The sequence below is a fragment of the Halosimplex rarum genome, assembly GCF_047715405.1.
Taxonomy (GTDB): Archaea; Halobacteriota; Halobacteria; order Halobacteriales; family Haloarculaceae; genus Halosimplex; species Halosimplex rarum.
Map to the genome: position 1 here is coordinate 1449528 of NZ_CP180412.1, position 56957 is coordinate 1506484.

The following is a 56957-nucleotide window of genomic DNA, read 5'->3' on the forward strand; positions in this document are numbered from 1 at the left end:
TGTCCACCTGCTTCCACTCCCGGGAGCCCCAGTCGCGGAGCTGTTCGACGCGCTCGCGGTCGGCCTCGTCGAGGGACATGTACCAGAGGTGGAACAGGTACGGGTCGTCGCGGTGGGTCTTGAACTCGTACCAGCCGTCGCGCCACGTTATCTCGCCGTCGTCCTCGCGGAGGCCGGAGCCGTTGTAGTGGTAGTCGCCCTCGCCGCCGTACTTGTGGGGGATGTAGAGCGTATCGCCCTGCTCGATGCCGTTCTCGATCAGGGTGTCGAGCTGCTGTCGGTGGAAGTCGAGGTGGTCGCGGTCGCCGGTCAGGAGCGTCGCGTTCTCCGCGGCAGTGGTCGTCCCGACGCCGACGTAGTGCCAGCCGCCCCACGACCAGCCGTACATCCCGCCGTACCACTCGCCGTTCGTGTACTCACCGATCTCGTCGGAGAGCCCGACGTTGTCGGGGATGATCCCGTCGTTTCGCTCGACGCGGTCGCGCCAGGCGTCGAGGTACTCCGTGACCCACTCCCGGTAGTCCTCGTCGCCGGTGTGGAGGTACGCGTTGGTCATCAGGCTGGAGATAGCGAGATTGAGCGGTACGTCGCCCCTCGAACACCGCTCCTCGTAGATCTCGAACAGCCGCTCCTCGTTGTCGGGGTCGAGCAGTTCGGTGGCGTTGTCGAACTCCAGGTCGCGCCAGGGGAGGCCGTGGCTGGCCCAGCGGTAGTCCGCGCCGTAGCCGCCGAAGGTCGACTGCGTCCCGAACGCCGACAGGTCGCTGTACTCCGGGCCTGCGCTGCCGTTCATCGGCGCGCGGACGAGTCGCTCCTCGGAGTCGTAGTTGTTCAACTCGGAGTCCCCGAGGTACATGTCGGCGAACTTCGCCGCGCGCTCGCGGACGGCGTCGTCGTCCGGCGCGGCGAGGCCCATGTTGTACGTGTAGAGGTTCCCCTCGCCGAGGTGGAACCAGTCGCGGCACTGCTCGAACTCGTCGACGACCATCGGGTGGCCGTGTGGCGTGTCGGCCCGCTCGAAACGGGTCAGCGCGCCTTCGTAAGCGTCCTGGGCGTGTTCGAGGAGGGACTCGTCGCCGCCCATCGCGTAGACGAGCGGCCAGTTGTAGAACCCCTCGATGACGTCGTCGTAGCCGTCGACGCCGACGTGGTCCTCCGGCGGCCAGAGCGGTTCCCCGTCGTCGCCGAGGTAGTCCGCGACGAACTCCTCGACCGCGCTCTCGAACAGGTCGAACAGCGCTCGCTGGCGCGCTGCCCACTCGGGCGGCTGGGCGACCGAGCGGCGCGCCGCTACTTCGAACATACTCCACCCACCGTCCCACGCGATGATGAACATTTGGGTCGTGGAGGGCTGGACCGGTTGCGCGAGCGTCGGGCCCAAACGTTCACCACCACTGGATGAGAGAGTCTCACCCATGCGTGTCACCGACTACGAGCTGTACGAGGTCCCGCCGCGCTGGCAATTCCTGAAACTGGAGACGAGCGACGGGGCCGTCGGCTGGGGCGAGCCGTACTCGAAGTGGCACTACCAGGGCGAGGCGCCCTCGGCGACGCCCGCCGCCGTCGACCAGATGATGGAAAAGTACGTCCTCGGTGAGGACCCCCGACCCATCGAGGACCACTGGCAGGCGATGTACCGGAGCAGCTTCTACCGCGGCGGCCCGATCCACATGAGCGCCATCGCCGGCATCGACCAGGCGCTGTGGGACCTGAAAGGCAAACAGTTCGGCGCGCCGGTGTACGAACTGCTCGGCGGGCCGGCCCGCGACCGCGTCCGCGCTTACCAGCACGTTTCGGTCCCGGACGCCGACGAATCCGACGACCCCGCGGCCGCCGCGGCGCGCGAGGCCGAGGAACACGTCGCCGACGGCTTCCGGGCGCTGAAGCTCGTCCCGACGCCGGGGCTCGAACTGGTCGACTCGCCCGCGAGCGTCGACGCGGCGAGCGAGGTCGTCGGCGCCGTCCGCGAGGCTGTCGGCCCTGACGTCGACGTCGCGGTGGACTTCCACGGCCGCGCCTCGAAGACGATGGCCAGACAACTCGTCGCCGCGCTCGAACCGCACGATCCGATGTTCGTCGAGGAGCCCGTCACACCCGAGCACGACCACGCGCTGCCCCGAATCGCCGAGTCGACGCGGCTCCCCATCGCGACCGGCGAGCGCCTCTACACCCGGTCGGACTTCCGCCCGCTCTTCGAAGCCGACGCGGTCGACGTCGTCCAGCCGGACGTCTCGAACGCCGGCGGCATCACCGAGACGAAGAAGATCGCCGACATGGCCGAGACCTACGACGTGTCCATCGCCCCGCACTGCCCGATGGGACCGCTCTGTACGGCGGCCTCGCTGCAGATCGACGCCGCCGTCCCCAACGCGCTCGTCCAGGAACAGGTCCTCCACAAGGTCGAGGGAGCCTTCCGGTACGTCGACAACCCCGAGATGTTCGACGTCACCGACGGCTTCATCGACGTCCCCGAGGGCCCCGGCCTCGGCGTCGAGATCGACGAGGAGACGGTCGCTGAGTGGGACGGCCAGGACCTGGAATTCATGCGGCCGCTGGGCCGACGCGCCGACGGCAGCGTCGGCGAACGGTGACGATCGGGGACGGAAGCCGACGATCGGGGGGCGATCGTCGATGCAGCCGGCGAACGCGCACCCCAGTCGCTCCGCCTGGCCGCGATTCCGGCGATCTGCCCGAGCGTTTATTGCACTGTGCTCTCAATTCCCGCGGAATGCACGTAACCGACGTGGAGACGATCAGGTTCACCTACGAATCACACGGGCGGACGGACGAGAAGGGCCACGGCCACCCCGGCGAGCCGCACGAGGCGACCAAGACGCTCACGAAGATCGCCGTCGAGGGCGGCCCGGACGGCTACTGCTTCGGCGGCACGGAGGCCGCCAACGAGATCGCCGCCGACTACCTCGTCGGCGAGAACCCGCTCCACCGGGAGCCGCTGTGGAACCAACTGTTCCGCACGCAGCGCCTCAACAAGGGGACCCTCGACACCGGATCGCTCGCGGCCATCGACTGCGCGCTGTACGACGTGGCCGGGAAGGCAGCAGAGATGCCCGTCTACGAACTGCTCGGCGGCGGTCGCGAGGAGGTCCCGGTGTACGCGAGCACGATGGTCGGCGACGACGACCCCGACGGCCTCGGGACGGTCGAGGCGTACGTCGACTTCGCCGAGGAACTGGTCGACCGGGGGTTCCCGGCGATCAAGTTCCACTCGTGGATGCCGCCCTACGACGCTGACCCTGGCCGAGTCATCGAACTGTGCCGGGCGGTCCGGGAGGCCGTCGGCCCGGAGATCGACCTGATGCTCGATTCGCATCACTACTACACACGGACGGAGGCAAAACGCATCGGCGACGCGCTCGGGGACCTGGAGTTTCGCTGGTTCGAGGAGCCGATGGACGAGTACTCGATGTCCGCCTACGAGTGGCTCTCCGCGGAGGTCGACGTGCCGATCCTCGGCCCGGAGACCGCGGAGGGGAAACACAAGACCCGCGCCGAGTGGGCGAAACGCGGTGTCGCCGACATCGGGCGCGTCGGCGTGTTCGACGTCGGCGGTATCACGCCGGCGCGGAAGGTGGCGGCGCTGTACGAGTCGTTCTACATGGAGTGCGAACCGCACGGCGACAGCGTCCCGGAACTGCACCACCTCTGCTCGATGGCGACCCCCGGAACCTACTTCGAACACGGGCTGCTCCACCCGAAGTACGACTTCGAGACCCACTCGCGGCCGTGGCTTCGGAACTACCCCGCCCCCGAGGACGGCGTCATCGAGGTGCCCGACGAACCGGGGCTGGGCTACGACATCGATTGGGACCTGATCGAGGCCAATCGGGTCTGATACGCGGGAAAAATGGATGACAGGAACCGATCGCCGCTCGGCGAGATGCCGAGCGGGAGGCGGTTCACTGCGGCCGGCGGGACGGTGCGGTGTCAGGGCGGGCTCGCGTTCGGGTCCTCCACGGACAGCGCCCACTGGTCGAGCCAGCCGCGCAGGCCGCTGCTGGGCACGTTCAGCGAGTGGGTGTTCTCGGGGAGTTGCGGGTAGCCGCCGACCTCCTCGTGGTCGGCGATCCAGTAGTCGTAGGGCGAATCAGTGTAGGCGTCGCCATCGCGGTTCTGGATCTCCGAGACGATCCGGGAGTCGTTGCTGGTGCGGTCGGCCGGTCGCGCGCCGGCGTAGCTCAGGTTGTGGCTCTCTACGTCGCCCGAGGCCATCGCGGAGAAGCCGCTGGGCCACAGCGGCCGCGAGGACAGTTCAGAGGTCCCGCCCGTCAGCGGGGTGGAACTCGGGTCGGTCACGTTGTCTTCGAGGTAGGCGTTGCCGCCCTCGATGACGGTGTCGTCTAGATCCTGGGGGATGTAGACGTTCCCGACGATGGACGACTCCGTGTCGTCGTCCATGTTCGTCGCCTCGTTGAAGAAGTACATCACGTTGTTCGCGACGACCGAGCGAGTCCCGGACTTCAGTCGCGGGACCCGGGCACGGGTCTTCGCCCAGACGTTGCCCAGCAGCGCGACGTTGTCCGCGCCATCGCCGATGAGCGACGCGTAGTTGTGGTCCGAACCGTCGCCGTACGGGTCGTGTAGCCCCTCGTAGACGAGGCAGTTCGAGAGAGTCGTGTCGGTCGTGTTGTACCCGACGGACATGCACTCGTCGACGCCCCACGACGCCGTGCAGTGGTCGAAGATGTTGTTCGAGGTGCCGTCGGCGCTGTTGATCGAGTCGTTGCCCTGGATGTCGCCGCTGTCGCCCGGACCGACCCGCGAACGGATGTGCTGGATGACGCAGTCGTTCGCGCTCACCTGGAACAGTCCCTGGGTGAGCGTGATACCCGGCGAGGGGGCGGTCTGGCCGGCGACCCAGCACTGGTCGGCGGTCACTTCGAGTTCGCTCCCGCCCAGGTCGATGGTTCCCGACGTCTCGAAGACCACGAGACGATGGTCGCTGCCCTGCACGGCGTCTTCGAGCGCGCTCCGCGTCGCCTCAGTCACACGGTGGACGGTGACGCTGTCGTCGAACCAGTCCGGGCTGGCGAACCCGTCGCTCAGGCCGAAGTTCGCGCCGCTCCCGCCGGATCCACCGTCGCCGCCGTCACCGCCGTCGCCGCCGTCGCCGCCGTCGCCGCCCGACAGCTCCTCGAAGTTCCAGCGCTGGTTGTCGCCCTCAAGCCAGTCCCAGTCGACGACGTCCGCGCCGTCGGCTGTGGACCACTCGTAGACGTCGAGGACGTTCCCGCTGGCGACGTTCTCGACGCGATAGGTGCCGTCGTCGTTCTGGACGATGTTCCAGCGCTGCATGTCCCCGCCGTGCCAGGACCACTGCTGGATGGTCGTGCCATTCGCCGTGTCCCCGTTCGGCAGGTCGAGGTACTTCCCGCTGTTGACGTTCTCGATCCGATAGGTCCCGTCGTCCAGCTCCTCGACGACCCAGCGCTGCATATCCCCGCCGTGCCACGACCACTGCTGGACGTTGTCACCGTCGGCCGTGCCCCCGTCGGCAACCTCCAGCGCCTTCCCGCTGTGGACCGGTGTGAGCCGATAGGTCGCGCCCGACGTGATTCCCGGCGCGGCGCTCGCGCTACCCGACGCTGTCGCTGTTGCTACTGCCCCGATGCTACTCGCTCCAACGAGACGCAGGAAACTGCGCCTGTCGTGTCGTGTCATGAAGTGACACCAACCACGCATACAAACGGATATAAAATAAACATTTTCTAGAAAATATATAATTAACTAACGTGTTATAGAAACAAGCGGCTCGATCGGTCTCTAGCGGAATTGGCGTCGGCAGAAACCGGGGGAAGGCCGACGGACCCGTCACCGGGAGACCGTCGGGACGGCGTCACCGCCGTCTTTCGGCAGCGAAAACGGTTGCTCTCGTCTCAGGGCGGGCTGGCTCCCGGTTCCTCGACCGCCAGCGCCCACTGGTCGATCCATTCGCGGAGCCCCGAGTTGGGCACGTTCAGCGAGTGGGTGTTCTCGGGGAGCTGCGGATAGCCGCCGACCTCCTCGTGGTCGGCGATCCAGTAATCGTAGGGCGAATCAGTGTAGGCGTCGCCCTCACGATCTTGAATCTCGGTGACGATGCGCGAGTCGTTGCTGGTGCGGTCGGCTGGTCGCGCGCCGGCGTAGCTCAGGTTGTGGCTCTCTACGTCGCCCGAGGCCATCGCGGAGAAGCCGCTGGGCCACAGCGGCCGTGAGGACAGCTCCGATGTCCCGCCGGTCAGCGGCGTCGAGCTCGGGTCCGTCACGTTGTCTTCGAGGTACGCGTTCCCACCTTCGATCACAGTGTCGCCGAGGTCCTGCGGGATGTAGACGTTACCCACGATGGACGCCTCGGTGTCGCCGTCCATGTTCGTCGCCTCGTTGAAGAAGTACATCACGTTGTTCGCGACGACAGAGGTCGTTTCGGACTTCAACCGGGGAACTCGTCCCCGGGTCTTCGCCCAGACGTTGCCCAGCAGCGCGACGTTGTCCGCGCCGTCGCCGATGAGCGACGCGTAGTTGTGGTCCGAACCATCGCCGTACGGGTCGTGTAGCCCCTCGTAGACGAGGCAGTTCGAGAGAGTCGTGTCAGTCGTATCGTAACCGACGGACATGCACTCGTCGACGCCCCACGACGCCGTGCAGTGGTCGAAGATGTTGTTCGAGGTGCCGTCGGCGCTGTTGATCGAGTCGTTGCCCTGGATGTCGCCGCTGTCGCCCGGACCGACCCGCGAACGGATGTGTTGAACGACGCAGTCGTTCGCGCTCACCTGGAACAGCCCCTGGGTGAGGGTGATCCCGGGAGACGGCGCGGTCTGGCCGGCGATCCAGCACTGGTCGTTTGTGACTTCGAGTTCGCTCCCGCCCAGGTCGATGGTTCCCGACGTCTCGAAGACGACGAGGCGAGGACCGCTCGCCTGTACCGCCGCTTCGAGGGCGCTGCGGGTGGCTTCGGTGACGCGGTGGACGGCAACGCTGTCGTCGAACCAGTCCGGGCTGGCGAACCCGTCGCTCAGGTCGAAGTTCGCGCCGCTCCCCTCGGAGCCGCCGTCCCCGCCGTCGCTCGACGTCGTGAACGAGTTGGTCGAACCGACGGCGGTGTCACCGTCGCTGGCGTCCGCCGCCGCCCGGAACTCGTGGACAGTGTCCGCCGACAGCCCCGAGACGGTCCGGTCGTACGAGCCCGTCGACGACACCGTCTGTGCACCGGTCGCGGTCCACGCGCTCGCACCCGACTCCCGCCACTCGAAGTACGCGTCCGCCGAGGAGGCGCCGCCGAGGTCGTCAAGGGCGCCGGAGAGCGTCGCCGACGACTCGTCGACGCTTGACGCGGACCCCGTTGAGACGACCGGGTCTGTGTCGCTACCGCCATCGCCGCCGTCACCGCTGTCCGTCGAGACGCTCCCAGCGACCTCCACGCTCCCGATATCCTCGTTGCTGCCCGGCGAGAGCCCGGAGAGGTTCGAGAACTGGGCGGTGGTCAGCGTCCCCTCGTTGTGGCTACAGACCGCCAGCCCGACGTACGCGCTCCCCGCGAAGTCGATCTCGCCGGGCGAGATGTCGGCGATGAGCGTCCAGTTCTCCCCGTCGGTCGAGCCGTAGGCCTCGATGGTGTCGTCCGAGCGGACGAGTCGCTGCCAGGTCGCTGTCATCGTCCCCCCGGAGACCTCCGCCTCGCCGCTTCCATCGTCGGACGTGGTGCTCTCGGCCTGGTTGCCGTCGTCCGAGCGCCACTGGAACGAGGTGTCGTTGCCCGGTGTCTTGCGGATCATCGCGTGCTCGGCGTCGTCGTTCAGCGTCTGCCGGACCATCAGGCCCGCGCGCGCCCAGTCATCGGTGTCTTCGAGGCTATCGACCCGGACGCTCACGTCGAAGTCGCCGTCGACCTCGGTGTAGTAGTAGTGGAACTCGTCGCGGGCGTTCCAGATGTCGTACCCGGCCCCCTCGATCGTGATCGTCGTCGCCGCCGCGACGCCGTCTGTCGCGTAGTTCGATGCCAGTACCCCAGTCGTCCCGAGCCCGACGGCCCGGAGAAACGTGCGCCTGTCGTGGTGTGCCATGTGTGCCACCAGAGTACTCTACAAATGCATGTATGATAAACATTTTCTAGATATAATAACACAATGTGTAATACAACTATTGTTACCAACCGGTTACTACCGAGCGATCTCGTCGCTACTCGGGTCGAACGTCCGGCGGAAAACGCGATACCTTCGAACCGAACCGACGACTACTCGGACGATTCGGCGGGTTCGACTTCGCCCCAGACGGCGTCGCTGCCTTCGGTCGGTTCGGCCCACTCGACGGCGTTGGCGATCACCTGCTGGACCTCGTCCTGGTAGAGGATGGGGTACTCCTCGTGGCCAGGGCGGAAGGCGAAGATCCTGCCGCGCCCGCGGCGATAGCAGACGCCCGAGCGGAACACCTCACCGCCCTCGAACCACGAGATGAACACCGTGCGGTCGGGTTCGGGGATGTCGTACGGCTCGCCGTACATCTCGGTCGACGGGATCTCGAATGACTCCGGTAGCCCGTCTGCGATAGGGTGGCCGGGGTCGGCGGCCCAGACCCGTTCGGTCTCGCCGCCGTGGCGGTACTTGATGTTACAGGTGGTGCCCATCAGCCGCTTGAACGGCTTCGAGTTCTTCCCCGAGTGCAGCGGGACGAATCCCATCCCCTCGTGGACGGCGTCGACGACTCGGTCGGCGACCTCGTCGTTCACCTCGCCGTTGGCGCAGTGGGACCACCAGACGAGCACGTCCGTCCCGTCGAGCACCTCCTCGGTGAGGCCGTGCTCGGGCTCCTGTAGCGTCGCTGTCCGCGCTTCGAACCCGCGTTGGTCGAGCGCGTCGGCGACCGCGCCGTGGATGCCGTCGGGATAGCGCTCGGCGACCTCCGGCTCTTCCTGTTCGTGGACGTTCTCGTTCCACACGGTGACCTGAATCGTCATTACGGGTCTCTGCTCCGTCGAGCGGAATAAGTTCTTCCGTCCCGCCCGTCTGCGAGGGGCTCCGATTCCGACCTCACTCGGCTAGCGGTTCGTCGGTTCGCGGGAGCTGGGTCCCGGCCGTCCCGCTCAGCGTCGGTGACCACGGCTCGTCCCTGTCGACCAGGACGCTGCCGTCGGCGGTGACGGTCACGTCGTGGTCCGCGTAGCAAAAGGAGAATCGGGTGGGGGCGGGCTGTTCCCCCGACGGGTCGAACAGCGCGTTGAGCGCGTCCGGATCGACCGCGTCGGACAGCGGCGGCAGGTCGACCGGGTCGGTCCGTTCCGTCGCAGCGACTGCTTCGAGAACCGAGAGCACGATAGTTGGTGTTTCTTCGGACACGGTGAAGAGGATTCCCCTGAGGGATATAGTCGTATTCGCCGCTTACGTGCGAACGGTTTCGTGTACTCGCCAATCGCAAATCGAATCGGGGTCGGCTACCCCCCTTTCGGAGGTCCATCGAGCAACCGCCCACCTCCGCCACGCCGATCCGCTCCGACTACCGAGGTTCCCGAGCCACGAACAATTACGATCGTATGCATGTAATAGACGGCTCCCTTTTCCGAAGAACTCCCAGGGATAGCGGGAATCAGAGTCCCCATCGCGCCCCAGAGAAGACCGTTTCGGGCGCCCTTCGTACGATATAGACAGGATTCGCTACGCCCGAACGGACATCGAGTGTCGTCGACCGGACCGCCGCAGCCACGTTGGGAGCGAGAACTCCGAAGAGACTCTCTGAGCCCCCTCATACCTGTCCCACGAGACCAGTGGGAGCAGTCACCGACGGGCGTGGTTCGACGATCAAACTGGAGTATGTCGAATTCCTTTCATTCTTCTCGCCACGCACGTTCCCACCACGGGAACGAAATCGGATCAGCCGATCCGCATATTCCCGCACAACATCGCTCCAATCGGCGATATTCGGGCATTTAGGCCACATCGAGTCGATTGTGAGCGCTCAGTTGATCGTTGGTGCAGCTCCTGTCGTTCCCCTTGTGGGAACTCTGCTACCGTCCGTGGGTCTCACATGATTTAAGCGGCCCCGGACGAGTGGTAGGCCATGGACATCGCAGCCATCGACAGCTACGCGCTCTCCTCCCCGATCGACCCGCCCCAGGACCGCGCGTTCCACGGTGGGACGCGACGGCTCCTGAAACGTGACGTGGTGCTGGTCGTCGTCGAGACGACCGACGGCAGGCGCGGGTTCGCGACGGCCGGCGCGAGCAGTTCCGCGATGACGGAGTACTTCGAGGGCGACTCGCAGGGCACGTTCGCCGATATCATGGAGGGGCCGGTCGCCGACGCGCTCGAAGGCGAGCGCATCGACGCGATCACCGACGCACACGACCTGATCCGCGCGGCCGACGTCCCAGCCGGCGACGTGACCGAGGCGATCTCGGCCGTCGACGTGGCGCTGTACGACCTCCGCGGGAAGGAACACGGCGTCCCGATCTACGAGCTACTGGCCGAGGAGTACGACACCGACCCGACGCTCGAACTCCCGCTGTACGCCAGCGCCGGGATGTATATGGAGCCCGAAGGCTTCGCCGAACAGGCCGCGGTCATCGAGGACCTGGGCTTCTTCGGGTACAAGTACCGGCCGGGTATCGGCCCGGACGGCGACCGGCGGACGGTCGAACTGCTCGCGGACGCCCTCGACGAGACCGAGTTCATGCTCGACGTCCACACGTGGTGGAAACTCGGCGAGGCCTACGGTCGCGAGACGGTCCGAGACCTGGTCGAACACGCCGGCGAGCGGGGCGCCTACTGGGTCGAGGAACCGGTCGAACCGGACGACTACGAGGGCTACGTCGACCTCGCCGAGACCGGGACGCCGCTGGCCGGCGGCGAGAGCGAGGAGTCACCGCAGGGCCTCGTCGACCTCGGCGAGACGGGCGCCGTCTCGTTCCTCCAGGGCGACGTGCGCCACCACGAGGGGTTCACGGGCTGTCGCGACGCCGTCGAGTTCTGCGCGGGACGCGACGACGTGGAGTTCGTCCCGCACAACTTCGGGACCTGGCTCGGGCTCGCCGCGAACGCGCACCTCGTCGCCGCCGCGCCCGAGACTCGCCTCCTCGAGTACCCGGTCTTCGAGAACGACCCCGCGCTCGACGCCGGCACGGTCGCGGGCATGTACCCCTTCGAACTCGCCTTCGACATCATCGAGGGCGAACCCGACGTCGAGGACGGCGTCCTCTCGGTCCCGGAGGGGCCGGGGCTGGGCATCGATGTTGACCTGGACGTGATCGAGGAGTATCCCTTCACCGACGGCCCCTGGACCGAGTTCCACTACGACGACGAGTGACCGGAGACTGACGACCGGACGAGGAGGGATTTCTCTGCGGAACGGGATTCGTGAGCGGTGGTTTCTCTGCGGAATGAACTTCGAGAGCGGAGAACCGAGGGGAAGAAAATCGCACGAATCCGTCAGCGACGACGACGCACGCGAGCGGGCGGCGACGTCACTCGATGAGGCGATTGATGTCGTCGTCGAGCTGGTCGTACAGTTCGGCCGCGCGGTCGCGCTGGTCGGGCGTGAGCGGTCGGATCGGCTCGCGGACCGTGCCGCCGCCGCCGTGGAGGCCGGCGAGTTCCAGACCTTCCTTGACGGCGGCGACGCTCGACGCGCCGACCAGGGTGTTGTCCTGACCCGTCTCGTCGCGGAACTCCTGATACGGGAGACAGACGTTGCGCAGTTTGCGAGCGCGTTCCCAGTTCTCGTTCTGCAGCGCGTCGAAGAGCGCGAGACCGACCTCGGGGCGGAAGTTACTGACGCCTGCGGAGAAGCCCTCGACGCCCTCGGCCCAGAAGGAGACGGCGTACGGTTCGGCGAGGCCGTCGACCCAGACCACGTCGTCGGTCCCCGCGGCGATGCCGGCACCGAGCTTCACCGCGTCTTCCAGCGCGTACTTGATGCCGATGACGCCGTCGACGCGAGTGAGACCGGCGAGGTAGTCCACCGACGGGTCGAACCCGCGGACGTAAGGGACGAGCGGTCGGTCGCTGGCGGCGTCGAGCTCCCGGTAGTAGTCGAGCAGTCCCTGCTCGTGGAGGTAGGTGTGGTCCGGGGGCATGATCATCATCGCGTCGACGCCGTCGCGGTCGTACGCTTCGATCAGTTCGGTCGCGTCGGCGGTGCTGCCGCCGACGCCGCCGAGCACGCACGCGTCGTCCGGGAGCGCCTCGACGCTCGCTTTCGCGATGGCGATCCGTTCGTCCTGTGAGAGCGAGTGATATTCGCTGATGTTCGCAGTCGCCAGAAACGTCCGTATTCCTTCGTCGTAAAGCGCCTGCGCGTTATCGGCGAGTTTGTCGTAGTCGATTTCCAGGGAGTCGTCGAAGGGTGTCAGGAGACCGACAGCCACCCCTCTGAGACGCTCCCGTATCTGGCCGTCTGACAAACGCATGGTGTGAAGATCCGCGTCATCTCCTATAAACCCATCGTCTACCCCGGTCAGCCCGACAGGTCGGGCGAGCGCGAGGGCGTCCAGGACTCGAGGCGCTCGTAGTGCGACTCGAGTCGTTCGCGGTCCGTCTCGCCGAGATCGACGAGCGGCAGTCGCACGTCGCCACCGGTGTACCCGGCGAGGTCGAGACCGCGTTTGACCACCGGGACGTTGTTCCCGTTCGGGACGGTGCTGCCCTCGCCGGGTTCGTCGCGGAGGTCTTCGAGCGGCCGGAGCGCGCGCTGGATACGGCGCGCGCGGTCCCACTGGCCCTTCTCGATCGCCTCGAACAGCGCCAGTGTCACCCTGGGTACGAAGTTCCCGACCCCGGTCGTGTACCCCGAGGCCCCCTCGATCGCGAACGGGATCGCGTAGCGTTCGGCGATCCCGTTGATCCACGTGACATCGCCGTCGGCGTCCTCGACGGTCTGCGCGAACTCCCGCACGTCGTCGACGGCGAACTTCACGGCGACCACCTCGTCCAGTTCGGTCACCGCGACCAGCACGTCCCGGGTGATCTCCGGCCCGCGCTTGTAGACGACGACCCCGAGATCAGTCCCGTCACAGATTGCCTCGTAGTAGGCTTTCAGCCCGCGTTCGTGGACGTACGTGTGGTCCGGGTGCATCACCATCACGGCGTCCGCCCCGGCCTCCCGGTAGCGCGCCGCGAGGTCGAGGATCTCCCGCTCGTTGCCGGCGGCACCGGCCGCGACGGTCGCTTCCTCGCCGGTCGCCTCGACGTGCGTTTCGACCACGGCGACGCGTTCCTCGTCGGTCAGCGCGTAGTACTCGCCCGTGTTCCCGCATGGGACGAACAGTCGGGCGCCGGCGTCGTAGATCCCTGAGAGGTTCTCGGCCAGCGCCTCGTGGTCGACCTCGCCCTCGCGGTCGAACGGCACCGGCGTGGTAAACGCGACGGTCTCGAAGCTACTTCGCAGTCTCCCTCCATCCATGTCTGCCGGTTGGTCTAGCACGGGCTTAAACGTTGACTGCCGCTCCGTCCCGCGATTCTGTCGAGTCCGACTGCCGGGCGGTCCCGAACCGTGCTCCGGTCGATCGATCCGAGGCCGCGCCGCTCAGCACAAGCTATATGCGCCGGCGGGTATCGCACTGAGACATGGAGATCACCCAACTCGACGTCTACGGTCTCTCGCACAGGCTCCCCGACGGCGAGGGCCTCGGCGACGCCCGCGGATTCGGCCACGACCGAGCGACGACGCTCCTGCGCCTGGAGACCGACGACGGCACCGTCGGGTGGGGCGAGGCGTTCGCGCCCGGCCCCATCGTCGAGGCGACCGTCGACGAACTGTTCCGCGACGAGGTCGTCGGGATGGACCCCTTCGATTCGGAGTCCCTCGCGACCCGGTCGTACACCGACCCGTATCACTTCGGCGGCAGCGTGTTCGTCCAGAGCGTCGTCAGCGCCGTCGACGTGGCCTGCTGGGACATCCGCGGCAAGGCCGTCGGCCGGCCGGTCCACCGCCTGCTCGGCGGGACCGAGTGCGAGGAGTTGCTGCCCTACGCCTCGACGATGTACTACACGGAGCGCGACCGTCCCATCACGGAGCCGATCCGCGAGGCCGTCAGCGAGGGCTTCGAGGCGGCGAAGATCAAGATCGGTGCCGACCCGGAGACCGACGTGGAGCGCGTTCGGACCGCGCGGGAGATCCTCGGCGACGACGCCCGACTGATGGTCGACATGAACGGCAACTACCGCCCCGACCAGGCGATCCGGTCGATCCGGGCCATCGCCGAGTACGACCTCACGTGGGTCGAGGAGCCGGTACCGCCGGAGAACCTCTCGGGCTACCGGGAGCTGAGACAGCGGACCGACGTGCCGCTGGCGGCGGGCGAGGCTCACTACGGTCGATTCGAGTTCAAGCGGCTGATCGACGACCGCCTCGTCGACGTGGTCCAGCCGAACCTCGCCCGCTGCGGCGGCCTCTCTGAGGCCCGTCGCATCGCCGACCTCGCGTCGACGGAGAACGTCGCGGTCCGGCCCCACATCTGGAACAGCGCGGTCGGCCTCGCCGCGGCCGTCCAGTTCGCCGCCAGCGTCGGCGACTACCCCCACACCCGCAACGTCCCCGATCCCATGATGGTCGAGTTCGACCGCAGCACCAACCCCCTGCGCGACGATATCCTCGAGACGGCGTTCGACCCGAGCGGCGGTCGCCTGGCCGTCCCGCAGGAGCCCGGCCTGGGTATCACCGTGGACGAGGACGCGATCGAGCGATACCGTCTCGACTGAGCGACGGCGGAGCCAACGCGATCTGGACAGCGGGATCGCGGGCCGTCACCACTCCCCGCCGGATCCGACATTTTCATAGGGGGACGAACCCGGTATGAGGTATGGACGTTCTGGTTACCGGCGCGTACGGACGCTGCGGGACGGCGCTGATCGACCACCTGCACGGCGACGACGCCTACGACTTCACGTACTACAACCGGTCGGACCGGCCGGACGACCACCCCTACGGCGGCTACGACACCATCGTCGGCAACGTCACCGACGGCGAGAAGCTCCGTGCGGCCTCCGAGGGCCGCGACGCGATGATCCACATGGCCGCCTATCCCTACACGGACGGCGACTGGACTGACGTGCTCGAACCGAACATCGTGGGGGCGTACAACGCCCTCGAAGCCGCCCGCGAGGAGGAACTGGAGACCTTCGTCTTCCTCTCGACCAACCACGTCGTGGGGAAGTACGAAATCGAACACGCGCCAGAGCTGTACAGCCGGGACTACAGTCTCCTCGTCGACCACACGGACCCGGTCCGCCCGGACTCCTACTACGGCGCCTCCAAGAGCTTCGGCGAGGACCTCGCCCGTTACTACGTCGAGGAGTACGAGTACCCCAAGCGCGTCTACTCGCTGCGCGTCGGGACCGTCAACATGCCCGAGTACGACCACCCCTACGGCAACGCCGAGTCCGGCGTCGACGACGGGGATTTCGAGCGCGGGAGCCCGGAGTACGACCGGGCCGTCGCGCGCATGAAGTGCACCTGGCAGTCCCGCCGCGACTTCGCTCATCAGGTAGAGTGCTGTCTCGAGGACGACAACGTCGAATACGGCACCTTCTACGGCGTCAGCGACAATCAGCGCCGATGGTTCGACCTCGAACACGCCCGGTCGCTGATCGACTACAATCCCCAGGACGACGGCGACGAGTGGGACGAACCCCCGGCCTGATTCCGGACACACGACGAACGACGCCGTCGCTTTTCACGTGAGTCGAAAGAGATAGCCTCGCGAACGGGACCGCCCGCCGAGTCATGGCAGGGTGGATCTGCGCGCCCGGTAGCGGTCCCGTCGCCGAGTGCAGACAGCAGTACCGCGGGTGGATTTGCGCGGAGTGGTTTCGGGGATCGGTTCGATGTCTGTACACTGTCCCGCGTGGGGTCGGGACAGTTCCCGTTTCGGAACTCGAATATATATGCTTTCTCCTAATCATTGGTTTTCTTATATTTCCGTGACCGGGCGTACCGACCCAAACCAATTTATAGGAGTGTACCGCAGATACCGGTAATGGCGACCAGCACGAACGCGAGCGGCGCGAACAGGCTCACGACGCGGGCGGCGTCGGAACTCAAGGACTCGGTACTGGTGAGAGTCGCGGCGATGGGAGTCTTTCTTGCGTTCCTCGGTATCGCGATCGAGGCCGCGATCCAGGTCGGATTCCTCGTCCGCGGGATATCCGGCGTCTGGGCGACAATCTTCCTGCTCTGGGGCGTCGCCCTCGTGGTCGTCGGCACGGTCGGGCGGACGCTGATCTGGTGGCGCCGTCGGTGAGAACAGTCGGCCGCGCCGCTATCGCTCCGTCAACTGCGAGACGTTGTGTTCTCCGGGATCCCGCGTCAGCGAGAGCCCGTCGATCTTGCGGATCGTGAACTCCCCGAGGACGTTCACCTCACAGCCTTCTTCGAGGTGACCGCCGACCGTCCGCTCGCCGTTGAACGCGGTGACGTGGAGGTGCGGTTCGCCGTCGGCGATCGCGCCCCCGATATTCGTGATCTCCCAGGACCCCTCCAGTTCGAGGTCGACGTTCCTGTCGGACTGGTCCTCCGGGAGGTCCGTCCGGTTGACGTAGTGGATATTGAGGTTGCTGAACGTGCCGATGCCCGACACCACGGCGCCGGTGTCGACGTCGTGTTCCTCGCAGGCAGCCTCGATCGACTCCAGTGCCATATCGCCGCGGTCGAGACGGACGATCACGTGTCCATCGTCTGATTCGAAGGTCTCCATACACCTCTCCGGTCGGCCGCGCGAAGAATAAATCTGCCCCTACCGATGCCCCCGCGTGCGGATCACGCTCGCCGGGCGAACGCGAGACAGGTCGGCTTCGGGACCGAGCGACGTACTCGCTCGTCCAGTCCGCCGTCCTCCGCGACGGCGAAACTGACGACGGTGAAGTCGTCGCGGTTCTCGCAGAGGAGGAAGCGACCGGCCGGGTCGAGCGCGAAGTCTCGCGGATTCGCACCACCCGTGGGAGTGTGTCCAAGCGGCGAGAGCGTCCCGTCGTCGTCGACCGCGAACGAGGCGACGCTCTGGTGGCCCCGGTTCGAGACGTACACCCGGCCGGCGGGGTGGACGTGTACGTCGGAGGGGGAGTTGTCCGCGGCCGAGGCGTCGTCGGGGACCGTGCTCGCGGTTTCGACAACGGTCAGCGCGCCCGTATCTGTGTCACGCGCGAGCGTCGTCACCGTCGAATCCAGCTCGCCGACGAGGTAACCGAACTCGCCGTCGGGGCCGAACGCGAGGTGTCGCGGCCCCGTTCCGGGCGGGAGGTCCACACCAAGCGAATCCTCCGGGCGGAGTCGATCGGCCGCGGCGTCGATCCGATACGCCTCGACCCGGTCGGTCCCCAGATCCGGGACGTAGACGAACTCGCCGTCGGGACCGGGGACCGCCGAGTGGGGATGGGGTTCGCCCTGTCGGTCGGGGTCCGCGCCGCTGCCCCGGTGGGCGACTACGTCGCAGGCCGCGCCCAGGTCGCCGTCGTCGTCGATGGGGTACATCGCCGCTGTTCCGCCCCCGTAGTTCGCGACGAACGCGTACCGCCCCTCGGGGTCGACGCTCACGTAGCAGGGGCCGACGCCCTCGCTCGACCGGTCGACGCGGCGGCGGAGCGACCCGTCTCCCCGGTCGACCGCGAACGCGCTCACCGCGCCGTCGCCCGTCCGGTTCGCGACGTAGACCCTGTCGTGGTCTGGGTGGACGGCGAGGTACATCGGGTGCTCGACTGGCGTCGACGCCGTTTCGGACAGCGTCCCCTCCTCCGCGTCGTAGGCGTAGGCGTGGACGCCGGCGTCGTCGTCGCCGGCCGTCGAGCAGACCAGCGCGAGGTACTCCGTGTCGGTCATCGAACCGACGTACGCCCGGTGTCACCTTCATTCGACCGGTCGTCTCTCCGCCGCGCCGGCGAGCGGAGCGACGCCGCCGGAGCGGCGCGGTCACCGAAAGGACCTTACTGTGAGACCGTAACACTGGGATATGGATCGCCGCGCGTTTCTCGCGACAGCAGCGGCAGTCACTGCCGGGTGCGGCCAGACGGACAGCGCGACCGACTCCCCGTCCGGAGACGACGGGCCGGCGACCGAGACGCAGTCGAACGGCGGCGCGTCGACGGACACGCCGACGCGAACGGAGACAGCGACGGCGGCCCCCGCGTCCGTCGCGGTGACCGACGTGTCCGCCCCCTCGACCATCGAGATCGGGACCGCGGGCGCGCTCTCGGTGACGCTGGAGAACACCGGCGGGCAGTCGGGGTCGTTCGCCTCGACGGTCGAAGCGAAGGTCGGCACCGGCGAGTGGACGACGACTGATGCGAGCGTCGAGACGAGCGTGGGAGCCGACGAGACGGTGACAGAGACGGTCGATCTGCCGCCGAACCACTACGTCGAACCGGGGTCGTACCGCCTCGCGAACACCGAGCCCGTCGCCCGGACGCGATTCGTCGCCCGAGAGCTCTCACTCGGCGACAGACACCTCCTCCCCAACGGCATCGCGTTGTCGTTCCACGACGTCGAGTTCGGGGAGACCTACACCTACGAAGGCAGCGACGGCGAGGCGACCGCCGACCCCGTCGACGGCGACAAGTGGGCCGTCGGCACGGTCCGTGCCGAGAATCAGAGCGACGAGTCGGCGAGAGCGCCGCTCGTCTCCGACATCGGGTTCTTCCGGGGAGAAGAGGAGTACTCCTTCCAGCACATCTCAGACAACCGCGACCGGTACCGCGGCGGCGAGCTCGAACCCGGCGCGGTCAGCGAGGGCGACCTGCCCGCGAGCGTCCCCGTTTCCGCCGAGCGGGCGGACCTCCGGGTCGAGTACAGCGAACGGCTCGACGCCGGCCAGGTCACCGTTTACTGGACGCTCGGCGAGTGAGGGCGCTGTCGGTGCGAGCGACATGTTCCACAGTCGATTGACCGATCACGAGCAGTTTTCTTCGAGCGACGACTACCATCGGCTCACGCGTCTACCGAAGCGTGGGAACGATGCGTGAAGACACGGCGTGAGGACGACACGTGAGAAAACGCGAGAATCGCGGCGACGGCCTCGTCGTCAGTCGTCCGACGGGGCGGGCTGACCGCTGGCGGAGAAGTCGTCCTCGGCGTCCTCGTCGACGATGGACTCGCTCTGCCAGTACTCGTGGTCGTCGACCATCCGGAAGCAGGCCCCACGGTGGGACTGGCTCCCCGTCTCGGCCGCGTACGATCCGGGCGTCTGCTCGGCGCACACCTCGCGTGCCTCGGGACAGCGGGTGTGGTACCGGCAGCCGCTCGGCGGGTTCGTCGGGTCCGGGATGTCGATCTCCCGGATCGGTGACTCCTCGGCGCGCTCCTCTTCGGGGTCGAGCTCCGGCGTCGCCCAGCGCAGCGCCTGCGTGTAGGGGTGCTGGGGGTTGTTGATGACCTGCTCCGGCGGCCCGATCTCGACCAGTTCGCCGAGGTAGAGAACGCCGATGCGCCCCCCGGTCCGCTCGGCGATGTACCGGGCGTTCGCGAGGTCGTGGGAGATGAACAGGTACGAGGTGTCGAACATGTTCTGCAGCTCGATGAGGAGGTCCATCATCTCCACGCGCAGGCTCACGTCGAGCGCGCTGACCGGCTCGTCCGCGAGGATGACCTCGGGGTTCATCAGCATCGCGCGGATGAGCGCGACGCGCTGCTGTTCCCCGCCGGAGAGCTGGTGTGGGTACCGCTCGTAGTAGTCCTCGGGGGGCGTCATCCCGACGTGTTCGAGCATGCTCATGACGCGCTGGCGACGGTCGTTACCGTCGAGGTCCTTGTGCCAGCGCTTGAGCGGCGCCTCCAGGATCTTGCTGTTGCGCCGATGGGGATTGAGCGCGCTGCCGGGGTCCTGGTGGACGATCTGGAGCGACCGTCGGATCTCGCTCCACGAGACCGAGCCGTCGCCGCCGCCGTCGCGGACGTCCCAGATGTCGTTGCCGCGGTACTCGACGCTCCCGCCGGTCGGCCGCTGCAGGCCGACCGCGGTCTTGCCGAGGGTCGTCTTCCCACAGCCGGACTCGCCGACCAGGACGACGACGTCGTTCTCGTAGATGTCGAGGTCGATACCGTCGACGGCCTTGACCGCAGGCGGGTCGTCGAAGAAGTCGAGGAAGCCGGCCTCCTTCTCGAAGTGGACCTCCACGTCGTTCATCGAGAGCACGGGCTGCTCGCCATCGCGGTCCGGGACGGGCTTGGTCGAGCGCATCTCGGAGCCGTCGTCGGTGAGTTCCGGCGTGTCCGCGTCTTCGGTCATCGGGATCTCCTCGGCGGAGTGCTCCCAGTGGTGACAGTGGACGAACCGCCCCTCGCCCGCGTCGTACGGGCCGGGGTCGACGTCGACGCACTGCTCGTCGGCCAGCGGACAGCGCGGGTGGAACGAACAGCCCTCGGGGACGTTCACCGGGTCCGGCGCCGAGCCCTCGACCGGCCGCATGTTCTCGATCGGCGATTCGAGGTTCGGCGTCGACTTCAGCAGCATCCGCGTGTAGGGGTGCGCGGCGTCTTCGAGGATCTCGTCGGTCGGTCCGAGTTCGACGAACTCGAAGGCGTAGAGCACGCCGACGCGGTCCGCGATGTCGGCGACCAGCGGCAGGTCGTGCGTGATGAAGACGATCGTCAGGTCGTAGCGCTCCTTGAGGTTCTCCAGCAGGGAGATGATGGAGCGCTGCATCAGCAGGTCGAGCGCGGCCGTCGGCTCGTCCATCACCAGCACTTCGGGTTCGAGCACCAGCGACAGCGCGATGAGCGCGCGCTGTTTCATCCCGCCGGAGAGTTCGTGCGGGTAGGAGTCGAGCACGCGGTCGGCGTCGAGGTACAGGTCGCTGAGTATCTGGCGCGCCCGTTCCATGCCGTCGCGGACGTCGTAATCGTGGGCCTCCAGCGTCTCGACGAAGTGCGTCTCGATGTCACGGACGGGGTTGAACGAGCTCATCGCCCCCTGGAACACCATCGAGACCTCCTCCCAGCGGTACTGCTTCCGCTCTTGCTTGCTCAGTTCGAGGACGTCGAGCGACTCGCCGTCGCCGGGGTTGTACGTGATGTTCCCGTCGAGGTAGCCCGGATCGACGACGGCGTCGAGCAGGGCCGAGGCGAACATCGACTTGCCCGAGCCCGACTCGCCGACGACGCCGAGCACCTCGTTGCGCTCGATGTCCATGTCGACGTTGTCGAGGACGCGGGACTCGCCCCGCTCCATGTCGAACGAGACCGTCGTGTCCCGCATCTGCAGGATCGGGTCGCTGTGCGTCACCGTCCGTTCGTAGTCCGTCTCAGATACTGTCATTTCAGACACCTCCGACCATGCTCTCGCCGCTCATGTCGTCGTCTTCGCCCTCCGGGCCAGCGTCGCCCGAGCGCTTCTCGTGGCGGGCGCGGACCCGCGGGTTGAACACGCGGTCCAGGGACTGTCCGAGGAGGATGAGCCCCACGGAGAAGACGATGATCGCGACCATCGGCACCAGGAACCAGTGGAGCGCGCCCGGTCGGTAGTGCGCGCCGAAGCTGTACGCCTGGTTGAGCGTGATCCCCCAGTTGAGCTTCTCGAACGGCAGGATGCCCAGGTAGTACAGCGCGACCGCCGAGAAGATGACTCGGCGGGCCGCGTTGGTCAGGTTGATCACGACGAACGGCATCAGGTGCGGGACGATCTCCTTGAAGATGATGTCCCGGTTGGGGATGCCCATCGCTCGCGAGGCCTCGACGAACGACTCCCCGCGCAGCGTGAGCATCTGCGAGCGGATGGCGCGGGCGAGCCCGCCCCACGCGGCGATGCTCAGCAGGAGTCCGACGACGAACGGGTTGTTCCCGATGGGGAGCAACAGCGCCAGCACCATCACCGTCGGCAGGCCCGGCAGGTTGATGAAGATGTCCGTGATCGAACTCAGGACCGTGTCGACCCAGCCGCCCTTGTAGCCGGCGATGGCGCCGACGAGCGTCCCGACCCCGACGGTCGCGAGCGCGCCCGCGAAGACCATCTTCAGGATCTCGGTCGTCGAGTAGACCACCTGCGAGAGGAGGTCCCGACCCATCCGGTCGGTCCCGAGCGGGTAGTCCCAGTTCTGGAACGGCTTCGCCAGCGCGCCGGCCTCGCCGACCTCGACCGGCTGGACGAGGTGCGGGCCCACGATACCCATGAAGAGGTAGAAGAAGACCACGGTGAAGCCGATCCGGGCGCGCCAGTCCGTCCAGATGATGAGAAACGGCGCGCGGACGTAGGAGTCGTAGAGCTTCCGGACCCTGTCGAGTCGCGTCTCCTCGACCGAGGAGACGACCTCGAAGGGGGAGTCGACGCCGACGTTGCCGCCGTCGGTCCGCGCGACCGGGTCGTCGGTCGCCCCGTCGGCGTCCGGAATGGCTTCCAGGGCGTCGGCGTGGTCGCGTCGGTCCGATCCGTCGGTCGAGTCACTCATGTGTCGATCCCTCCGCCGTCGTCTCTGATCGCTCGGTGGATTCCATGTCTCTGTGATTCGCTCGTCCGTGACGGGGTCCAGTCGTCGTCGCGGCCCCACGCCGCAGTTCGGGGGACGGACGCGCGCCCGTCCGGTGGGTATCAGTACGATTCACTTTCCTGCCCTCGGGCTCGCGGGTCCAGATAGCCGTACGTCAGGTCGGCGATCAGCAGCGCGATGACGACCGCGAGCGTGATCACCACGAACCCGCCCATCATCAGTGGGTAGTCGCGCTGATAGGTCGCCGACAGCATGTACCACCCGATGCCGCGGTACTGGAACACCTGCTCCAGAACGATCGACCCGCCGAACATCTCACCGATACTGATGAGCAGCGTCGTGTACATCGGGAGGATCGCGTTCCGCGCGACGTACTGCGTCGAGATGGTCACGTCGGAGAGCCCGCGGAGTCGGGCGACTCGCAAGTAGTCCTCGCCGAGGACGCGGATCGCGTTCCCGCGCATCCCCAGCGACGCCACCCCCGAAGCGACGATCATCGACATGATGGGCAGCGCCGCGTGTCGTATCACCCCTGAGATGAACGGCCACGTCAGCCCCGGTTCGACGCCGGTCGGCTGCTTGCCGCCCGTCGGGAAGATGCCCCACCGGTAGGACATGAAGATGAGTAACATGATCGCCAGCACGTAGAACGGGATCGACCCCATCAAGATCGCCCACGATGTCAGTCCCACGTCCAGTTTCCCGCCCTCCCAGTATGCCATCAGGGCGCCGACGGAGATACCGATGAAGAAGCTGATGAACGTCGCCCAACTCAACACGAACAGCGTCCAGGGGAGCGCCTGTGCGATGATGTCGACGACCGATTCCTGGTAGTACACCGACTGGCCCAGGTTCCCCTGGACCATGTTTACCATGTAGTCGACGTACGCCGCCGGTATCGGTTTCGTCGGGTCGATGCTCAGCCGGAGCTCGACCAGCTGTCGTGCCCGCACCGGGTCCATCCCACGCCGTTCGAGCTGCTGGATCATCGCCCCCATCGGATTGCCCGGCATCATCCGGACGATCACGAACGAGAGCGTGATAACGGCCCACGAAGTGAACGCTGTCTGCCCTAACCTGCGCAGACGCCAGTCTATGTTTACCATGATCCTACTACTTGAAGGGTAGTGACTCCGAACCCCTTGAATGTATCCCTCCACCGCCCGCGCGCGCACCCGTAATCGGTCGCCCCCCTGTCACGACCGCGGTCCAGAATCACTTCCAACACGACCGCCGTCTCGGGATTCTCGGTACAGCCGCGGACTCAGAACGGTTCCCATTCCGTGCGGATGACGATGGCGCTAGCGACGAACGACAGGACCGTCGGGACGAGCGTGAGCTGTGCGACGACGTACGGGGCGGTTCCCGGTTCCAGGTAGTAGAAACAGAACGCCAGCAACAGCAGAAAGAGGATGTCGACCCCGAGTATCACCTTCGCCGCGGACTTGAGCAGTCCCATATCCCCCGACTGACGCCGCGGAGATATAAGCGTTCGCTCGGCCCATCGACGTCCGTCGAGAGCGCAGCGGCTCCGCGACGGTGCGGGACGGCGGAAAAAGCGGAGAGAATCGGGGCCGTCGACGGCGGGTCGACCAGTCAGTTACCGGTGTAGCTGATGCCGTCGCCGACTTTCGTCGCGATGAACAGCGCGTCGTCGATACCCTCGGTGATCTCCGAGGGGGCGTTGAGCGACCAGTTCGCCGTGTTGAACGCGCCCGCGTCGGGCTCGTACATGTTCTCGTGCTCCGGGACGTGCTGGTTCCACCACCACATCAGCTCCTTGTGGTACTGGGATTCGCCCGTCGTCTGCCAGCTCTGGATGTGGTCTGCGACGTTGATCTCCTTCGTCCCGCTGGAACCCTCGGGGTCGCCGATAGGCATCGGGATCTCGGCGTCGAGCGAGAACTGCGCGAGGCTGGAGAGCCAGTCGACGACGAGGCCCGGCGCCCACATCGCGGTGATGCCGTTCGCCGAGGAGCCGTCGGGGATCATCTCGTACTCGCCGTTCTGACGGCGCTCGTCGAAGGTCGCCGAGTCGACGGAGTTCTGGGTCACGCTGACGCCGAACGCCTCGAGGTTCTTCTGGAGCACCTGGAAGTCCGTGCGCTCGGTGGCGTTGAGGAACTCCAGTTCCCACTGCTCGCCGTCCGGCGTGAGCCAGTTGCCGTTGCTGTCTTGCTCGAAGTCGGCCTTGCGCAGGTACTCGGCGGCGCGCTCGGTGTCGTTCTGGCCGTACATCTCGAAGTCCTTGACCCACTCGGTGGCCTCGTGCTCACCGAGTTCCAGGATGCGGCCGGGGACGCGGCACGGCGCCCACTCGAAGCGGCGCTTGACGCCCTGCAGGAGCGGATCGACCGACTGGCGGTCGAACACGTGGCAGATGGCCTTGCGGACGTTCCGGTCGTTGACCGGCGTGTCGTAGTCGTTGTTGGCGCCGCAGTTGAACGTGAACAGGCTGTTAGCCGACCGCGCCTCGCGGTACAGCGAGTGCGTGTCGGGCAGCTGGGATTCCAGGTCGTTCTGAACCGGGAAACCGCCAGCGGTCGCGTCGACCTGGTCGTTCGAGTACGGCTGGATCGGCTGGTTCGTGTTCGGGAAGTTCCGCATCGCGAACTCCCGGAAGTTGATGTTCTCCGCGTTCGGGTGGTCCTCGTACAGCTCGCAGACGATGATGTTGTCGCCGACGTTCGCGATCTGGAACGGCCCGTGGCCGATGGGGTCGTCGGTGATCGCGGGGTAGTTGGCCGTCGTGATCTCTTCGATGACGGCCGTCTTGTCGTCGCCCGAGGAGTTGCGGAGGCGCTCGTGCCAGTCGCTCCACTGATCGTCGTCGTGTTTCGTGAAGACCCCGCGTGCGAGGTTGCCGTGGAAGTCGGCGATGGTGTTCTGCATCGCGAACTTCGGCGCGTACGGCGTGTGGAGGTTGACGCGGACGAGCTGGTCGTCGACCGCCTCGATGCTCTCCATCGCGACGTGCGCGTTCTCGCCTTCCTCGGCCTGCGCCTCGAGGATCGCCAGTTCGATCTGCTGCTCCATCACGTAGTCCTGGGCGACGAACTGGTCCCCGTTGTGCCACGTGTAGTCGTCGCGGAACGTGGCCTCGAGGGTCGTGTCGTCCGTCATCTCCCAGTCCTCGATCATCACGGGGATGATCTCGTCCGCCGAGGGGCTGTAGGCCGCCGGGCGGTCCATGATCGCCGCACCGGGCCACCAGCAGCCAGTCTGCGCCGGGTTCCACGGATTCAGGTGGCGCTCGGGCGGGGCCGCGTCGGCGTGGTCGAACAGGCGGAACCGGGCGTCGTTGACGCCGGACATCCCGTCGCCGCCGTCGCCGGAGGTCCCGTCGCCTCCGTCGCCACCGTCGCCGCCATCTCCGCCGTCGCCTCCGTCGCCACCGTCGCCTCCGTCGCCTGGTGTCGGGGTTCCGTCGTTCCCCGAGCAACCGGCGAGCAGGATGACGCTTCCGGCGGCACCGGCCCTGATAAAGTCACGTCTCGTACTCCCGTCTGATCGCCAGTTGTCAAAGTCTGGCATAACCCGACTTTGCACATGACACTATATATACTTAACTATCTTTGAAGTGACTAGTTTCCGGAACCAACGCTGGGTCGGGCGGATTCGGCCCGTGATCGCCCGGGCGGTCGCGTCGCGCTCCGGCATCTTTAACGGCGGGAAACGCATGGAGACGGGTATGACTGAGGAGCGCGGATCAGGCAGCGACAGTGACGGAGCCCCGAAACCGGCGATTTCGCGACGACGACTCATCGCCCTCGCGAGCCTGGGCGCGGCGGGTGCCACAGCGGGCTGTAACGCCCTCGACGGCGGGGACACGCCGACCCCCGAGCCCGACGCCACCGACGAACCGACGGACTCGCCCGCGCCGACGCCGACCCCCGAACCCACGGAGACTGCGACGGGGACGCCGACGGAGACGCCGACGGAAACGGCGACAACCGTCGCGCCGGGCTTCGACGCCGGCCTCCTGAGCGAGTCACCGAGTTCGCACGTCGCGCCCACGGACGGGTTCGCCGACGCGACGTGGCTCTCGGGCGCGATGCCCGACGTGGTGAAAGTCACGAACCTCGACGCGTCGGGCGAGGGGTCGCTCCGGTGGGCGCTCGACCGCTCCGGTGCGCGGATCGTCGTCTTCGAGGTCGGCGGCGTGATCGACCTCGGGGGAGACACGCTGACCGTCTCCCGCCCGAACGTCTTCGTCGCGGGTCAGACCGCGCCCTCGCCCGGCATCACGATAATTCGAGGCGGCCTCCACGTGAACGCGGACAACGTGATCCTCCAGCACCTGCGCGTCCGCCCGGGGGACGAACTCTCGGGCCCGATCGACGCCATCGGCAACGACGGCGGGTCTAACGTCGTCATCGACCACTGCACGGCGACCTGGGGGACCGACGAGACCCTCTCGACGAACTCCCCGGACGCCCCGGACGTGACGATCAGCAACAACCTCATCGCCGAGTGTCTCGTCGACTCGATCCACCCGAAAGGCGACCACTCCATGGGGACGCTCGTGATGAACAACAGCGACAACGTCACTATCGCTGGGAACCTCTGGGCGCACAACGTCGGCCGTCACCCGCGACTGAAAGGCGGGACCAGTTCCGCGGTCGTGAACAACGTGATGTACAACTTCGACCGCGGGACGAACCTGGGCGGCGGCGTGCCCGACGAGACGACAGCGTCCATCGTGGGGAACTACTACCGCGCCGGGTCGATCACCGACGAGTCGGAACCGGTCGTCGGCGCGACCTTCACCGACGCGGACGGCCCCGTGCGGGCGTACGTCGCGTACAACGAGACCGACCCCTCCATGCCCGTCGTCGACCAGGGAGCGCCCATCGAGTCGCTCTCCGAGCGCCCGGTCTGGCCCGACGGACTCACGACGCGGCGGGGGAGCGACGCCTACGAGAGCGTACTCGCGGGCGTCGGCGCGCGGCCCGCCGATCGAACCGACCACGACCGACGCATCGTCGCCGACGTACGGGACCGGTCGGGCTCGCCGATCGACAGCCAGGACGACGTCGGCGGCTACCCCGAACTGGAGCCGACGACCCGTGAACTGTCCGTCCCCGACGAGGGGGTCGCCGAGTGGATCCGCGAGTTCACCGTCTCCGTCGAGTCGGTCTGAACCGCAGTCCCTGACAGCGCGGTCCGGACGTCCTTTCTCGTTTCTTTTCGTGAAACCCCGTGCCCCGAGAGCGGACGCGATTTCGAACGATTGGACGGCAGAATCATCAGATCGTCCGAACAGTCGAATCACCGGGCCGTCCGAACGCCTCGCGTCGCGGCGCGCAGTACCCACTGGTCGTCGGGAGCGCGTCGAAAGAATGGAGTCGCGGAGGTTCAGTCGCGGCGGCGGCCGAGCAGCGCGGCGGCCAGCAGCGCGACGAGTGCGGCGGCGAGACCGAAGCCGGGGCCGTCACCGGCCGTCGTCTCCGGCGGTTCGTCGGTCGGCGTCGCGGTGCCGCCGTCGTCCGGCGCGTCGGTCGGCGTCGCGGTCGCCGTCGCGGTCGGCGTGGGCGACGGCGTCGCGGTCGGGGTCGCCGTCGCGGTCGACTCGGCCGTGTACGCGAGGCTACCGGAGACCGGCTCGCCGGCGTCGGTCTGGTAGGCGCCGTCCTCGGCCGGGAAGTCGAACTCCTCGTTGAAGTTCGTGTCCTGGTGGACGAGAACGTACAGCGTCGTGTCCTCCTCGACCGGCTCCGAGAGCTCGACTTCCAGGCCCTCGTGGCTACCGGCTTCGAGGTAGTCGGTCTCTCCGATGGTCGGCCCCTGCGGGCTGCCGGTGTGGACGGAGACGAACCCGCCGTCGCTCAGCTCGACGCTGTCGACGGTGACCGTCTCGCCCGACCCGGACTGGTCGCTGACCGAGACGCTCCCGGTCGGCTGCGCCCGGATCTCGCCGTCGATCTGCTGGACGACGAGCGGCGTCTCGTAGGCGTCCGGGAGGTCCGCGACGACCGACGCGTAGGCGGTGACGTCCGTGCCCACGGGCAGGTCGCTCGTGTCGAAGTTCGCGGAGATCGTCCCCCACGGGGCCGTCGACGGGCCGTCACAGCAGATCTGCGGGCCCAGGCCGCTCAGGCCCAGTTCGCCGGTACTCTCGTCCATGATGACGGTTCCGTTGTCGGCGGTGGCGACGAGCCTGACGCTCATCGCCGTGCCGCGGGCCAGCGTCGAGTTGAACTGGACCTGGGCCTCCTCGGACTGCTGGAGGCGGAGTTCGTCGCCGGGCGTGACCGCGACGGCCTTGCCCTCGACGATGCGGAACGTCGTCGTCTCCGTCTTCTCGCCCTGTTCGGTGTCGATAGTCAGCGTCGCCTCGAACTCGTCACCGACGTCGGGCTGGGTCGGCTCGCCGTCCTCGTAGAAGGTCATCTCGTTGAGCTTGAACGAGAAGAACAGCCCCGTCTGCTCGCTGGAGTTGTAGATGCGCGGGTCCGAGGAGCTGTTGTCGGGCACCACGTAGACGCCCGAGGAGTTCTCGGAGAGGTCCAGGCTGAGCGGTGTGCCGTCCTCCGCGTTGGTCTGCGTGACGTTCAGCGAGAGCGGCGAGTTCTGGAACTTCTCGACAGAGTCGCGGCCCGGCGAGAGGTCGATCGCCTCGAAGATCTCGGTGCTCGTCTCGTAGTGGAGCCACATCTCGTCGTAGTACGACTCGTTGACGTTCGTGTTGTAGGCGATCGTCGAGTCGCCGGAGGCGTGGCCGTCGCCGATCTGGGTGCCGATCCCTTCCGGCGTGTCGTGGTCCGGGTTCGTGTACGCGATGGTCATCGTCTTCGAATCCCGGATGGTGGCGTTCTCGATCGTGTAGTCCGGCTGGAGCACGTCGCGGACCGTCCCCGAGCCGTTCGCGATCTCGATGCGGTACTCGTCTTCGAGCAGGACGTCCTGGTCACGGAAGTCGCTCGATAGCGTCTCGTTGGTGTACCCCGGCGCGTAGAGGTGCACGTCGAACGACTCGTCGGCCATCCCGCTGAAGTCGAACTTGCCGGTCAGGAAGCCGTAGGGGATCGTCCCCTTGTCGTCCTCGTCGAGGTTGAGGTTGCCCTCGGTCTCGATGGTCGCCGTCTGGTTCTCCCGCGTCTCGTTGTCGGGGACGAGAACCATCTTGGCGCGCGACCCCGTCATGAGGGTCGTGTTCGCCGTGATCTCCTGGTTGAAGGAGTTCGCCGGCGCGTAGCTGTCGTTCATCGTGGCGCCGCCGTCGACCATCTCGAAGGAGACCGTCTCGGTCTGGCCCTCGACGTCGAACGTGGCCTCGTACTCCTCGCCCGTCTCGAAGCTCGCGTTCTCACCGTCGGCGCTCAGCGTCGCGCGGTTGGGGTCGACCCAGACGTACAGCCCGGTGTCGGGCTCGTCGCCCCGCGTGATGTCACCCTCGACCTCTTCGGTGTCGGCGAAGACCATCACCGGTGGGATGTCGGCCTCGGTCGGCTGGCTGAGTTCCGGCTCGGCGTAGTCCTCCTGGTTCGCAGCGATGTCGAGGGACTTCTCGCCGTCGACCTGTTCGACCGTCAGGTCCCAGCTCTCGTTCTCGATGAACGCCTGCGTGACCAGGCCCTTGTCGCCGCCCTCGGCGGGCGGGTTCAGGGCTTCGAGCCCGTCGGTCTCGACGTGGAGCGCGAGCATGTCCCACTTGCCGTTGGGGTTTCGCGCGGTCGAGTTGTCGACGATGAGCTCGCGGTCGCCCTCGGCGTTCGTGAACATCTCGATGCCTTCCGACTCGTTGCCGTCGTACTCGTTCGGCGGGACCGGGTACGGGCCGTTGGCCTCACCCGGGTCGCGGAACCAGGAGATCGTCAGCGCCTTCGCACTCCCGTTGTCGAGCGTCGCCAGGGCCGCTTCGCTGTCGACGGTCGACTGTTCGACGTCGTCTGTACCCGTCTGTGCCCCCGCGACGGCGACTGTCCCCGCCATGACGGAGAGGATCATCACTGTCGCGAAGAAGACGGCTCCGATCGCGTTCGATCGTTCTTTCATTGTTGAACCACTGGAATATACGTCCCAATCGTTGACTTAGCACCTTATATATGTTTGTGATCTTTCGGCACGATCTCGTCAGTCGCTGACCGGAAGACGACGGATAGACGGGACGTACGTTCGTCCCGGCCGGCTCACTCGAAGACGCCGTCGAGGAACGGAAACTCCTCGACGAGCGAGAGCCGCTCGTTCCGCCGGCCCGACTCGTAGGCGGCCATGGTCACGACCACGGCCTTGAGGCCGTCCAGCGCGGTGGCGGGCGGCTCCTCGCCCGTCTCGACCGCGTCGAGGAACGCCTGGCCCTTGCTCAGCCGCCGGTCGTAGCCGTTGTACGGGTCGTGTTCGGTGCCGTCGGCGTCGATCGTCATGCCGGTCCGGTCGTCCCACTCGCGGCCCTCCAGGTAGACCGCGCCCTCTTCGTCCCAGATGTGGACGTGCTCGCGCGTCCGGGCGACCACGCCGGTGTCGGAGACGTTCGCCATCGCGCCCTCCGCGAACTCGATGATCGTCGAGGACTGCTTGTCGAAGATCTGGTCCTCGTCGTGGAAGTCGACGTAGGCGTTGACGTGCGTCGGCGTCAGGCCTGTGGTCCAGAGGATGGCGTCGACGACGTGGGTACCGACGTTGAGGAGGTGGCCACCGCCGGAGAGGTCGGGGTCCATCCGCCAGTCCTCCATGTTCTCGTAGTACGACTGCCAGTCGTGGGTGATCTCGCCGGTGATGAAGCGGGGTTCGCGGTCGCCGAGCGCCCAGCGCTCGCGCGCCAGGTCGTAGGCCGGGTTGAAGTGGCGCTGGTAGCCGACCATGAACGTGCGCTCGCTCGCTTCCGCCCGTTCCCAGAGGTCGTGTGCGTCTTCGACGCTGGTCGCGAGGGGCTTCTCACAGAGCACGTGGAGGCCGCGTTCGAGCGCCGCGGACGCCTGTCGGTAGTGCAGGCCGTTCGGCGTCGCGATGCCCACGGCGTCGAGCGGTTCCTCGTCCAGCATCGTTTCGTAGTCGAGGTACTGGGAGGACGCCGGAACGGACAGTTCTTCTCCCGCGTCGGCTAGACTCTCTTCGCTCACGTCCGCGAGCGCGACAAGTTCGGAACCAGGAAGTTCCTCGAACTGGCGCGCGAGCCGGATCCCGAGGCTCCCGACGCCGGCGATACCGACGGTTACCGCATCGGATCGGTCGTCCATAACGAGTTCCTGTTGACGGAATCCGCCATTAACTGTTTCCCTCGGTATCGGTCGAGCGGTCGACTCGCAGTGGGCCGCTCGCCTCGGCCCTCCCCGATAGGATCCAGAACGAGCGTTCCTCGTTCGGGAACGGCAATGTTTGAATTTCCCGCACCTTTGCGCCGTAATAAACGATTTTCAGGAGTATATGCCGACCTACGACCTATTTTCGCTATGAGGGAACGGGATGTATCCGTCCAACCGGCAGTTTTTCCCTTCCGACGACGCGATCCGCTCTGTTCACCGATAGCTACGTACTCCGGACTGCGGCCCCTTTGGACCATTCAATTACACTATTACTACTGTAATACTCCGACAGGTCCGTCGAGAACGCGTCGTTGGCCCGTCTCGCGGCGTGACTGTTCAGTCACGACCACTCGGCGATTCGTCGCACAGCTGTCGCCTCCTCGCGGCCCTTCGACCGGGCGACCGAGACAGACGTCGTTCTTCGCAAGGGAACGTCGAGACCGACGGCGTGGACGAGCAGATTCCGTCGTTCTGTCGTGATAATCGTCCGTAGCGGGCCAGGAACGATCGCAGATCGGGAACGACCGAGACGCAAGCGAGTTCCAGTGTTCCCCACAGGAGAACCATCTGTGATATGAGTGTCACAGACGCTCAATGGCCGTTATCGGCTGTCTGCGGACTCGCTAGCGGCCGAGCGCACGTTCGGTGACTCACCCGGAGCGGCCCGTCCGCGTCGAGACGGCGCTCTCCCGTCCAAAAAGATTAATATCGTCCATTATAACCGGTACAGACAGACGACAATGAATCCCGATAGACGGACATTTATCCGAACGATAGGAGCCGGCTCCATCGCCGGCCTCGCGGGCTGTTCCGCGTTGTCGGGCGGCGACGACACGGACACCCCGGCGGACGAGACGGAACCGACAGACAGCGAAGAGACGCCGACGGCCACAGACACGCCGGAGTCGACGGCCGAGGAGACCGACACGGAGACCGACGCGGGCCCCGGCGACACGGAGGGCCCGACGATAATCACGATCGAGGCGGCCGGCGCGGACATCTGGGACACGACCGACCTCGGCCACTTCTACTTCGCGGAAGTCAGCGGCGACTTCGACGCGCGGGTCGAGATCACGTCGCTCGCGAACACGAACCCCCACGCGAAGGCGGGGCTGATGGCCCGTGCCGCCCTCGAACCGACGGCGCGGAACGTCATGGTCCGCAGGCGCCCGGGCTTCGGAATCTCTCCCCAGTGGCGCCCGGAAGACGGCGCGTCCACGACCAGTACGACCTCGGAGGCGGGCGCCCCGCTCAGCCGGGTCGAAGGCGGCACGATGGAGAACGCGACCTGGCAGCGCCTGGAGCGCGTCGGCGATACGATCCGCGCTTACGGCTCGGAGAACGGCGAGGACTGGACGCTGATGGTCGAGCTCACCACCGACCAGATCGAGCTCCCGGACACGGTGTTCCTGGGCCTCGCGGCGACCAGCCACGACAACGCCAACGCGACGACGGCGAAGTTCCGGAACCTCTCCGGCGTCGAACCGACCGAGAACCAGGACCTCGGGAGACCGATCATCTCCGGGAACGTCTCGGTCGCGCAGGCCGCCGTCGTCTCCGACCTCGGCGCCGACACCTCGCCGGAGGCCGCGACGCTGCAGGGGACGCTCTCGAGCATGGGCGGCTCGGACAGCGTCGACGTGCGCTACGAGTACCGAGAGGCGACGACCGACGAGTGGAACCAGACCGACGCGACGACGCTCTCCGAGCCGGGCTCGGTCGAGATCGACGTCTCCGGGCTGACGCCCCGCCGGTACTACGAGTTCCGCGCGATCGCCGACACCGGCGACAACGAGTTCAGCACGGTCGCAAAGCTGTTCTCGACCCCCAGCGGCTCCGATGGCAGTTCCGAGGAGGGCCCGGCCAGCAGTTCGAACGTCGACCCGTCCGACGGGTTCGCCGACATGGCGCCGTGGGTCGACGACGACACGCCGCTCGTCGTCGTTGACGAACCCACCCGCGAGTCGCTGGCGGCCGCGACGAGCATCCCCGGCCCACGCATCGTTGTCTTCGAGACGAGCGGGACGATCGATCTCGGCGCCGAGGACCTCAACGTCCGTAACGACAAGTGCTGGATCGCCGGCCAGACGGCACCGTCGCCCGGGGTCACGCTGATCCGTGGCGGCCTCTGGGTCTACGGGAACGACTGCGTCGTCCAGCACCTCCGCGTCCGCCCCGGTACCGCCGGACAGGAAGAGGGGTGGCAGCCCGACGCCATCGAGGTGGCCGACGATACCAGCGGGAACGTCGTCGACCACTGTACGGGCACGTGGGGCGTCGACGAGAACATCAACGTCGGCTACGACACGAACAACTCGACGATGACGAACTGTCTCGTCGCCGAACCGCTCAACGACGCCACCCACGTCAAGGGCGAGCACGGCTACAACTCGATCATCGGCGACCGAGCGAAGAACGTCACCCTCTCGGGCAACGTCTGGGCGCTCGGGACCGACCGCAACCCCCGCCTCAAGCAGGGCACCGAGACCGTCGTCGTCAACAACTTCGTCCACCACTACAGCGACGGCATGTGGGCCGACCCGGAGACCCAGCACAGCATCGTCGGGAACGTCTTCGAGGACCCCCATACCGACCAGCCCAACGTCTTCGGCGAGGGCAGCGTCTACGCCGAGGACAACGTCCAGCGCGACGACGCCGACGTGCCGATGATCGGCGACGGCATCAGCCAGCTGGATTCGCGTCCGCTCTGGCCGGAGGCGCTCGAAGCCGTTCCCTCCTCCGAGGTTCGGTCGCACAACCTCGAACACGCCGGTGCGCGACCGACCGACCGCACCGAGACCGACCAGCGGATCGTCGAGGCCGTCCGCAACGGCGAGGGCGGCGTCATCGACAATCAGGAAGACGTCGGCGGCTACCCCGAACTCGCCGAGAACACGCAGTCCCTGGACGTGCCGACGACCGGTCTGAAAGCCTGGCTCCGCGAGCAGGCCGCGGCCGTCGAACCGTAAACTCAGTCCGCATCGCCGTCGGTTCTCCGGTTCATTTCTCTCTGTCCCTCTTTTCCCGACGCACAGCCGCTGCTCACCGTCGAGCGTATCGAAAAGACGGGTGCCGGCGATTCAGATCCAGTCGCCGTCGGGTGCCTCGACGCTGTCGCTCAGGTCACCGTGGTTGCCTGCGAACGACAGGCGCCCGGGGTCGTCGCCGCGGACGCGCAGGAAGGTTCCCTCGCCAGTCCAGTCACAACCGCTGACGAGCGTCTCCTCGACGTCGCGGAGTTCGACGACCGGCGTCTCCTGGTCGCTTTCGACCTGCAGGCCGTCGATCGAGACGCGTCCGGTCTCCTCGAAGGCGAGCGCCGGCGACTCGGCGGTCCGGATCCGAACGTTCGAGAACGAGACGTCGTCGATGGACTTGCAGAACAGGCCGTGGCGCTGGTCGAACCCGTCGGCCATCGCCGGCGAGAGGTCCGTCGAATCCAGCGGGCGAGTCGCGTCGATCTCGACGTTCGAGAACGAGATGTTTTCGAAGCGCTGTTCGGGGAGTCCGGCGAAGAAGCCGGCCGTCTCGACGTTCCGGGCGGTGATGTTCGAGTAGGCGACGTTGCGGACCATCGGCGTCGACTCGTCGACGGGGATCGGGTCGCTGTCGATGTCCATGAAGTAGTAGCCGTTGATGGTGAACGGACAGGCGACCCGCCGCATAACGATGTTGTCGAAGCGGAGGTCCTCGACGACGCCGCCGCGACCCCGCTGCGTCTTGATTCGGACCCCGCGGTCTGTGTCGGTGAACGTGCAGTTGCTGACGGTCACGTCGCGGACGTCGCCGGACATCTCCGAGCCGATGACCACACCGCCGTGGCCCGCCTCGACCGTGCAGTTCGTCACGGTGATCTGGGAGGCCGGGCGGCCGATCCGTCGCCCCTCCTCGTCCTTCCCGGACTTGATGCAGATGGCGTCGTCGCCGGCGTTGAGGTAGCAGTCGCTGATGCGGACGTACCGCGAGGAGTCGATGTCCATCCCGTCGCCGTTCGGGGCGTCGTGCGGGTTCTCGACGTTCACGTCGTGGAACGTCACGTTGTCCGAGAAGACGACGTGGGTGTTCCAGAACGGCGAGTTCTTCAGCGTGATCCCCGAGACCGAGACGTTCTCGGACTCGTCGATCTGGAACAGCGGCGGTCGGAGCGTGAAACTGCTCACGTCGTCGGCCTTGTCGTTTGCCGCGCGGAACTCCTCCAGTCGCTCGAGGAGGCTGTCGGGTAGGTCCGCGTCGTCCTCGCCGTAGAACTGCCACCAGTAGTCGCCCTGGCCGTCGATCGTGCCGCGGCCCGTGACCTCGACGTTCTCGGCGTCTTCGACGAGCAGACACGGGTGAAAGCCCGTCTGGTTCCAGCCTTCCCAGCGGCTCTCCTTCGCCGGGAACGCCTCGTGGTCCCGGGCGAATTTGAGCGTCGCGCCAGCCTGCAGCTCCAGCGAGGTCTGGCTGCCGACCGTGAGCGGCGCGGTCAGGTACTCTCCCGGGGGAATTACGACCGTCCCGCCAGTCCCGGCGCACTCGTCGAGAGCCGACTGGAGCGCCTCCGTGTCGCGTTGCTCGCCTGTGCCGGACGCACCGAAGTCTCTCACGTCGCGTCTGGCGTCGCTGTCTGACATAAATCGTCTATCACCGACGCCCTCGATAAAGCTTCCCCTCCCACGCGACGGCCGTCGACCGAACGCGACCGACCGGAAGGGCCGCCCCTCGAATCAGTTCCCCGGCAAATCGTCGAAACAGCTCGCTGTGAAATCATACTAGATATGAGAGAAATTCGAACCCATATTATTTCACACAATTGTCGGCTCGCCGTCCGAGAATCCACCGACCGGAACGACCGCCTCCGAGTCGAGTACTAAAATTTCTACGTAAGTCGACTCAAACCAGATATTTCGCTCGTCTCCTGCGGACAGAGAACGCTCCGGCGGACGCACCCTTTCGGTCCCGTGCGACGACCTTTCGACTCCAATCGGAAATCCGCTATTGCTCGATACGGTCGATGAGAAGCGCTATCGACGCCGCATATCCAGATCCCCGATCGGTAATCACCTCGATCGCGCTCAGTTATCGGAGGTTGGATCGGCCAGATACGTAATTCCTCTGTCTATACGGTTTAAATTTCATAATCCGGTCTACGTTCGGATTGAGTAACGGCGGATCACTGTGCGCTACTCGTCGGGGGAGCGCAGTCGCTCGCGACTGCCGCGTCGGAAAAATATCAGTCGATGTGGCCTTCGTCGCGCAGCTGGTCCGCGTCCTGCTCGGAGTAGCGCCACTCGATGTTGGCCTTCTCGTCCTGCCAGTCCCACGGTTCGACGAGGACGACGTCGCCCTCGCTGATCCACGTGCGGTACTTCATGCGGCCGGGGATCCGGCCCATGCGGTCGACCCCGTCCTCGCACTGGACGCGGACGTGGTTACCGCCGTTGTGCTGTGTTACTACCGCGAACAGTTCGTCGTCCGAGGGCATCCGGAGGTTCCGACGCCCGCTGTTGTCGCTCTCGCTCACAGGTATGGTAGGGGCTCCCCACGTTTAAATCACCTGAGTATCGCGCTACCACGTGACACGACGGTGGCAGGCGGCCGATCCATCGACTCGCCGACCATCCGCGTCGCGCCGGCTCAGACGTGCCGGGCGAGCGCCGGGAGCTTCCCGAGGTCGCTGCGGTCGAACGGATACAGGTCCAGGTAGTCCCGCGCGGTCAGCTCGTAGGCCTGCAGGCGCTCGACCTGCGCGTCGCTGAGGCGGCCGGCGCTTGTGACGAACCGGCGCTGTTGGCCCGGCGTGAAGTCGTAGAGTAGCTCGCAGACGATCCGCTGGATGCGCCACTGGACGCCCTTCTCTCCGTTCCACCGCTCCTCGTAGTCGCGGAGTCGCTCGCGGGAGGTGTCGCCGCTGTCGAGCGCCGCGAGCGCGGCGTCGGCCGCCATCTCGGCGGACTCCATCCCCGACCTGATCCCCTCGCCGAACAGCGGGTTGATGCTCGACACCGCGTCGCCGACGGCGACGAGTCCGTCCATCGCGCGCTGGTTGACGGAGTTGTTCGAGACGGCCTCGCCCGCGTGGACGGCGCGCACCTCCTCGGCCTCCCACCGGGGGTCCGCGGCCACCCACGACTCGACGTAGTCGTCGATGGTCCCGTCGTCGGGGCGACTGTGGCGGTCGTACCAGTCCTCGATCCAGCAGACGCCCGCCTTGAACGCGTCGTCGCCGGCGGGAAACGTCCACGCGTAGCCGCCGGGCGCGACCTCGTGGTCGAACCGGAAGAGCATCGAATCGAGGTCGTAACGGCCGCGGATCTCGTACTCCTTGCCGATGCCGCGCTGGGCGGAGTCGGGGTCGAACATCCCGAGTTGCTTCGCGAGGACCGCCCGGGGTCCGGTCGCGTCGACGACCAGATCCGCGTCGATCCGGTGTTTCTCGCCGTCGGTCCAGTACTGAACGCCGACGACACTGCCGGCCTCGACGACCGGGTCGGAGACCCGCGCACCGGTCCGGATCTCCGCCCCGTGGGCAGCGGCGTCCTCGCCCAGAAATTCGAGAAACGCGGGGAAGTCCAGAACGTGCCCCGGGATCGGGAGAGTCGAACTCGCGCCGGGCGCTTCGAAGATTACGTCTTCGTTCTCACCCATCACCACCTCGTCGGGGACGTCGTAGCGCTCGATCACCTGGTCGAAGGTCCCGCCGGTCGACTTGTCGTTGTCAGAGAGGTCGTCGTTGGCTTCGAGCACGGTGACCGCGTACTCGGAGCGGCTCGCGATCTCCCGGGCGAACTGGAGGCCAGCCGGCCCGCCACCGGCGACGACGGCGTCTACGTCTGCCGACATACACCCGCGAGTACCGACGAGTGCGACAAATCCGTTGCGATGTCAGAGAAGCGTCGGTCAGTACTCGTCGAGGGGCTGCTGGCGGATCTTCGAGCGGAGCTCCGCGAGCGAGGGGTCGTCTTCGCGGGCGAACGTGGCGAAGATGGTAGTGACCTCCGAGCGCGACACCTTGACGTTGCCCTCCTCGATGACGTCCTCGGGGCGTTCTTCGAGTTCGCGGATGGTCCCGACCGCGAGCAGGAAGGGGATCGCCCACGCCGAGAGGGTATTCCCGCGGATCTCGGGCATGGCTTCGAGCCACGTCTGGGCGCCGTCGAGGTACCCCTCGGCGCGGTCGACGACACGCTGGATGACCGGCACGAACGCCTCGCTGTTCTCCTCGTCGGGGATGTCCGCGGTGTCGAGCTCCTCGGCGTCGAGCAGCTCCTGGGGGATGTAGACGTTGTTCTCCTCCTCGAAGTCGGTGGCAACGTCCTTGGAGACGTTGACGAGCTGGAGAAGCATCGCGAACGAGCGGGCGTTGTTCTGGAGGGTGTCTCTGACGGAGTCGTCGACGTTGCGCGAGAGCAAGCCGGTGACGAGCGTCCCGACGGTCCCGGCGGCGTACCAGCAGTACTCCTCGAGTTCGCCGAACGTCTGGAGGCGCAGGCCGCCCTGCTCGGCGTAGCGCTCGACGAACATCGCCATGCCGCTGACGAGTTCGCGCACGGGCGGGCGGATCGCCGCCTGCGAGTCCTCGTCGAGCCCCTCGAACGTCCGGAACACCCGCTCGCACTCGGCGACGACCTCCCAGTCGTCGTTCGGGTCCTCCGGGATCCACTCGTCGATGGCACTCCGGAACGCCGCGATCGTCTCGTCGTCGTCGGGGTCCAGCACCCGATTGTACTGATCGAGGAGGGCGCGCTGCTCTGCGGGTGGGATATGCCCCGCGTCCTCGATGGTGTCGGCGATTCGACACAGGAGGTACCCGACACAGATGTCGCGCGACATGGGCTCGTCCAGCTCCGCAACCGTCAGGGCGAACGTGCGTGAGACGGCCTCGACGGCCTCGTAGCAGTAGTCGAGGTCGTCCTCAAACACCTGTTCGGTCTGGTTTCGTGACATTCCCGATATTCCCTCTTAACCCTTCCACAAGTAAAAAGTTCGCCTACTGGCCCCGCCCTTCGAAACCCCACGACGCCGACCGATTTCGGGGAGTTCCTGTCTGCGGTCCGTCACTCGCCGACCACGTCGCTGTCCGACGGGCCGGGACCGCCCAGGTCGGCCACGAACTCGTCGAGGCGCTCCGGGTCGTCGGCGCCTGGCAGCGCCGTCTCGGCGGTCCGGCAGGGTTCGTCGACGCCGAGTCGGTCGCAGACGGCGTCCGCCGTCGACTCCGCCATCAGCCGATAGGTCGTCAGTTTCCCGCCGACGACCGAACGGAAGTTCTCGACGCCCTCGTCGGCGTGGTCGATCAGGAAGAAGCCCCGCGAGATGCCGCGGCCGCCGCGTTCGGCCTCGTCGGGTTCGTACAGCGGCCGGACGCCCCACCACTCGCGGACCTCTGCAGCGTCGGCCGCCGCCGGGTACATCGCTGCGCACTCCTCGCGGACGCACTCGCGCTCCCAGTCGGCCCGCTCGAACTCCTCGGGGTCGTCGACGGTCACGCTCGTCGTCCCGAGCACCGCCTCGCGCTCGTGCGGCACGATTATGTCGCCGTCACCGGGCTCGCGACTGCGATTCAGCACCGTCCCCAGGCCCGCGTGGTCCACGGAGACCATCAGGCCGCGGGTCGGGCGCATCTCGACGGTCGCGCCGGCCATCGCCGCGAGTTCGCCGGCCCACGCGCCGGTCGCGTTGACGACGATTTTGGGCCGCACTGTTTCGTCGACCGCGCCGCCCACGTCGACGCCGACGATCTCCCCATCTTCCACTCGCACGTCCTCGACGGGCGCGTTCGAGTGGACGGTCGCCCCGCGCTCGGCCGCCGCGTGGGCGTTCGCGGCGACGAGCCGAGAGGGGGAGACGACGGCGTCCGGGACGCGCATCGCGCGCTCGACGTCCCCGGAGAGACCGGGGACCAGCTCCCGCGCCTCGTCGCCGTCGACGACCTCGGCGGGGATCCCGATCTCCTCGCAGGCCTCGCGCTTGGCGTCGAAGTACGCGGGGTCGTCGTCGGCCACCTGGACGAACAGACCACCGGTCTCCCGGACGCACGCGCCGGCTATCTCCGCGATGGTCCGGTTCTCCGCGATACACTCCTCGGCGCCCCTCTCGTCGGATTCGGCGTAGCGCGCGCCGCTGTGAAGCAGGCCGTGCGAGCGGCCCGTCGTCCCGTGGGCGAGGCCGTCCCGGTCGACGAGTGTCACGTCACAGCCACGGAGGGCGAGGTCCCGCGCGGTCCCGGCACCGGTCGCGCCGCCGCCGACCACGAGGACGTCCGTGTCGAGTGCCATGGCCGGCCTTGGTCCCGTAGACGTATGTGGGTGCTGACGGTCGCGTTCCCGCTCGGGCCCCTCGGGTTCGCCCGCTCGCTCGACAGCCGAGACCCGGCGACAGCGGTATCCGCTCCGCCTCGGCCAGAACAATGATTACCACGGCCGACGCAGGTCAGCCAACGGTCGATGACACGGTACAATCACGCGAGGGTGCAGGAGTACTGGCAGTACGTGTGGGACGCGGAGGGTGTCTACGAGGTCCCCGACGACGCCGCCGATCCCACCTACGTCCTCGGGATGTTCCCCTACACCTCCGGCACGCTCCACATGGGCCACGTCCGCAACTACGCGATCACGGACGCCTACGCCCGATATCGCGCGCTGCAGGGCGACGACGTCCTCCAGCCGATGGGCTGGGACGCGTTCGGCCTCCCCGCCGAGAACGCCGCCTACGAGCGCAACACGGACCCCGAGTCGTGGACCCGCTCGTGCATCGAGCAGATGCGCGAGGAACTGGAGACGATGGGCTTCGGCTACGACTGGTCACGGGAGATCACCACTTGCGACCCCGAGTACTACCGCTGGAACCAGTGGCTGTTCAAGCGGTTCCACGAGGAGGACCTGGTCGAGTACACCGGCGCCCGGGTCAACTGGTGCCCCGACTGCGAGACGGTGCTCGCCGATGCGCAGGTCGAGCAGCCGCCGACCGCCTCCAACGGCGATAGCAATGGCGACGAACCCGCGGAGGCCGACGGCGCCGGGGCCGACCACGCCCACGCAGCGGGCGTCTGCTGGCGCTGCGAGACGCCCGTCGAGCGCCGGGAACTCGACCAGTGGTTCTTCACGATCACCGACTACGCCGAGGAACTCGACGCCGGCCTCGACGACCTGGACGGTTGGCCGGACAGCGTCCGCGACATCCAGCGCAACTGGATCGGGCGCCAGGAGGGCGCGCACGTCACGTTCGACGTGACCGACGACACCGGAGACGAGACCGCGAACGGCGACCTCGAAACCGACGTCGACGTGTTCACGACGAGACTCGACACGGTCTACGGCGCGACGTTCGTCGCGCTCTCGCCCGGTCACGACCTCGCCGCGGCAGTCGCCAAGCGGAACGACGACGTGGCCGAATACGTCGACGACGTGACCAGTGCGGGCACCGCCGCGGGGGGCACCTCGGGCGTCGACACCGATCTCACGGCGACCCACCCGATCACCGGCGAGGACGTTCCCGTCTACGTCGCCGCGTACGTCCTCGACGACGTGGGGACCGGGGCCGTGATGGGCGTTCCCGCGCACAACGAGCGCGACCACGCCTTCGCCGAGGCCCACGACCTCCCCGTCGAGCAGGTCGTCGAACCCGTCGACGGCAGCCCGACGGACCTGCCCGACGCGCCCTACACCGACGACGGGATGCTCACCGGCAGCGGCGAGTACGACGGGCTCGCGAGCTCCGCGGCGCGCGAGCGGCTACTGGGGGCCGACGGCGTCGAGTCGGCCACCGAGTACCGCCTGCGCGACTGGCTCATCTCCCGCCAGCGCTACTGGGGCACCCCGATCCCGATGATCCACTGCGAGGAGTGCGGCCGGGTGCCGGTCCCGGACGAGGACCTGCCGGTCGAACTCCCGCCGTACGTCCGCACCGCGGGCAACCCGCTCGAAGAGAGCGAGGAGTGGAAGTCCGTCGAGTGTCCCGACTGCGGCGGGCCGGCCGAGCGCGAGACGGACACGATGGACACGTTCGTCGACTCCTCGTGGTACTTCCTGCGGTTCCTCTCGCCGGACCTTGATTCCGCGCCCTTCGACACCGAGCGCGCCGCCGACTGGCTCCCCGTCGACGTGTACGTCGGCGGCGAGGAACACGCCATCCTCCACCTGCTGTACATCCGATTCTTCACCCGTGCGCTGGCTGATATCGGGCTGCTCGACACTCGCGAACCCGTCGAGCGGCTGATCAACCAGGGCACGGTGCTGTACGACGGCGAGAAGATGTCCTCCTCGAAAGGCAACGCCATCGCCCCCCACGAGTACGGCGCGGAGACGACTCGCCTGTTCCTGCTCTCGGCGGCCCACCCGGCGCAGGACTTCGAGTGGACCGTCAAGTCCGTCGGCGACGTCTATGACTTCCAGCAGCGGCTGTTCTCGATGGTCGCCGACCGCGACGATGTCGACGCTCGTGACGAGCGAGCGCCTCAGGACGACTACCTCCAGCGGGAGATCGACCGCACGGTCACCGCCGTCGCCGAGGAGTACGAGCGGTTCCGCTTCCACCGCGTCGTCAGCGAGGCGCAGCGATTCGCGCGCCTCCTCCGTCGCTACCGCGAGTACGGCCCCGTCGACGACGCGACCTATCAGCGGGGACTGCGGGCGCTGACGCGCTTCGTCGCGCCGCTGGCGCCGTACCTCGGCGAGGAGATGTGGAACCTGCTCGACACCGAGGGGATGGTCGTCGAGGCCGACTGGCCCGCCGTCCGCGAGCCGGTCGAGGACTACGAACTGGAGCGCCAGCTCGTCGAGCGGACGCTCGACGACGTGCGCGACATCACCGAGGTCGTCGACATCACCGAGCCCGAGACCATCGAGATCGTCGTCGCCGAGGAGTGGAAGTACCGCGCCTACGAACACGTCCGCGCCGCCGACCCAGGTGACGCCGTCGTCGGGTCGGCGCTCGACGACGAGGCCATCGACGAGCACGGCGACCGCGCCGCGGAATACCTCGGGGAACTGGCCTCCCGCGCGGGGGCGCTCGAACCCATCCTGGACGCGGACCGCGAACTCGACGTGCTCGGGGAGGCGGCGTGGCTGTTCGGCGACGAGTTCGGTGCAGCGGTCGAGGTCCGTCGCGCGGACGCCGAGGACGACCTCGCCGCCAAGGCCGAGCCGTCGAAGCCCGCGATCCACATCGACTGATGGCGCCGACCGAGAGGGCGCGCTGAGATGGCACCGACCCGTCGCACGCTCCTCGCCGGGTCGGCTTGCGGGGTCGCCGGACTGACCGTCCTCGGCGGGACCGTCCGTCGGCGGGCGCGCCGCGCGGTCCCGCCGACCGTCCCCGGCGACGGCGACACCCGCCTCGGCTTCGTCGGCGACGTGATGCTCGGTCGGAACGTGAACGGCAGGTGGTCCGGCACCGGCGGATCGACTGACGGCAACGACTCGGAGTCCGGCGCCGACCCCGCCGGCGTCTGGGGATCGACGCTCCCGTCGCTCCGGGCGCTCGACGGCCTCTTTCTGAACCTGGAGTGTTGCCTCTCGACCCGCGGCGAGCGCCGGTCGAATCGAACGTACTACTTCCGGGCAGATCCCGGGTGGGCGATCCCGGCACTCGACGCGGCCGGCACCGCGTTCGCCTCGCTGGCGAACAACCACCTCCTCGACTACGGTCCGACCGCCCTGCTCGACACCGTCGACCACCTCTCGGAGGCAGGCATCGCCGACGCCGGCGCGGGAACCGACCGCGCGGCGGCGACCGATCCCGCCGTGGCGACCGTCGGCGACCTCGACGTGGGCGTCGTCGCGTTCACCGACCAGTCGCGGTCGTACCGGGCCGATTCTGACACTCCCGGTACGGCCTGGACCCCGCTGGATCCGCGGGATTCGGAGACCCGTGCGGTCGTCGGCGGCGCCCTTCGGCGAGTCCAGCGTCGCGATCCCGACCTCGTCGTCGCCTCGCTCCACTGGGGACCGAACTGGGAGGTCCGGCCGTCGGACACCCAGCGGCGGTTCGCCCGCTGGCTGGTCGACGCCGGCGTCGACGTGGTCCACGGCCACAGCGCCCACGTGATCCAGGGGATCGAAGTGTACCGCGGCCGCCCCATCGTCTACGACGCCGGCGACTACGTCGACGACTACGTGATCAAATCCGATCTGCACAACGACCGGAGCGTCCGCGTCGAACTCGTGATCGAAGACGGGCGCCTCGACCGCCTACACGTCGCGCCGGTCGAGATCGTCGACGAACGCGTCGACCGAGCGACCGGCGACGCGGCCGCATGGATCCGCGACCGGCTGCGGACGCTCTCGGAGGAGTTCGGCACGACCGTCGAGCGCGACGGCCGCGGGCTGTCGATTCCACTGGCGGCCGAGTGAGTGCCCGGTCGTAGGCGGATTTCGCCGCGGGATGCGACCCGTTTTGTCGGGCGAGTCCGAACAGCCTCCATGACACGGATCGGAGTCGTCGGCGCGGGCGCGGCGGCCGCGGCCGCGACGTACGTCCTCGACGGGGCGCTCCCGTCGGCCGAGGTCACGGTGCTGGAGAAATCGCGCGGCGTCTGCGGTCGCGCGGCGACGCGCCGCCGGGGCGACGTTACCTACGACTACGGCGCGAACTACGTCACGAGCGACGACGAGCGCGTCGTCGAACTGCTCACCGAGACGCTCGATTCCGATGGTCTCGTCGAGGTGACCGAGCCGATACACGCCTTCGACGCCGACGGCAACGTCTCCGAGGGCCGGGACGCCGACGGCCGCAAGTGGACGTATCGCGCGGGCCTGACCCAGATCGCAAAGCGCCTCCTGGGCGAGACGGACGCCGCGGTCCACACCGAGACGCGCGTCGAGACGCTCGTCCGCGACGACGAGCGGTGGCGCGTCGTCGACACCGACGGCGACGAGTGGGGGCCGTTCGACGAGCTCCTCGTGAACCCACCCGCGCCGCAGTCGGCCGAGTTGCTCCGCGACGCCGAGTGGGGAAGCGAGGCCCGAACGGCGCTCGCCGACGCGGCCGAGGCGGTCCCGTACCGAACGATCTGGACTGCGGTCCTGGGCTACGAGTTCGAACTCGACCGACCGTACTACGCGCTGATCAATCCGGACCGGGAGCACGAAATCGGCTGGATCGCCCGCGAGGAGTGCAAACCCGGCCACGTTCCCGACGGCGAGACGGTGCTCGTGGTGCAAGCGAGTCCCGCGTGGTCGGTCGGGTACTACGACCGCGATCCCGCCGAGAACGTCGCCGAACTCGCCGAGCTGTCCGCCGCTGTCGTCGGCGACGAGCGACTCGCGGACCCCGGATGGAGCGATCATCAGGGTTGGCGCTACGCGCTCCCCGACGAGGGCGTACGGCGAGGGGCGGTCGACGGCGCCGCGGACGCGGACCTCTACGCCCTCGGCGACTGGGTCGCCGGCGAGGCCAGGCTCCACGCGGCGCTCCGGAACGGGATTGACACCGGCGAGCGGGTCGTCCACTCGCTGTGAGTCAGGAGACTGCCGAGCCGCTTGACCGCTCGGCCCGTGGTCGCGTGCGGAGGTAGTAGAGCCCGGCCGTGATCACGGCCGCGACGACGAACCCGGCGACCGACTGGGCCAGCGTGTGCGCGTTCACGGCGACGCGATTCGGGACCATCAACACTGGAATCGCAAGCAGCGGGAGGTAGCGTCGGTCGAGGAGCGCGAGGTACAACGTCGGCGCCAGCGCGAAGATGACGTGGCCGGAGATGTCCCAGAACGGCGAGAGGAGCGCGTACGGGACCGTCACGGCCGCCAGCGTCACCATCGCGTCCGGGACGACGGCGCCCCAGTCGTAGCGCTTCCAGAGGTACCACGTCGTCCCGGCGGCGATCAGCACGCCGCTCGCGACCATCTCGTCCAGCTGCCAGCTGCTCCCCCCGAGGGCCGAGGAGAGTCCGCTCCGCCCCACGAAAAAGAACGCGGCCGTCGGGACGAACCCCAGGACGCCCGCACCGATGAAGGCGCCGACGCGCGGCCAGAGCGCCGACCGGTCGGCCGACTGCTCTCGCCACTCGTAGTGGATCAACAGCAGGATACCGAGTGCGAGCACGCTGCTCGGGTGGAAGACGTACGGGTAGAGCTCGTTCGCTCGCTGGAGCGCCCCGGGCACGCGCGCAGGTTGGGGTTCGAGACGGATAGGCGGACGGGCGGCAGACTCCGGGCCGACCGGTCGACCGCGGCGCCGAGCGGGGTCAGGCCGGTTCAGTGCCTCCGGCCCGGTCGAACACGCCCGCCGCGACCGGTGCGCCGATCAGCCCGGCGCCGAGGGCGGCCGAGACCGCGAAGATGGCCACGGGAGGCGGGACGAGTTTGATAGCGACGTAGCCCAGCCCCGCCAGAACCGGTAGCACGCCGACGACGAGAACCGCACGCGTGCGCATCCGTTCGACCGTCGACCCCGGTCCCGTCGCCTCCCAGACGGCCGCCGCGCCGACCGCGACTCCGAAGAGCGTGACGCCGTCGGTACTGAAATCGCTGACGAGGAGCGCGACGGTCGCGACCGCGACGGCGAGCAAGAAGCCCGCTCGCGGGTCGTCGTCGGTCAGCCCGAACGCGACGACGAGGAACCCGACGCCGAAGACGATGCCGGCGAGGACGTCCCGGACGAAGTGGACGCCGAGGACGACGCGCGAGAGGGCGATCAGCCCGACGAGCACGGCGACCGCGCCGAAGCGCACGTAGTCCGGGAACCGGTCGTGAACGGCGGCGAGCGCCCCGTAGCCGATGGTCGCGCCGGTGGCGTGACCGCTCGGGAAGCTGAAACCGTCGATCGGGACGACGTTCACCTCCGCCGGCGGGCGCGGGACCGCGAAGAAGTACTTGAGCGCGGTGATCAGCGCCATCCCGCCGACGACGATGCCGATGGCGTGGGCGCCGCGCTCGCGGTCGACGAACCAGTAGTCGAGCGTGAACACGACGAGGAAGACGCCGACGTTGCCCAGGCGAGTGACCCCGAGGAAGAAGGGCACCATCCACTCCGGCACGGCCGCGCGGACGGCGTCCCCGAGCGTCTGCATGACGAGGTAACTCCCGGACATCGTGTCCGTTTGGGCCTTGCGACACTTGGACGTGGCGTCGGCGCTCCGGCGGGCAGCGCGGTCGACCGTCGGTCGGTGACCGCTCTGCGCTCAGTCGCCGAAGACGCCTCGGGAGATGGCCGCCGCCATCCCGTCGAAGTAGCCGGTCCCCCACAGCGCGACGGCGGCGGCCGCGATCGTGTTGAACGTGAGGTCGGAGACGATGTCGGTGACGCCGTACTGCACGAGCACCTCGGTCCCGGTCAGCGCGGCGCCGACCGCGCCCGCAGTGAACTCGCCGATCTCCCAGAGGACGCCGAAGGCCATCACCATCGCGAGCGTGAAGACGAACCGGAACTCCTCGGGGAACTGCGCGCGATCGGAGCTCTCGTCGACCGCCTCGACCACCGCGTACCCGACGCCCGCGACGAACGCGCCGGAGACGGCGTGGGCGACCTGGTCGTAGAACGACAGGACACCGGTCTGCTGGTCGTACGGCCCGAGGAACCCGCCGACGTGGATCGCCGCCGCGACGGCGATCCACAGCGCGAGACGGGGGTCGACCCGATGGTCGAAGCGCCAGGCGAGCAGCGCGGGAACGAGCGTGACGCCCAGCGAGAGGACGCCGTTGACCGCCACCCCGACGCGCCCGACGACGACGCCGTACACCGTCATCACGACGATGGCGAGCTGCAAGACCCTCGTGGCGACGGTCGGCAGGCCGTCGACGGTCGGCACCCTCCCGGCGAAGCCGGAGTTCGGCGTCACCGCAGGTCCCTCCAGTGGGTGCGCTCGATCCCGTGCCCGGGGCTCACCCGACGGACGTACACTTCGAAGACGACCCCGGCGACCACGCCGATCGCGGTCGCGAGGATCAGTTCCCACATGAGCGGGGTCTGGTCCGGGAGGAGATCGGTCCCGAACGCGGCGTCGTAGGCGTACCGGACGACGACCCAGAGGCCCGCAACCGCCATCGTCAGCACGACGACGAACCCGACGGCGAAGTCGGGCGTCATCTCCACGTCGGTGAACGCGTCGAGTTCGACGGCCACCACCAGCGCCAGCGCCGCCACGACGACGTACGCGGCCCGTTCGGGGGCCACGCCGACGGACGGAGCGGCGACCGGAATCGCGGCCGCAGCGAGCACCTCCCAGGCCACCATCTCCTTCGGGGTGCGAGCGACCGCTGGGGGCACGACCGCGGCGGCCGCGGTCACGGCCGCGACGGCGACCCACCACTCGACGCCCGCGAGCGCTCGTTCGACGGCGACGGCGCAGAGGACCGCGACGATCAGCCACCCGATCGCGGCGTTCGTCGCCTCGTACCCGAGCAGGTCAGACGGTGTTCGCATCGTGTCGTGTGGATCAGGCGCCCGTCGGCGGTGCTCCGCCCGCCATCAGTAGTTCGAGCGACTCGCGTCCGTCTCCCGGTCGGTGTCGGCGGGCGGGTACCGCTCGTGGTCGACCTGTCGGTGTTCGGCCCGTTCGGGCGGAGCCAGGTGGCTGCGGTGCCACCGAGTCAGCAGGTCCTCGGTGTCGGTGAGCCAGGCGGTCTCGTCGGGGTCGACGTGGAGCGCGAGGTCGTACTCGCGCTCGTCTACGAGGTCGGCGTCGCCCGCGCGGGACTCCTCGCGCGGCTCCTCGGCGACGAGATATCGCTCTTCGACGTGGACGTCGACCTCGTCGGCGGCTTCGTGAGCCCTGACGCCGAATTCGCGTTCGAGAACGTGGACTCGGTCGGTCTCGTCCGCGAACGTGTGCGACCCCCAGAAGGCCGCGTCGACGTCCGCCGACTCAGCGACGTTGCGCCGCTGGAACTCGGTGTACTCGTGGTCGAACCCCGGCGGGAGCAGGTGCCCGGAGGTCGGACGGTCGTCGTCGTGCTCCGGCGTGTCGAGGTGGTCGCGGGCGAACGACGACAGCCAGTGCCAGTCGTGCTCCTCGCCGACGTCGACGAGGTGGTCGCCGAGCGACTCGTCGTCCTCGACGGTGCGTTCGTCCTCGTCGACGACGATCCGGTCCTCGTTCGGGTCGTAGCGCCCGCGGTGGACGGTTTCGTCCTCCGGGGCGTAGAGGAACGCGCTCCCGCCCGCACCGGTACCGCCGACGCCAACCCATTCGACGTCTTCGAGTCGTTCGTTCGCTTCCTCGCCCGGCGTCTCGCGCTCGACGGTCAGGTCGTTGGAAGCGTCGTAGCGCCTGACCGGCCAGTTGTCGAACCGCGGGTCCGTCGCCGGTTCGGGCTCCGTATCGTGGTCGGGGTCGGGCATGGGCCCACGTACGGCGCTCGCGGTGAAAGGAAAGAGCTGCCTACGGCCCCCGATCGGCGAGTACCGCCCTGCTCGTCCGGGTATTTCGGGCTTACCGATGTTGTGGACTCCGCGCTCAGACCGTCTCGTCGGCCGCCGTCTCGGCCGTCTGGACATCGGTCGCCGGTCCGGCCGACGACGGGTCGACGGCGCGGCCGGCGTACCACAGCACCGAGAAATCCTGCGGGCTCGGCAGCGCGCAGGCCATCCAGCCGAGGACCGCGAAGCGCGCGATCCCCTCGCCCGCGAACGGGTCGGCGACGACGCCCGCGGGAACGAGTGCGAACGGCGCAACCAGCGCCAGCGGCATCATCGCCGAGACGCGCAGCAGCCACGCCGGCGTCTCGGCCCCGGGCCGGGGCCGCACGGCCGCCCACTCCCCGCGCAGCCCGGCCTGCAGGAGTCCCCCTTCTTTGCCGGGGAACCAGTCGATCACGTGGGGCACGCCCGCCGCGCGCAGGACGGCCGCATGTGCCAGCTCGTGGGCCACGAGCCCGACGCTGACGGCGACGGCGAGCGCGGCGAGCGCGGCGAGAATCTCGATAGGCGTCATCTACTTCGCGTACGTTAGTCTTACCCGACCGGTTCGGCGTTATCAATCTGTCGGTCGGGCGCGAATCGGCGCCGGCTCACCCCCGGAGGGCGGACGGATACCCGGTAATCGCCTCGAACCGGTTGCTCGGGCGCGCGCCGGTCTGCTGGGGCGGCATGGGGCCTGTGGAAAACAGTTCCAGCCATGCCGCCTTATCAGCGAACGTCGGTTCCAGCATCATCCAGGCGTCGAACAGTCCGTTCTCCACCGCTGGTACCGACAACGTCACGCCCATTGGAGCGACGAGGAGAACCCGCCGATTACGGCCGCGGTACCGACGGGCTCGACTACGGCGTGTGTCCACTCGCTGTATTCGCGCGATCACAACGAACACACGATCGAACTCGACATCGACTGGGACGACATCTCCGACGCTCCCACGGGCCTCGGCGTCGAGAGGAGCCGACCGGCTATCGCAGGTGCGCGGCTTTTGCGTCCGAGGCTCGAAGCCGCCGTATGGCAGACGACCAAACCGACGAGGAGCGCGAGGACGAGTCGGCCGAAGAGGAAGCCAGCGAGGACGCCAACCAGTACGGCGGAGGCGAGCAGGACATCGACGCCGTCGAGCAGACCGAGATGATGGAAGACGACGACGAGGACGACGCAGACGACGAGGAGTAACCGGGCTATCCGTGTCCATCGGGAGCCATCGCGGCGCCGCCGGTCTGGTTCGCCCGGTCGAGCCGGTCGGACGTGTCGAAGTCGATGTATCGCACCCGGACGGTGACGTTCTCGCCGGTCCGGTCAGTGATCGACCGGTCGAGGACGGTCGGCAGGTTCGGGTACGACTGGTTGTCGGTCCGGCTCAAGGCGATCGTCACCGTCGACGGGTCGCCGAACGGGCCGACCGACGTGTACTCCGTCGAGACCTGCGTGATCCCCAGCCTGTCGTACCCGGACTGCTGTAACACGTCCGTGGTGGCGTCGTTCACCGCCCGCTCGAACGAGGCATGCCGATAGGAGCCGAAGCCGACCGCGCCGACGATACCGACCACGAGCAGGGCCGTCGCGCCGACGACGAGCGCCTGTCTGCCGCTGGGGCGCTCGAACAACCCCTCGTCGACGTTGTCGGGCCGGTAGCCCAGGTAGCGCAGCATCAGGTAGCCGCCGACGTTGACGGCGATCATCGTGAGCACGAGCAACACGAGCGCGCCGAGCGCGACGATATACTGGGTCCAGGCGATGCCGACGCCGCTGACCGCGGCGACCGGGATCAGCGCGGCGGCGATCATGACGCCGACGATCGACACCGACCCCTTCGTCGCGAGGCCGTAGGCGCCCGCGGCGCCGGCGGCGAGCCCGATGACCGTCGAGAGGATGCTCGGGGCGAGCCGGCCGGCCACCAGTTGCATCGACGTGATGTCCAGGGTCGTCGGGACGGCGAAGAACTGCTTCACGAGGAAGCTGAAGACGGTGGCCGCGACCACGGCCATACCCAGGCCGATAAGCTGCTGGTGGATACTGTCGATCAGCATCCCGCGGTCGTCGCGAACGGCGCCGACGCTGGCGGTCAGCATCGGGCTGACGATCGGCGCGATGATCATCGAGCCGACGACGACTGCCGGCGACCCCGTGAGCACGCCCGAGACGGCGACGACCGCGCTCAGGACCATCATCCAGAGGTACGACCGCATGTTGAGCCGCATGTCCTTGGCCTTCGAGCGGAGCGTCTCCGGCGCGATCTTGTTCGGCGTCTTCGCCCACTGGTCCTGGACCCCGTCGATCCCCTCGAAGTTCGCGAACTCCGTCGCGTACGACAGCGTGTAGGTACTCCTGTCGTAGCCCTGGGCTTCGAGGTCGTTGAGCACGTGTTCGACGGCGTCGGCCGGCGTGACGAACGTGACCAGGTCGTGCCCGTCCTTGGCGCCGTCCCCGTCGGCGACGGTGTACCCGAAGTCGTACTCGTCGAGGACGCCGAGCACCGTCTCCCGCTGGTCGGGCGGGACCGACAGCTGGACTACCCGCATACCGTGGAAAGGGCCGCTATCCGGAAAAGACTGGACCGCTCAGGGTCAAGCCCGGGGTAGAGACGGCGCGGCCGCCAGCCCGCGTCGCTCGGTCGCGCCCTTCCGGGAGACCAATTACTAAGCGAGCGCCGTCCAAGTGGGTGATATGGAGTACAGACGACTCGGCGAGACCGGACTGCAGGTATCACCCATCTGTCTCGGGACGTGGCGCTTCGGCAAGGAGAACGGCGGCGTCGTGGAGACCGACCGCGACGACGCCCACGAACTGCTCGACGCCTACGCCGAGCGGGGCGGCAACTTCATCGACACCGCGAACGGCTACGGCGGCGGCGACTCCGAGCGCTGGATCGGCGAGTGGCTCGAAGACGAGGACCGCGAGGACTACGTGGTCGCCTCGAAGTGCTTCTGGTCGTCGGTGTCACGCTTCCAGGAGAACCTCTCGAAGAAGAACGTCAAGGCCGAAGTCGAGGGGTCGCTCGACCGCCTCGGCACGGACTACCTCGATATCCTCTACCTGCACCGGTTCGACGACGAAACGCCCATCGAGCACACGCTGCGAGCCGTCGACGACCTCGTGAGCGAAGGGAAGGTCCACTACGTCGGCATCTCGACGTGCGACGCCTGGAAGCTCACGAAGGGCCTCTGGAAAGCCGACGTGAACAACTACGAGGCCTTCTCCGTCACGCAGCCGCTGTTCCACGCGGCGTACTACGAGGACGTGGAGGAGTACCTCGACGTCTGCGCGGACCAGAACCTCGCTGTCTGTCCGTACTCGCCGCTCGCGGGCGGGTTCCTCACCGGCAAGTACGAGCGCGTCGGCGACGGGACGTACGACCTCGACGCGCCGGAGGGCACCCGGGCGGAACTCGACGACCGGTTCGAACGGTTCTACGTCTCCGAACGGGGCTGGCACGTCCTCGACGCCGTGCGCGCGGTGGCCGGCGAGGTGGACGCGACGCCCGCGCAGGTGGCGCTCCGCTGGCTGATCGACCAGTCCGACTTCGACTGCGTCCCGATCGTCGGCGCGCGCACCGTCGACCAGCTGGACGAGAACCTCGGCGCGCTCGACGTGTCGCTCTCCGACGAGCAGTTCGACCGCATCTTCGAAGCACGCTACGACGAGGACGGGGAGCTCTACCAGACAAACGCCTGAACCGGGCGTTTCCGGCCGGATCCGCCGCTCCGAGACCGTGCCCTTATCCGTGAGCCGGCGGTTCGGTCCGTATGGCTATTTCCACCGGCGACACGGTCACCATCGAGTACACCGGCCGACTGGACGACGGCGAGGTCTTCGACACGTCGCTCGAATCGGTCGCGGACGAGGAAGGACTCGCGGACGACCAGCCCGAGCGCGACTATCAGCCCCTGACAGTCGAGATCGGCGGGGGCCGCATCATCGAGGGACTCGAAGACGCGCTCGTCGGCATGGAGACCGGCGACGAGGACACAGTCACCATCGAGCCCGAACAGGCCTACGGCGAGCGCACCGACGACCGCGTCGTCGAGTACGACACTGACGAGTTCACGGAGATGCTCGGCGGTCGCGACCCCGTCGAGGGCATGGAGATCCAGACCGAACAGGGGATGCCCGGTCGAGTCGCCGAGGCCGGCGAGGACACCGTCACCGTCGACTTCAATCACGAACTCGCCGGCGAGACGCTCGAATTCGAGGTCGAGGTCGTCTCGGTCGAGTGAGATCGCGCCACGCCACCCGACTCCGCTCGCGATCGCCGGGCGGCGACGGACCGCTCGGCGGCACCGGATCCGTATAGAGCGCATAAATCCCGGTCTTACTCGCGTTATAGAGTACATAACAACGAGGTTAGAGGTTCTGTCGAAGAGCATGTCCGGGACAGACGAAGGGGGGATCCAGGACCAGCCGCTCGGGCGGTGTCCGAGCTGCGGGGAGATGATCCCCGCGGCGAACCTCCTCATACGCTACGAATCGGACGGGAACTGGCCGAAGCTCTTCGCCGAGTGCACGGCGTGCGACGACCCGGTGCATCCGGAGTGAACACGATGGGTCTCATCGCGTCGCTCGTTCCCGAGCGCGAGACGGTCGTCGTCGAGTGTCGCCGCTGCGGCACGACCGTGGACCGCGGGACCTCCGTCTGTTCGGTCTGCGACTCCGAGGACATCGCCGAGTACACGATCAGGTAACGACTGGAGACCTGTTCTCCCCGCCCGCTGACCGCGTCGGCCCTCTGGCCTCCGTGCCGGCCCACTGGCTCCCGTGCCACCCCACTGGCTCCCGCACCTCAGTTTCCCGCGACGGATCACTCGCCGATCGCGTCGGCGAACGAGTCCGTCGATTCCCGCCAGGCGGCGATTATCTCGTCGTCGTTCTCGCTGTCCCAGTCGTCGATAGCGTCCCGTCGTTCGAGGTCGTCGATGGTCCGCTCGACGCCCTCGCGGAAGGATATCGTGTACTCGAAGCCCAGATCTCGTTTCGCCTTCCCGTTGTCGAACACCGTCGAGTACTGGAAGTGATCCACGAGCGGGTCCGTCCGGTCCGGCACCGCCTCGACGAGTCGCTCGGTGGGGATGTAGACCAGCTCCGGGTCGGGCGCGTCCATCGCGTCGGCGACGTACTCCTGGTACTGATTCCAGGAGATGACCGCTTCGCTCGTGACGTGATAGCTCTCGCCGTAGGCCGTCTCCGTCCCGATGGCACCGACGAACGCTCCCGCCACGTCGTCGCGGTGGCAGGGCCCCCACAGCGTCGCGCCGTCGCCGTGGACGATGATCGGTTTCCCCTGTCGAACACGGTCGAGGTAGTACGTCCCCCAGCCCATGGTGTGGATGACTGGCCCGCCCTCACCGTAGGTGCTCCACGGCCGGATCACCGTCGTCTGGAACGCGTCACCGTGGGCGTCCATGAAAACGTCCTCGCACTCGGCCTTGTCCGCGCCGTAGTCGCTGACCGGCGGTTCCCGGCGGGCGTCCTCCGTCGCGGGGTTGCGGTCGAGCGGCCGGTGGTAGACATCGACCGTCGAGCAGAAGACGAACTGCTCGACGCCCGCGAACGCCTCGACGGCGCTCTCGGCCTGCTCCGGGGAGAAACAGACCATGTCGATCACGACCTCCGGGTTCACTTCGTCGGCCACCTCGCCGAGCCGCGCGTCGTCGTCGCGGTCGCCGTGGACGTGCGATACCGCGTCGGGCAGGTCGGCGTCGGTCTCGCCGCGGTGGAACGCGGTCACGTCGTGGCCGGCGTCGACCGCCTGTCTGGCGATGCCAGTGCTGATCAGCCCCGTCCCGCCGATGATGAGAACGTTCACGGGCGACGGACGGCCAGCGGCCGGATAAAACGTCGCCCCGCGGAAGCCCGGGCCGGGAGGTGCGGTCCCGGACTCCCCGGTTCCGGACCAAACGCTTTTGCTCGCGTCGCACAACCGGGCGTCCATGCCTCGCGACTACGACATCGGCGTCCAGAGCGTCGTGTTCAGGGACTTCTCGCTCCGCGAGCTGCTCGGCGAACTCGACGACGCGCCGGTGACGCACCTCGAACTCTGGGGGCACCACCTCTCGCCCGACCACGACGAGTCGACGGTCGCCGCGGGACTCGACGCCGTCGAAGCGTCCGACGTGTCCGTCTGCGGCTACGGCGTCGTCGACCTCGAAGCGCCCGACGAGGCGCGCGAGCACTTCGAGTTCGCCGACCGCCTCGACGCGGGATACGTCACGGTCAACTACCCCCCGGCGGCGGACGCGATCACCGAAACGCTGGTCGAACTGGCCGACGAGTTCGGTCTCGACGTCGGCATCCACAACTACTCGTCGGTCCACCACGACGACCTCTCGCGGGTCTTCTCGACCATCGACGACGCCCGGTCGGTGCTGGACCGCTACGACCACGACCGCCTCGGACTCTGCGTCGACACCGGCCACTTCCTCGTCGAGAACGTCGTCCCCGAGGACGTGGTGCGGGACCTGGGCGACCGGATCAACAGCTGCCACCTCAAGGACACCTCCGAGGCGGAGATCGAGGACGTCCCCGGGGCCGGCCAGCTCGACGTCGCCTCGTTCGTCGGCCTCCTCGACGAGCACGCCGACCTCGACGCGCCGCTGGTCGTCGAGTACGAACTCCCGCAGGAGCGCGCGCCCGACGCTCTCCGCGACGCCGTCGCTTCGGTGCGGACCGCGCTCGACGGTTGAACGATCGGCTTCCCGCTTCCGACGGGCCTTGCGACCGCTGTCTGCGGATTAACTCGGCGAAACTCGGCCAAAATCGGGCTCACGGCGAGGTCGATTTACGGTGGTCGCTCCCGCAAGGCGAGCCATGCCAAGTCCCGCACAGGTCCCCGACGACCTCCCAATCGCCCGCACCGCGATCGAAGCCGACGAGGAAGCGACCGACGCGCTCCTCCGCGCCGCCGAGCGCGCCCACGTCGACCTCGACGGCCCCGACCCGCAGCTCTACGACCAGATCGACGCCGGCGCGCTCGACGCCCTCACCGCACATCAC

The 56957-nt window shown here is 67.6% G+C and carries 48 protein-coding genes and 1 pseudogene (2 of these 49 cut by a window edge); 19 read left to right on the top strand and 30 right to left on the bottom strand.

From position 1 onward, the window contains the following. On the bottom strand, positions 1-1303 hold the 5' portion of the coding sequence (locus tag ACMGFH_RS06995; RefSeq protein ID WP_415382182.1) for a hypothetical protein. The gene continues 593 nt to the left of window position 1, outside the view; the window shows 1303 of its 1896 coding nt (coding positions 1-1303); its start codon is at positions 1301-1303; its stop codon lies beyond the left edge, outside the window. A gap of 112 nt (positions 1304-1415) precedes the next feature. On the opposite strand from ACMGFH_RS06995, the gene dgoD reads away from it, so the two are divergent. Then, positions 1416-2591: a galactonate dehydratase gene (gene dgoD, locus ACMGFH_RS07000; RefSeq protein WP_415382183.1), complete on the top strand. Its 1176-nt coding sequence runs from the start codon at positions 1416-1418 to the stop codon at positions 2589-2591. Positions 2592-2728: 137 nt separating this feature from the next. Further along, positions 2729-3853 (top strand): enolase C-terminal domain-like protein, encoded by a 1125-nt coding sequence (locus ACMGFH_RS07005; RefSeq protein WP_415382185.1) that lies wholly within the window; start codon positions 2729-2731, stop codon positions 3851-3853. A gap of 92 nt (positions 3854-3945) precedes the next feature. On the opposite strand, the gene ACMGFH_RS07010 is transcribed toward ACMGFH_RS07005, so the two are convergent. The 4 genes from ACMGFH_RS07010 to ACMGFH_RS07025 all read right to left on the bottom strand — a co-directional run bounded on the left by ACMGFH_RS07010 (position 3946) and on the right by ACMGFH_RS07025 (position 9326). Beyond that, positions 3946-5679, bottom strand: a complete 1734-nt coding sequence (locus ACMGFH_RS07010; RefSeq protein WP_415382186.1) for an RICIN domain-containing protein — start codon at positions 5677-5679, stop codon at positions 3946-3948. Positions 5680-5894: 215 nt separating this feature from the next. Beyond that, a complete protein-coding gene (locus ACMGFH_RS07015; RefSeq protein WP_415383215.1) occupies positions 5895-8057 on the bottom strand; it encodes a hypothetical protein in 2163 nt (720 codons plus the stop codon). Between the two features lie 170 nt (positions 8058-8227). After that, on the bottom strand, positions 8228-8947 hold the full coding sequence (locus ACMGFH_RS07020; protein ID WP_415382188.1) for a ThuA domain-containing protein: 720 nt from the start codon (positions 8945-8947) through the stop codon (positions 8228-8230). Between the two features lie 73 nt (positions 8948-9020). Next, positions 9021-9326, bottom strand: coding sequence for a HalOD1 output domain-containing protein (locus tag ACMGFH_RS07025; protein WP_415382189.1), 306 nt, complete (start codon positions 9324-9326; stop codon positions 9021-9023). Between the two features lie 718 nt (positions 9327-10044). Between ACMGFH_RS07025 and ACMGFH_RS07030 the strand changes: the two genes are divergently transcribed. Further along, positions 10045-11289: a mandelate racemase/muconate lactonizing enzyme family protein gene (locus tag ACMGFH_RS07030; protein ID WP_415382191.1), complete on the top strand. Its 1245-nt coding sequence runs from the start codon at positions 10045-10047 to the stop codon at positions 11287-11289. A gap of 157 nt (positions 11290-11446) precedes the next feature. Here the strand turns inward: ACMGFH_RS07030 and ACMGFH_RS07035 are convergent, their stop codons facing one another. Further along, positions 11447-12391, bottom strand: a complete 945-nt coding sequence (locus tag ACMGFH_RS07035; protein WP_415382192.1) for a dihydrodipicolinate synthase family protein — start codon at positions 12389-12391, stop codon at positions 11447-11449. A 47-nt stretch (positions 12392-12438) separates the two neighbouring features. Continuing rightward, positions 12439-13383 carry a dihydrodipicolinate synthase family protein gene (locus ACMGFH_RS07040; RefSeq protein ID WP_415382193.1) on the bottom strand — a complete coding sequence of 315 codons (945 nt, stop codon included), beginning with the start codon at positions 13381-13383 and terminating at the stop codon, positions 12439-12441. 164 nt (positions 13384-13547) lie between these two features. Between ACMGFH_RS07040 and ACMGFH_RS07045 the strand changes: the two genes are divergently transcribed. The 3 genes from ACMGFH_RS07045 (at position 13548) to ACMGFH_RS07055 (ending at position 16222) form a co-directional block, all read left to right on the top strand. Next, entirely contained in the window at positions 13548-14681 is a 1134-nt protein-coding gene (locus tag ACMGFH_RS07045; RefSeq protein WP_415382195.1) for a mandelate racemase/muconate lactonizing enzyme family protein, read from the top strand. A 101-nt stretch (positions 14682-14782) separates the two neighbouring features. Next, positions 14783-15622: an NAD-dependent epimerase/dehydratase family protein gene (locus ACMGFH_RS07050; protein WP_415382197.1), complete on the top strand. Its 840-nt coding sequence runs from the start codon at positions 14783-14785 to the stop codon at positions 15620-15622. A 336-nt stretch (positions 15623-15958) separates the two neighbouring features. Then, positions 15959-16222, top strand: coding sequence for a hypothetical protein (locus ACMGFH_RS07055; protein WP_415382198.1), 264 nt, complete (start codon positions 15959-15961; stop codon positions 16220-16222). Between the two features lie 18 nt (positions 16223-16240). Here the strand turns inward: ACMGFH_RS07055 and ACMGFH_RS07060 are convergent, their stop codons facing one another. Next, positions 16241-16675 carry a PPC domain-containing DNA-binding protein gene (locus ACMGFH_RS07060; protein WP_415382200.1) on the bottom strand — a complete coding sequence of 145 codons (435 nt, stop codon included), beginning with the start codon at positions 16673-16675 and terminating at the stop codon, positions 16241-16243. A gap of 62 nt (positions 16676-16737) precedes the next feature. Next, a pseudogene (locus ACMGFH_RS07065) lies at positions 16738-17796 on the bottom strand (lactonase family protein); the annotation flags it as partial. Positions 17797-17923: 127 nt separating this feature from the next. Here ACMGFH_RS07065 and ACMGFH_RS07070 point away from each other — a divergent pair. After that, positions 17924-18814 (top strand): hypothetical protein, encoded by an 891-nt coding sequence (locus ACMGFH_RS07070; protein ID WP_415382201.1) that lies wholly within the window; start codon positions 17924-17926, stop codon positions 18812-18814. A gap of 177 nt (positions 18815-18991) precedes the next feature. Here the strand turns inward: ACMGFH_RS07070 and ACMGFH_RS07075 are convergent, their stop codons facing one another. The 5 genes from ACMGFH_RS07075 to ACMGFH_RS07095 all read right to left on the bottom strand — a co-directional run bounded on the left by ACMGFH_RS07075 (position 18992) and on the right by ACMGFH_RS07095 (position 25922). Next, complete coding sequence (locus ACMGFH_RS07075; protein ID WP_415382202.1) at positions 18992-21223, bottom strand: ABC transporter ATP-binding protein; 2232 nt, start codon at positions 21221-21223, stop codon at positions 18992-18994. Between the two features lies 1 nt (position 21224). Further along, a complete protein-coding gene (locus tag ACMGFH_RS07080) occupies positions 21225-22349 on the bottom strand; it encodes an ABC transporter permease (protein WP_415382203.1) in 1125 nt (374 codons plus the stop codon). 140 nt (positions 22350-22489) lie between these two features. Further along, positions 22490-23494: an ABC transporter permease gene (locus ACMGFH_RS07085; RefSeq protein WP_415382205.1), complete on the bottom strand. Its 1005-nt coding sequence runs from the start codon at positions 23492-23494 to the stop codon at positions 22490-22492. 158 nt (positions 23495-23652) lie between these two features. Further along, the gene (locus ACMGFH_RS07090) at positions 23653-23847 is read right to left on the bottom strand and encodes a hypothetical protein (RefSeq protein WP_415382206.1); all 195 of its coding nucleotides are present in this window, start codon (positions 23845-23847) and stop codon (positions 23653-23655) included. A gap of 137 nt (positions 23848-23984) precedes the next feature. Further along, positions 23985-25922: an ABC transporter substrate-binding protein gene (locus ACMGFH_RS07095; RefSeq protein ID WP_415382207.1), complete on the bottom strand. Its 1938-nt coding sequence runs from the start codon at positions 25920-25922 to the stop codon at positions 23985-23987. Between the two features lie 157 nt (positions 25923-26079). On the opposite strand from ACMGFH_RS07095, the gene ACMGFH_RS07100 reads away from it, so the two are divergent. Beyond that, the gene (locus tag ACMGFH_RS07100) at positions 26080-27531 is read left to right on the top strand and encodes a pectate lyase family protein (protein ID WP_415382208.1); all 1452 of its coding nucleotides are present in this window, start codon (positions 26080-26082) and stop codon (positions 27529-27531) included. A 215-nt stretch (positions 27532-27746) separates the two neighbouring features. On the opposite strand, the gene ACMGFH_RS07105 is transcribed toward ACMGFH_RS07100, so the two are convergent. Both ACMGFH_RS07105 and ACMGFH_RS07110 read right to left on the bottom strand, forming a co-directional pair. Next, a complete protein-coding gene (locus tag ACMGFH_RS07105) occupies positions 27747-30386 on the bottom strand; it encodes a PGF-CTERM sorting domain-containing protein (protein WP_415382209.1) in 2640 nt (879 codons plus the stop codon). 134 nt (positions 30387-30520) lie between these two features. Further along, positions 30521-31567, bottom strand: a complete 1047-nt coding sequence (locus ACMGFH_RS07110; protein ID WP_415382210.1) for a Gfo/Idh/MocA family protein — start codon at positions 31565-31567, stop codon at positions 30521-30523. Between the two features lie 806 nt (positions 31568-32373). Between ACMGFH_RS07110 and ACMGFH_RS07115 the strand changes: the two genes are divergently transcribed. Then, positions 32374-34602 carry a pectate lyase gene (locus ACMGFH_RS07115; RefSeq protein ID WP_415382211.1) on the top strand — a complete coding sequence of 743 codons (2229 nt, stop codon included), beginning with the start codon at positions 32374-32376 and terminating at the stop codon, positions 34600-34602. A gap of 111 nt (positions 34603-34713) precedes the next feature. On the opposite strand, the gene ACMGFH_RS07120 is transcribed toward ACMGFH_RS07115, so the two are convergent. The 5 genes from ACMGFH_RS07120 to ACMGFH_RS07140 form a co-directional block, all read right to left on the bottom strand. Next, positions 34714-36246: a glycoside hydrolase family 28 protein gene (locus ACMGFH_RS07120; protein ID WP_415382212.1), complete on the bottom strand. Its 1533-nt coding sequence runs from the start codon at positions 36244-36246 to the stop codon at positions 34714-34716. Positions 36247-36845: 599 nt separating this feature from the next. Then, on the bottom strand, positions 36846-37136 hold the full coding sequence (locus ACMGFH_RS07125) for a translation initiation factor eIF-1A (protein WP_135362923.1): 291 nt from the start codon (positions 37134-37136) through the stop codon (positions 36846-36848). Between the two features lie 113 nt (positions 37137-37249). Next, a complete protein-coding gene (locus ACMGFH_RS07130; RefSeq protein WP_415382213.1) occupies positions 37250-38455 on the bottom strand; it encodes an NAD(P)/FAD-dependent oxidoreductase in 1206 nt (401 codons plus the stop codon). A gap of 57 nt (positions 38456-38512) precedes the next feature. Beyond that, positions 38513-39559 (bottom strand): phytoene/squalene synthase family protein, encoded by a 1047-nt coding sequence (locus ACMGFH_RS07135; RefSeq protein WP_415382214.1) that lies wholly within the window; start codon positions 39557-39559, stop codon positions 38513-38515. Positions 39560-39669: 110 nt separating this feature from the next. Beyond that, complete coding sequence (locus tag ACMGFH_RS07140) at positions 39670-40890, bottom strand: FAD-dependent oxidoreductase (protein WP_415382215.1); 1221 nt, start codon at positions 40888-40890, stop codon at positions 39670-39672. A 168-nt stretch (positions 40891-41058) separates the two neighbouring features. On the opposite strand from ACMGFH_RS07140, the gene ACMGFH_RS07145 reads away from it, so the two are divergent. The 3 genes from ACMGFH_RS07145 to ACMGFH_RS07155 all read left to right on the top strand — a co-directional run bounded on the left by ACMGFH_RS07145 (position 41059) and on the right by ACMGFH_RS07155 (position 46071). Further along, positions 41059-43785, top strand: a complete 2727-nt coding sequence (locus tag ACMGFH_RS07145) for a class I tRNA ligase family protein (RefSeq protein ID WP_415382216.1) — start codon at positions 41059-41061, stop codon at positions 43783-43785. Positions 43786-43812: 27 nt separating this feature from the next. Continuing rightward, positions 43813-44964, top strand: coding sequence for a CapA family protein (locus ACMGFH_RS07150; RefSeq protein WP_415382217.1), 1152 nt, complete (start codon positions 43813-43815; stop codon positions 44962-44964). Positions 44965-45033: 69 nt separating this feature from the next. Further along, the gene (locus ACMGFH_RS07155; protein ID WP_415382218.1) at positions 45034-46071 is read left to right on the top strand and encodes an NAD(P)/FAD-dependent oxidoreductase; all 1038 of its coding nucleotides are present in this window, start codon (positions 45034-45036) and stop codon (positions 46069-46071) included. Between the two features lies 1 nt (position 46072). Here ACMGFH_RS07155 and ACMGFH_RS07160 read toward each other — a convergent pair whose 3' ends face one another. From ACMGFH_RS07160 to ACMGFH_RS07190, 7 genes are all read right to left on the bottom strand, one after another. Further along, positions 46073-46714, bottom strand: coding sequence for a phosphoesterase (locus tag ACMGFH_RS07160; RefSeq protein WP_415382219.1), 642 nt, complete (start codon positions 46712-46714; stop codon positions 46073-46075). Between the two features lie 82 nt (positions 46715-46796). Then, a complete protein-coding gene (locus ACMGFH_RS07165) occupies positions 46797-47642 on the bottom strand; it encodes a phosphatase PAP2 family protein (protein ID WP_415382220.1) in 846 nt (281 codons plus the stop codon). 90 nt (positions 47643-47732) lie between these two features. Beyond that, on the bottom strand, positions 47733-48389 hold the full coding sequence (locus tag ACMGFH_RS07170; RefSeq protein ID WP_415382222.1) for a hypothetical protein: 657 nt from the start codon (positions 48387-48389) through the stop codon (positions 47733-47735). Further along, a complete protein-coding gene (locus ACMGFH_RS07175; protein ID WP_415382223.1) occupies positions 48386-48973 on the bottom strand; it encodes a hypothetical protein in 588 nt (195 codons plus the stop codon). Before ACMGFH_RS07175 ends, ACMGFH_RS07170 begins: the two co-directional genes overlap by 4 nt. Positions 48974-49018: 45 nt before the next feature. Continuing rightward, positions 49019-49891, bottom strand: coding sequence for a hypothetical protein (locus ACMGFH_RS07180; RefSeq protein WP_415382225.1), 873 nt, complete (start codon positions 49889-49891; stop codon positions 49019-49021). A gap of 115 nt (positions 49892-50006) precedes the next feature. Further along, positions 50007-50483, bottom strand: coding sequence for a hypothetical protein (locus ACMGFH_RS07185; RefSeq protein WP_415382227.1), 477 nt, complete (start codon positions 50481-50483; stop codon positions 50007-50009). A 76-nt stretch (positions 50484-50559) separates the two neighbouring features. Then, positions 50560-50757 (bottom strand): hypothetical protein, encoded by a 198-nt coding sequence (locus ACMGFH_RS07190; RefSeq protein ID WP_415382229.1) that lies wholly within the window; start codon positions 50755-50757, stop codon positions 50560-50562. 221 nt (positions 50758-50978) lie between these two features. On the opposite strand from ACMGFH_RS07190, the gene ACMGFH_RS07195 reads away from it, so the two are divergent. Continuing rightward, the gene (locus ACMGFH_RS07195; protein ID WP_415382230.1) at positions 50979-51143 is read left to right on the top strand and encodes a hypothetical protein; all 165 of its coding nucleotides are present in this window, start codon (positions 50979-50981) and stop codon (positions 51141-51143) included. A gap of 5 nt (positions 51144-51148) precedes the next feature. On the opposite strand, the gene ACMGFH_RS07200 is transcribed toward ACMGFH_RS07195, so the two are convergent. Then, positions 51149-52489: a TIGR00341 family protein gene (locus ACMGFH_RS07200; RefSeq protein WP_415382232.1), complete on the bottom strand. Its 1341-nt coding sequence runs from the start codon at positions 52487-52489 to the stop codon at positions 51149-51151. Between the two features lie 145 nt (positions 52490-52634). On the opposite strand from ACMGFH_RS07200, the gene ACMGFH_RS07205 reads away from it, so the two are divergent. The 4 genes from ACMGFH_RS07205 (at position 52635) to ACMGFH_RS07220 (ending at position 54649) form a co-directional block, all read left to right on the top strand. Further along, the gene (locus ACMGFH_RS07205; RefSeq protein WP_415382233.1) at positions 52635-53642 is read left to right on the top strand and encodes an aldo/keto reductase; all 1008 of its coding nucleotides are present in this window, start codon (positions 52635-52637) and stop codon (positions 53640-53642) included. Between the two features lie 71 nt (positions 53643-53713). After that, entirely contained in the window at positions 53714-54184 is a 471-nt protein-coding gene (locus ACMGFH_RS07210; protein ID WP_415382234.1) for an FKBP-type peptidyl-prolyl cis-trans isomerase, read from the top strand. Positions 54185-54332: 148 nt separating this feature from the next. Further along, the gene (locus tag ACMGFH_RS07215) at positions 54333-54503 is read left to right on the top strand and encodes a hypothetical protein (protein ID WP_415382236.1); all 171 of its coding nucleotides are present in this window, start codon (positions 54333-54335) and stop codon (positions 54501-54503) included. Between the two features lie 5 nt (positions 54504-54508). After that, positions 54509-54649, top strand: coding sequence for a hypothetical protein (locus ACMGFH_RS07220; protein WP_415382237.1), 141 nt, complete (start codon positions 54509-54511; stop codon positions 54647-54649). A 116-nt stretch (positions 54650-54765) separates the two neighbouring features. Here the strand turns inward: ACMGFH_RS07220 and ACMGFH_RS07225 are convergent, their stop codons facing one another. Beyond that, positions 54766-55770, bottom strand: coding sequence for an NAD-dependent epimerase/dehydratase family protein (locus ACMGFH_RS07225; protein WP_415382239.1), 1005 nt, complete (start codon positions 55768-55770; stop codon positions 54766-54768). 124 nt (positions 55771-55894) lie between these two features. Between ACMGFH_RS07225 and ACMGFH_RS07230 the strand changes: the two genes are divergently transcribed. After that, positions 55895-56647 carry a sugar phosphate isomerase/epimerase family protein gene (locus ACMGFH_RS07230; protein WP_415382241.1) on the top strand — a complete coding sequence of 251 codons (753 nt, stop codon included), beginning with the start codon at positions 55895-55897 and terminating at the stop codon, positions 56645-56647. Positions 56648-56771: 124 nt separating this feature from the next. Beyond that, positions 56772-56957: the 5' portion of a hypothetical protein gene (locus ACMGFH_RS07235; protein ID WP_415382242.1), read on the top strand. Its footprint extends 96 nt past the window's final position; the window shows 186 of its 282 coding nt (coding positions 1-186); its start codon is at positions 56772-56774; its stop codon lies off the right edge, out of view.

Bases quoted from the DNA above. Each gene is read 5' to 3' on its own strand.
- dgoD (WP_415382183.1), top strand. From the start codon at position 1,416: ATGCGTGTCACCGACTACGAGCTGTACGAGGTCCCGCCGCGCTGGCAA.
- ACMGFH_RS07005 (WP_415382185.1), top strand. From the start codon at position 2,729: ATGCACGTAACCGACGTGGAGACGATCAGGTTCACCTACGAATCACAC.
- ACMGFH_RS07010 (WP_415382186.1), bottom strand. From the start codon at position 5,679: ATGACACGACACGACAGGCGCAGTTTCCTGCGTCTCGTTGGAGCGAGT.
- ACMGFH_RS07015 (WP_415383215.1), bottom strand. From the start codon at position 8,057: ATGGCACACCACGACAGGCGCACGTTTCTCCGGGCCGTCGGGCTCGGG.
- ACMGFH_RS07020 (WP_415382188.1), bottom strand. From the start codon at position 8,947: ATGACGATTCAGGTCACCGTGTGGAACGAGAACGTCCACGAACAGGAA.
- ACMGFH_RS07030 (WP_415382191.1), top strand. From the start codon at position 10,045: ATGGACATCGCAGCCATCGACAGCTACGCGCTCTCCTCCCCGATCGAC.
- ACMGFH_RS07035 (WP_415382192.1), bottom strand. From the start codon at position 12,391: ATGCGTTTGTCAGACGGCCAGATACGGGAGCGTCTCAGAGGGGTGGCT.
- ACMGFH_RS07040 (WP_415382193.1), bottom strand. From the start codon at position 13,383: ATGGATGGAGGGAGACTGCGAAGTAGCTTCGAGACCGTCGCGTTTACC.
- ACMGFH_RS07045 (WP_415382195.1), top strand. From the start codon at position 13,548: ATGGAGATCACCCAACTCGACGTCTACGGTCTCTCGCACAGGCTCCCC.
- ACMGFH_RS07050 (WP_415382197.1), top strand. From the start codon at position 14,783: ATGGACGTTCTGGTTACCGGCGCGTACGGACGCTGCGGGACGGCGCTG.
- ACMGFH_RS07055 (WP_415382198.1), top strand. From the start codon at position 15,959: ATGGCGACCAGCACGAACGCGAGCGGCGCGAACAGGCTCACGACGCGG.
- ACMGFH_RS07060 (WP_415382200.1), bottom strand. From the start codon at position 16,675: ATGGAGACCTTCGAATCAGACGATGGACACGTGATCGTCCGTCTCGAC.
- ACMGFH_RS07070 (WP_415382201.1), top strand. From the start codon at position 17,924: ATGGATCGCCGCGCGTTTCTCGCGACAGCAGCGGCAGTCACTGCCGGG.
- ACMGFH_RS07075 (WP_415382202.1), bottom strand. From the start codon at position 21,223: ATGACAGTATCTGAGACGGACTACGAACGGACGGTGACGCACAGCGAC.
- ACMGFH_RS07080 (WP_415382203.1), bottom strand. From the start codon at position 22,349: ATGAGTGACTCGACCGACGGATCGGACCGACGCGACCACGCCGACGCC.
- ACMGFH_RS07085 (WP_415382205.1), bottom strand. From the start codon at position 23,494: ATGGTAAACATAGACTGGCGTCTGCGCAGGTTAGGGCAGACAGCGTTC.
- ACMGFH_RS07090 (WP_415382206.1), bottom strand. From the start codon at position 23,847: ATGGGACTGCTCAAGTCCGCGGCGAAGGTGATACTCGGGGTCGACATC.
- ACMGFH_RS07095 (WP_415382207.1), bottom strand. From the start codon at position 25,922: ATGCCAGACTTTGACAACTGGCGATCAGACGGGAGTACGAGACGTGAC.
- ACMGFH_RS07100 (WP_415382208.1), top strand. From the start codon at position 26,080: ATGACTGAGGAGCGCGGATCAGGCAGCGACAGTGACGGAGCCCCGAAA.
- ACMGFH_RS07105 (WP_415382209.1), bottom strand. From the start codon at position 30,386: ATGAAAGAACGATCGAACGCGATCGGAGCCGTCTTCTTCGCGACAGTG.
- ACMGFH_RS07110 (WP_415382210.1), bottom strand. From the start codon at position 31,567: ATGGACGACCGATCCGATGCGGTAACCGTCGGTATCGCCGGCGTCGGG.
- ACMGFH_RS07115 (WP_415382211.1), top strand. From the start codon at position 32,374: ATGAATCCCGATAGACGGACATTTATCCGAACGATAGGAGCCGGCTCC.
- ACMGFH_RS07120 (WP_415382212.1), bottom strand. From the start codon at position 36,246: ATGTCAGACAGCGACGCCAGACGCGACGTGAGAGACTTCGGTGCGTCC.
- ACMGFH_RS07130 (WP_415382213.1), bottom strand. From the start codon at position 38,455: ATGTCGGCAGACGTAGACGCCGTCGTCGCCGGTGGCGGGCCGGCTGGC.
- ACMGFH_RS07135 (WP_415382214.1), bottom strand. From the start codon at position 39,559: ATGTCACGAAACCAGACCGAACAGGTGTTTGAGGACGACCTCGACTAC.
- ACMGFH_RS07140 (WP_415382215.1), bottom strand. From the start codon at position 40,890: ATGGCACTCGACACGGACGTCCTCGTGGTCGGCGGCGGCGCGACCGGT.
- ACMGFH_RS07145 (WP_415382216.1), top strand. From the start codon at position 41,059: ATGACACGGTACAATCACGCGAGGGTGCAGGAGTACTGGCAGTACGTG.
- ACMGFH_RS07150 (WP_415382217.1), top strand. From the start codon at position 43,813: ATGGCACCGACCCGTCGCACGCTCCTCGCCGGGTCGGCTTGCGGGGTC.
- ACMGFH_RS07155 (WP_415382218.1), top strand. From the start codon at position 45,034: ATGACACGGATCGGAGTCGTCGGCGCGGGCGCGGCGGCCGCGGCCGCG.
- ACMGFH_RS07165 (WP_415382220.1), bottom strand. From the start codon at position 47,642: ATGTCCGGGAGTTACCTCGTCATGCAGACGCTCGGGGACGCCGTCCGC.
- ACMGFH_RS07175 (WP_415382223.1), bottom strand. From the start codon at position 48,973: ATGCGAACACCGTCTGACCTGCTCGGGTACGAGGCGACGAACGCCGCG.
- ACMGFH_RS07180 (WP_415382225.1), bottom strand. From the start codon at position 49,891: ATGCCCGACCCCGACCACGATACGGAGCCCGAACCGGCGACGGACCCG.
- ACMGFH_RS07185 (WP_415382227.1), bottom strand. From the start codon at position 50,483: ATGACGCCTATCGAGATTCTCGCCGCGCTCGCCGCGCTCGCCGTCGCC.
- ACMGFH_RS07190 (WP_415382229.1), bottom strand. From the start codon at position 50,757: ATGGGCGTGACGTTGTCGGTACCAGCGGTGGAGAACGGACTGTTCGAC.
- ACMGFH_RS07195 (WP_415382230.1), top strand. From the start codon at position 50,979: ATGGCAGACGACCAAACCGACGAGGAGCGCGAGGACGAGTCGGCCGAA.
- ACMGFH_RS07200 (WP_415382232.1), bottom strand. From the start codon at position 52,489: ATGCGGGTAGTCCAGCTGTCGGTCCCGCCCGACCAGCGGGAGACGGTG.
- ACMGFH_RS07205 (WP_415382233.1), top strand. From the start codon at position 52,635: ATGGAGTACAGACGACTCGGCGAGACCGGACTGCAGGTATCACCCATC.
- ACMGFH_RS07210 (WP_415382234.1), top strand. From the start codon at position 53,714: ATGGCTATTTCCACCGGCGACACGGTCACCATCGAGTACACCGGCCGA.
- ACMGFH_RS07215 (WP_415382236.1), top strand. From the start codon at position 54,333: ATGTCCGGGACAGACGAAGGGGGGATCCAGGACCAGCCGCTCGGGCGG.
- ACMGFH_RS07220 (WP_415382237.1), top strand. From the start codon at position 54,509: ATGGGTCTCATCGCGTCGCTCGTTCCCGAGCGCGAGACGGTCGTCGTC.
- ACMGFH_RS07230 (WP_415382241.1), top strand. From the start codon at position 55,895: ATGCCTCGCGACTACGACATCGGCGTCCAGAGCGTCGTGTTCAGGGAC.